The following is a 55,924-nucleotide window of genomic DNA, read 5'->3' on the forward strand; positions in this document are numbered from 1 at the left end:
GGCCTCGCGGGCATGGAGCTCATGGGCCACTGGAACCCGGCCGTCATGGCCGACCTGACCCCCAGCGGCGAGGGCCTCGGCGAGGACCTCGGCTGGTTCCCGTTCCCCGAGGTCGAGGGCGGCGCGGGCAACGCGTCGGCCATGGGTGGCGGTGACGGCTTCTCCTGCGCCGCCGACGCCCCCGACGTCTGCGCCGACTTCCTGGCGTTCATCGTCAACGAGGACAACCAGAGCGCCTTCGGCGCCACCGGCGCGGGCCTGCCCACGCTGCCCGCGGCCACGTCGGCCGTCGAGGACCCCAACATGCAGACGCTGCTGGAGGCCCGTGACAACGCCGAGTACGTGCAGCTGTACCTGGACGTCACGTACGGCCCGAACGTCGGTGGCGCCCTGAACGACGAGGTCTCGCTCCTGTTCGCCGGGCAGTCCGACAGCCAGGGGATCATCGACGCGATGACGACAGCGGCCGGCACCCGGTGAGCACCGCAGCAGGCCCCGGAGCGGGCGGTCAGCGGCAACGCTCCGACGACCCGGGGTCTGCTGCGGCTCCCGTCCTGACCCGGGACCCCGCCGGCCGCGCGACGTCGCGGCCGGCGGGCCCGGACCGGCAGGGGCGTCGACCGATGAGCAACGAGTGGCGCAAGCGCCTCGAGATCGCCGTCCTCGTCGTCCCCGCCGTGGCCCTGTTCGTGCTCTTCGCCCTGGTGCCGATGGGGCAGGCCATCTACTACAGCCTGTTCAACTGGAACGGCCTCGGCCCGGTGGACGACTTCGTCGGGATCGGCAACTACCAGCAGGCCCTCGGCGACAGCGTCTTCCGCGGGGCCATCCTCAACAACTTCGTCATCGTCGTGCTGTCGCTCGCGGTGCAGCTGCCGCTGGGCCTGGGCATCGCGCTGCTGCTCAACCGGCCGCTGCGCGGGCGCACGGCGCTGCGGACCATGATCTTCGTGCCGTACGTCCTGGCCGAGGTCATCGCCGGAGTGATCTGGCTGCTCATGCTGCAGCCGCGCGGGGTGGTCGACTCCCTGCTCGCCGGCGCGGGCCTGGACTGGGCCCGGCAGCTGTGGCTCGGGGACCAGGACATCGCGCTCTACACCCTCTTCGTGGTGCTGACCTGGAAGTACGTCGGCTTCGCGATCATCCTCTTCCTGGCCGGGCTGCAGGGCGTGCCGCTGGAGCTCAACGAGGCCGCCGCGCTCGACGGCGCCAGCTGGCGCCGCGCTCGACGGCGCCAGCTGGCGCCGCGCTCGACGGCGCCAGCTGGCGCCGCGCTCGACGGCGCCAGCTGGCGCCGCGCTCGACGGCGCCAGCTGGTGGCAGATCCAGCGCAACATCACCATCCCGCTGCTCGGCCCGACCATCCGCATCTGGGCGTTCCTGTCGATGATCGGTGCGCTCCAGCTCTTCGACATGGTCTGGATCCTCACCGGCGGCGGACCGGGCAACGCGACGCAGACGATGGCCACGTACCTCATCCAGCAGGGCTTCGACCGGGGGCGGCTGGGCTACGGCACCGCGGCCGCGGTCATCCTGTTCGTCATCTCCCTGTTCGTCGCGCTGCTCTACCAGCGCTTCGTGCTCAGCGTCGACAACACCGACGACTCCCCGAAGAAGCGGAAGGCCGTCCGATGACCACCACCCTGGACCGTCCGACCGGCGTCCCGGCCCCGCACTCGCCGCCCCGGCGCAGGCGCCGCGCCAGCGTCAGCACGCTCCTCACGTACCTGATCGCCGGCGTCGTCGCGCTGTTCTCGGTCGGGCCCGTGCTCTACGCGATCCTCAACGGGTTCCGCGACAACGGCCAGATCGCCTCGGCCCCCGTCGCCATGCCGGACCCGTGGATCTTCGAGAAGTACGAGCTCGTGCTGACCAGCAGCGGGTTCTGGCGTCAGGTCCTGAACTCGGCCCTGGTGGCCGGTCTCACCACCGCGATCGTCGTGGTCTTCGGCGTGATGGCCGCCTACGCGCTGGCGCGCTACTCGTTCCGCGGTCGCGAAGGGGTCTACACGTTCTTCACCATCGGGCTGCTGTTCCCGCTGACGGTCGCGATCCTGCCGCTGTTCATCCTGGTCCGCAGCCTCGACCTGATGAACAACCCGCTGGGTGTCGCCCTGCCGCAGGCCGCGTTCGCGCTCCCGGTGACCATCGTGATCCTGCGCCCGTTCCTGCGGGCCCTGCCCCAGGAGCTCGAGGACGCCGCGATGATCGACGGCTGCAGCCGGCTGGGCTTCTTCCGCCGCATCGTGCTGCCACTGTCCGGACCCGGGCTGGTCACCGTCGGCGTGCTGGCGTTCGTCAACTCCTGGAACGCCTACCTGCTCCCGCTGCTGATCCTGGGCAGCCCGGACCAGTACACGCTGCCGCTGGGCACGGCCAACTTCTCCACCCAGTACACCTCGGACACCGCGGCCATCCTCGCCTTCGCGTCGCTGGCCATGATCCCGGCGCTCGTGTTCTTCCTGCTGGCCCAGCGCTGGATCGTCGGCGGGCTCGCGGGCGCGGTCAAGGGCTGAGGCCACTCCACACGACGGCCCCTGACCGGGCCGTCCCCTGAACGAAGGAGCACCACCATGACGGACCTGCACGCGGGCCTCAGCGGCGCAGACGCCCTCGTCGCCCACGTCGGCGGACGCACGCCGACCCACGACCTCGGTCGCGACGGCGGGTCGGGCTTCTCCGACCGGGTGGTGGACCTGCTCGAGCAGATGACCCTGCCCGAGAAGCTCGCCCAGATCGTCGGGCTCTGGGTGGGCGCGGGAGACGAGGGCGAGGTGGTCGCCCCGCTGCAGGACGCCATGCTCGAGGACCAGTCCCCGGAGTTCGAGACGTTCGCGGCGAACGGCCTGGGCCACCTGACCCGGGTGTTCGGCACGAACCCGATCGAGCCCGCCGCCGGTCGCCGTCGGCTGCGCGAGCTGCAGCGCTGGCTGCGCACCGAGACCCGCCTCGGCATCCCCGCGATCGCCCACGAGGAGTGCCTGACCGGGCTCGCCGCGTGGCGCGCCACCACGTTCCCCACCCCGTTGGCGTGGGGCGCCAGCTTCGACCCGGAGCTCGTCGAGCAGATGGGTGCGGCGATCGGCGAGTCCCTCGACGCGCTGGGCGTGCACCAGGGCCTGGCGCCCGTCCTCGACGTGGTCCGCGACGCCCGCTGGGGCCGCGTCGAGGAGTGCATCGGCGAGGACCCCTACCTGGTCGGCACCGTCGGCACCGCCTACGTCCGCGGCGTGCAGAGCCAGGGCAAGGTGGCCACCCTCAAGCACTTCGTCGGCTACTCCGCCTCGCGCGCCGGGCGCAACCTGGCCCCGGTGCACGCCGGGCCGCGCGAGCTCGCCGACGTCCTGCTGCTGCCGTTCGAGATGGCCGTCCTGGACGGCGGGGCCCGTTCGGTGATGCACTCCTACACCGACGTCGACGGCGTCCCCGTGGCGTCCGACCGCCGCCTGCTGACCGAGCTGCTGCGCGACCGGTGGGGCTTCGAGGGCACGCTGGTGGCCGACTACTTCGGCGTCGCGTTCCTGCAGACGCTGCACGGCGTGGCCGGCGACCTCGGTCAGGCCGCCGGGCAGGCCTTGGCCGCGGGCGTCGACGTCGAGCTGCCGACCGGCAACGCCTACCTGGCGCCGCTGCAGCGCGCCGTGGAGGCGGGCGAGGTGCCCGTCGGGCTCGTCGACACCGCGGTGCTGCGGGTGCTGCGGCAGAAGGAGGAGCTCGGCCTGCTCGACGCCGACTTCGCCGAGCCCACCGCCCCCGGCGACCTGGACTCCGACGTCGACCTCGACCCGGCCGCGCACCGGGCCATCGCCGCCCGGCTGGCCGAGGAGTCCGTGGTGCTGCTGGCCAACGACGGCGTGCTGCCGCTGGCCGGCCCGTCGACGGTGGCCGTCATCGGCCCCAACTCGGCCCGGTCCGAGGCGCTCTTCGGCTGCTACTCCTTCGCCAACCACGTGCTGGAGCACCACCCCTCGGTCCCGCTCGGCCTGCCCGCGCCGACCGTCCTGGACGCCGTCCGGGCCGAGTGGCCCGGCGCCGAGGTCCGCGCGGCCGTCGGTTGCGCCGTGGACGACGGGGACCGCAGCGGTATCGCCGACGCGGTGAGCGCCGCGAGCGGCGCCGACGTCGCCGTCGTGGTGGTCGGTGACCAGGCCGGACTGTTCGGCCGGGGCACCGTGGGGGAGGGCTGCGACCGGGACGACCTGGAGCTGCCGGGTGTCCAGCGCGAGCTGGTCGAGGCCGTCCTGGCGACCGGCACCCCCGTGGTCATGGTGCTGCTCACCGGTCGGCCGTACGCGGTCGACTGGGCGCTGCAGCGCTGCGCCGCCGTGGTGCAGGCCTTCTTCCCCGGCGAGGAGGGGTCGGCCGCCGTCGCGGGCGTGCTGTCCGGCCGGGTCAACCCGTCGGGCCGGCTGCCCGTGAGCATCCCGCGCTCGGGCGGGTCGCAGCCGTACTCCTACCTGCACGCCCGCCTGGGCGGGGCGTCATCGGTGAGCAACCTGCCCACCGCGCCCGCCCTGCCGTTCGGCCACGGCCTCAGCTACTCCCGGTTCGTCTACGCCTCGCTGGAGCCGGCGGGCGGTCCCGTCCGCACCGACGGCGAGGTCGTCGTGGACGTCCGGCTGCGCAACGACGGCGACCGCGACGGCGTCGAGGTGGTCCAGCTCTACGGTCACGACGTGGTCGGCTCCGTCACGCGCCCCGTCGCCCAGCTGCTCGCGTTCGCGCGGGTCGAGGTGGCCGCGGGCGAGCAGGTCACCGTGCGGTTCTCCGTCCCCACCTCGCGGCTGGCCCTCAGCGACCGGACCATGACGCGGGTCGTCGAGCCGGGCGACGTCGAGATGTGGGTCGGCACCTGCCAGACCCGCGCGGCCGAGTCCCGGGTCACCCTGGTCGGTGGCGTGCACCAGCTCACGCTGGACTGCCCGCGCGTCTCCCGCACGGAGGTCACCCGCGCCTGACGGCGCCCCAGATCCAGCTGTGGGTCGGGTCCGGCCCGATCGCCTGCCCGGGCCAGGGGACCCGGCCCACAGCTGCACCAAGGGGTTCTCCCGGGACGGTCCGGGCGGCCTGGTCGCTGCTGCCGGGGGCGCCCCGTGGGCGCCGGTGGTGCCGTTGGCGCCCGGGGGTGAGAATCCACGCATGGATCTGGACGACCTCCGCGCCCTGGCCCGGTCGGCGCCGTGGCGCTGGCGCACGCTCCGGCTGGCCGTCACCTGGCACGGTGGACAGGGCCCGGACGGGCCGCTGCCCGCCGTCGAGGGTGACCCGGTCCGCGCCTGGGTGGACGGCCGGCACGGCCTGCGCGTCGAGGACCTGGCCACCGGGCGGCTGCTGAGCGCCGAGTGGGAGGAGAGCCCGGGCGGGTGGCGCCCCACCGGTCGGGCGGGCGCCGCGCTGGCCGAGCGCAGGGGGCTGCCCGTGCAGCACGAGCTCGGCGAGTGGGCGGTCGGACCGGCCGACTACGGGGTGGACGACCCGCGGGCACCCCGACCGACGCTGCGCGGGGACGGGCTCGTCGCCGCACGACCGGCGGTCGGGGACGGTCCGGACGACGGGCTCGACTACGGCAACCTGCCGTGGCGCACCTACCAGTGGGTCGCGATGCTGGACCCGTGGGAGCTGGCCGACGGGTCGGTGTCGACCGAGGACGGCGGACGGGGCGGGCGCGACCCTGCGGTGCCGCCGGTGCGCCTCGTCCCGCCGGTGTCCGGCGGGCCGCTGGACGGCGGGCCGCCGGACGGCGGGCCGCTGGACGGCGGGCCGCCGGACGGCGGGCCGCTGGACGGCGGGCCGCCGGACGGCGGGCCGCTGGACGGCGGGCCGCCGGACGGCGGGCCGCTGGACGGCGGGCCGCCGGACGGCGGGCCGCTGGACGGCGGGCCGCCGGACGGCGGGCCGCTGGACGGCGGGCCGCCGGACGGCGGGCCGGCGGATGCGGCGAGGGCCGTCGACCACCAGGGCCGCGCCGCGTGGGAGGCGGTGGTCGCACCGACGGCCGCCTACGACCCCCGGTGCTCCTGCTGCCCCCTGCTGCCCGGTGAAGTGGCCTCCCGCCGGCTCCTGGCTGACGGCGGCGCCTCCCCGGCCCGGCTCGACGGGGCGTCGAGCGGCTGGCCGACCGCGCACCGCGTCCGGCTCGACGCGGCGACGGGGGTGGTCGTCGAGCTCGAGCAGGTCGACGGGCACGGGGCCGGGCAGGGCTGGACGGCGGTGGTCGAGGCCGTGGACGAGCGGTACGACCGGTCCGTGTTCGGCCGTCCGCCCCGGGCGCGGTGACCACCGGCTCCGCGAGCCATCTGCACGCCGTCCCCGGGGTGTCCCCGGACGACCCCTTGCGGTCGGGGCCCCACGCACGACAGCGCCCCCCGGTGGTGCACCGGAGGGCGCTGTCGGTCGGGTGCGGGTGGTGCAGGTCGTGCGTCAGCCCCGGGCACCCCCGGGCACCCGGATCGGCACGGTCGGGCCGGTGACGACGACGCCGGTCGACGCCGTCACCTCACCGGCCGTCGCGACGACGGATTGCCGCCCGCGGTCGGCCGTGCGCGGCACGGTCACGGCGGCCGAGGCCGCCCCGTCCGCCCCGACGACGACGTCGGTGGTCGCGACCACCACGTCCCGGCGGCCCTGCAGCTGGACCGTCACCGTGCTTCCGGGCAGGTACCCCGTCAGCTGCACGGCCACCGGGTCGCCCGCACGGACCGTGCGGGCGGCCGTGACGACCGGGTCGGGCTCGGGCTGCGGCTCGGTCGCGGCCTCGACGAGCTGGGCGACCCCCCACCGGCTGGTGGTCTGGTAGCCCTGGCCGGTCGGGTCCGCCCACGAGCGGATCGACGTGCGCGCCCCGTTCGAGGCGTCGTTCACCTGCACGTCGAAGCCGTGGAACGTGTTGACGCCCGAGGAGTCGAGCAGGCTGATCGCCGCCTCCACGACGTAGCCGCCGTCGACGACCGACGTCTCGCTCCGCAGCCGGTTGACCTGGAAGGCCTCGTCCCCGGTGCCGAACGAGGTCTGGTTCAGGTAGCTGATCCGGATCTGCGTGTCGTCGTAGCGGTAGGGCCCGCTGCGGACGTTGCCGGCGTCCAGGAAGATCTCGACCGAGTCCTGGATCCACGGGTCGGAGCCCGACGCGTCGAGCACCGGGTCGGTGACCTCCGCGAGCACGTACAGCGTGGTGCCCTGCCACAGGGTGCGGACCTCGGCGGTGGCGCCACCGGTGCCCTCGATCTGCTTGTCGGTGGTGATGACGTCAGCACCCGCCCAGACGTCGTCGACCTCGCCGTCGATGACCGGGGCCACCGCGGTCTGCGGCACCTCGGTGTACGACAGCGGCTCGACGAGGGTGAGCGTGCCCAGGGCGCCGGCCAGGTTCCAGGCGACGGTCTCGGCGCCGTCGGTGACGCGCAGGTCGAACATCACCTGCTCGCCCTCGGCCAGCCCGGTCACGGGCAGCCGGACGACCGCCGACCAGCCGGTCTCCGTCTGCGTGACGACGGACTGCGCGTCGCCGGAGCCGTCACGGGAGACGGTCCAGCTCTGCTCGCCGACGACCAGCTCGACCGAGTCGGTCGCCTCGACGTCCGCGTCCTCGACCTCGACGTAGGCGGTGAGGTGGTCGCTCTCCCAGCGGAGCTGGAACGCTGCGACCCCGTCGACGTCGTTGAGGGGCAGCTGCGACCACGCGAGCGCGTCGGTCGCCCCCGGGGCGACGGGGACGTCGCCGCGGAACACGAACGCCGAGCGCTGCCGGGCGGGCAGGTCGCCGTCGACGGCCCCGTAGTAGGCGGGCTTGGCCTGCAGGGCGCTGTCGAACAGCAGCGGGTCGCCGTTGGCCGCCCGCCAGCTGCGGTTGTCGGTCAGACCCCACACGGTGACGGAGAAGAGCTGGTCGGCGTACTCGCGGAACGCCCGGAAGGCGTCGCGGTAGTAGTAGCCCTGCTCGACGAGCAGCGCCTCGGTCACCGGGGTGCCGGTGGTGACGTCGAGCTCGGTCACCACCTGCTGCAGCGGCAGGTCCGAGAAGCGTGCGAGGGCCGCTTCCAGGTTGGCCACCGGCATCGCGAGGCTGACGTGGAACTGGTGCCCCACGCCGTCGATGGGCACGTCCCGGGCGAGCAGCCGCTCGACCAGGGCGCGGTAGCGGTCCTGCTTGCCGGACTGCTCGGTGTTGTAGTCGTTGATGAACAGCGTGACGGGTCGGTCGCTGCCGTCGGCCGCGAACTCGTCGTTGAACGCCTCGTCCGCGTAGCGGAACGACAGGTCGATGAACTCCTCGCCCAGCACGCGGTACCACTCGCTGCGGCGCAGGCCGTCGGCCTCGGCGCGGCCGTCGGACACGACCTCGTTGATGACGTCGAACGACGTGACCGGGTTGGTGTCGCTGCCGAACTCGCCGTACCCGCCGCCGGTGCTCAGCGACTCGGCCACGTCGAAGATGTGCGTGCGCATCCGCTCGCGGAGCACCTGCTTGTCGGCCTCGGTCGTGCCCAGCGGGGTGCCGTCGGCGTTCTGGAAGAACCACGCGGGGGTCTGCGCGTGCCACACCAGGACGTGTCCGTACAGGTCGAGGTCGTTGTCGACCGCGTAGTCCATGAGCGCCGTGGACTCCGCGCTGATGCGGAACCTGCGGTCGGCGCCGTAGAAGCCTTCGGGCTTCATGGCGTTCTCGGCCGTGATCTGGTTGAAGTGACGCGTCAGCAGCTGCGAGGCCGAGCCGGTGGTCTCCCGGGTGTCGATGGCCACGCCCATCGGGAAGTCGACCGTGTCCTTGAGCGGGGTGATGTCCTGGATGACGGGGGGCGTCTGGGCGGTGATGACGATGTCGTCGACCAGCAGGTCGGCCGAGCTGCCCGAGGGGAACGCCGTCTCGAAGTACAGGAACGACGCGTCCGCGTCCGGCGCCTGGTAGGTCGCGGTGACCTGCGTCCAGGCGTCGGAGCGGATGCCCGGGAACTGCCCGACGGTGACGAACGACTGGGTGCCGCCGGTGGTGCGCTGCATCGACAGCCAGACGTCGGCCGGGGCAGCGCCCGCGCCGAGCCGGACCCAGGCGCTGACGGAGTAGGACGTGCCGGTCTGCAGCACGTTCGTGAGGTCACGGCCGATGCCGTCGCCCTGGGAGGTGCGGTTGCTCACCAGCGCGGAGAAGTCACCGGTGTTGGCGACGGTGTCGGTGACCGCCACGGTGGGCGGGCCCTGCGCGTCGGCGCGGGGGCCCCAGCCGTCGAGGCCGTCCTCGAAGTCGGTCTCCAGCACCACGCCCCCGGTGGGGGGCGGCGGGTCCGTGTCGGTCGACTCCCGCGTGATGACGAGGTCGTCCACCAGGTAGTCGTAGGGGCCCGCGAGCGCCCCGGTGCCCAGGTAGACCCGGGTCTGCGGGTCGCTGCCGGCGGGAGGGGTGTAGGTGCCCGTCACCGTCGTCCACGCGTCGGCCGTCATCGTGGTGTTGCCGACCCAGGTGAACGTCGGGTTGACGACGAACCGCACCCCGGCCGAGCCCGCGGTGCCGGGCGCGAGCCGCGCCCGCATCGAGAACGTGTGCTCGACACCTGGTGTCAGCACCCCGGGCGGGGTCTGGATGCCGTCGAAGTCGTTGGCGCGGTTGCCGACGCGCAGCGCGTTGTTGCCGTCGACGGGCTCGACCGTGAGCGTGGGCCCGCCGCTCTGGCTCCACGGCGCGATGGTGCCGTCGGAGAAGTCGGTGCTCACCACGACCACCGGGTCGGCGGTGGTGGTGTCGTCCTCGGCCGCGGCGGCGGGCAGCGTTGACGCTGCCCCGCCGGCCAGGAGGAGGGCCAGCAGGCCCGCCCCCCACGGCGCACGACGTAGGTGGTTCCGTGGCATCTGATCGCCCCTTCGCGATGGATGTGGGTGGGTGCCGACCACGTCGACGCGGTCGCCCGCCCCCTTTCTACCTGCGATTCGGCCGATTGTGTAGAACGTTATCGAAAACGATCTCGAAACCGGCGGTAGCAAGCGTTTCGACGGGCGTCCGGGTCCCGTCCGGGACCCGTCCGGGACCGGCCCGTCGGCGGCCTACTCGAACCGCGACGGGTCCCCGGCGCCGACCCGCACGACCTCGGGCGCACCGGAGGAGAGGTCGACCACGGTCGTGGGCTCGGTCCCGCAGTCGCCGGCGTCCACCACGGCGTCGACGACGTGGTCCAGACGTTCCTTGATCGCCCAGCCGTCCGTCATCACCTCGTCGCTGTCGGGCAGCAGCAGGGTGCTGGACAGCAGCGGCTCGCCCAGCTCGCGCAGCAGCGCGGACACGAACGGGTGGTCGGGGATCCGGACCCCGACGGTCTTCTTGCGCGGGTGCGCCAGGCGGCGGGGGACCTCCTTGGTCGCCGGCAGGATGAACGTGTACGGGCCGGGCGTCACCGCCTTGACCGCGCGGAAGGCGGAGTTGTCCAGCTGCACGAGCTGCCCGAGCTGGGCGAAGTCGGCGCAGACGAGGGTGAAGTGGTGCTTGTCGTCCAGCGCCCGGATCCGCCGGATCCGGTCCGGACCGGTGCGGCTGTCGAGGTGGCAGCCCAGCGCGTAGCTGGAGTCGGTGGGGTAGGCGATCAGCGCGTCGTCGCGGAGCATCGCGGCGACCTGCGCGACGCTGCGCGGCTGCGGGTCCTGCGGGTGGACGTCGACGTACCTGGCCATGCCCCAGCGTAGGCCGAGGGCGGACCTAGGTCCCGTTCCCGGGTGCACGTCCAGGCATAGGTTCGAGGTGTCCTCGAGAGGTCCCGCGGAGGTCCTCGACACAGCGGAGAGCGGAGAGCGTCATGCGTGCGATCGTCTTCCACGGCCCTGGCAAGAAGTCCTGGGACGAGGTCCCGGACCCCGTCCTGCAGGCCGACACCGACGCGGTCGTCCGCGTCGACGCCGTCACCATCTGCGGGACGGACCTGCACATCCTCAAGGGCGACGTGCCCGCCGTCACCGACGGCCGCATCCTCGGTCACGAGGCCGTCGGCACCGTCGAGCAGGTGGGTCCGGGGGTCAAGAACGTCACGGTGGGCGACCGCGTCCTGATCTCCTGCATCAGCGCGTGCGGCGCGTGCCGGTACTGCCGCGAGGCCGCCTACGGGCAGTGCCTGGGCGGCGGGGGCTGGATCCTCGGCCACAAGATCGACGGCACCCAGGCCGAGCTGGTCCGTGTGCCGTTCGCCGACACCTCCACCCACCCCGTGCCCGAGGGCGTCTCCGACGAGGAGGTGCTGATGCTGGCCGACATCCTCCCCACCGGGTACGAGGTCGGCGTGCTCAACGGCCGCGTGAGGCCCGGCGACGTGGTCGTCGTCGTGGGGGCGGGCCCGGTCGGGCTCGCCGCGATCATGGGTGCCCGCCTGTACAGCCCCGCCCACGTCGTGGCGGTCGACCCGGCCGCCAGCCGCCGCGAGGCGGCCACGGTGTTCGGCGCCGACGTCACGGTGGACCCCGGCAGCGAGGACTCCCTCGAGGTCGTCCGCGCCCTGACCGGGGGGCTCGGGGCAGACGTGACGATGGAGGCCGTCGGCCTGCCCGAGACCTTCGAGTCCGCGGTCGCCCTGGTGCGCCCGGGTGGTGTCGTCGCCAACCTCGGGGTCCACGGGGTGCCGGCGACGCTGCACCTGGAGGACATCTGGATCAAGAACCTGACGATCACCACCGGTCTGGTCGACACCTACGCCACGCCGACGCTCCTGCAGCTGGTGGCGACCCGGCAGCTGGACGCGCGCCGGTTCATCACGCACCGCTTCGCGATGAGCCAGTTCGAGGAGGCCTACGACGTCTTCAGCCGCGCGGCCGACACGGGCGCGCTCAAGGTGGTGCTCACCCGCTCCTGAGGACCCCGGCCGGGCCCGCGGTGGCCGGACGAGGCCGCCGCGGGACGCGTCACCCCTCGGGGTCGTCCAGGTCGTTGAACCGGTGGAGCAGGTCGGCCAGGGCGGTGACGTCGTCCTCGGGCCACTGCCGGAGCAGCTCGCGGAACCGCCCCCGCCGGGCCGTGCGCGCCCGGTCCAGGCGCTCTGCCCCCTCGGGGGTCAGCCGCAGCACCTGGGCGCGGGCGTCCAGCGGGTCGGGGGAGCGGTCCAGCAGGCGCAGCCGCTCGAGGACCGCGACCTGGCGGGAGACCGTCGGCTTGCCGACCCCGAACGCGGCGGCGACGTCGGTGAGCCGTTCACCACCGGTGCTCGCCAGCCGGACGAGGATGCCGTACGCGCCGGGCTCGACGTCCGGGTGCACGTCCCGGGCGATCTGCGCCGAGAAGCGGCGGGCGCGTCGGAGCAGGACGCCGACCTCGGCCTCGACCCGTTCGACCGGTCGGAGTCCGGGGTCGGGCGATGCGGGCGACGTCATCCCCGGAACGCTATCGCCGTGGGCGTGGGGGCTCACCCGGGGCGGGGTCGCGACGCGCGGCCCGCGGACTGCCGGTGCAGCAGCGAGCGTCGGGGCATCGGCTCCACGGCGGAGCGGCTCTCGGCGTCAGGGCGGACCCGCTGCACCCAGGCGCCGTACCGGGCGGCCAGCAGGTCGGCGCTCAGCCCGTGGGCGAGCACGCTCAGCAGTACCGTGACGGCCACGGTGGCCACCGCCTGGCGCAGGGCCGTGTCCGCCTCCAGCGCCTCCACGGCCAGCAGGGCGAAGACCACCGAGGCCAGGCCCCGTGGGCCGAACCACCCGACGAAGGCCACCGTCGGGGCCCGGAGACCCGTGCCCAGCAGGCACAGGGCCACGGGCCCCATCCGCAGGACCGTGAGCGCCAGCACCGCGAAGGTGACCTCGCGCGGGCCCACCTCGGCCAGGACCACCGGGGTGGCGACCAGGCCGAACGTCAGCCACACCGCGAAGCCCAGCGGGTCCGACAGCGACTGCACGAGCGACAGCGGCGTCGCGGCCGGGGTGGACCACGAGGTGACGCCGGCGAAGGCCGTGCCCGCGACGAACGCGGCGACGAACGTGTTGCCCCCCAGCAGGTCGGCCGTGAAGAACGCCAGCACCGGCAGCGCAAGCGCCCCCATCGGGCGGGCCGCAGCGGTCCCGGCCCCGGTGTCCGCGGACCACTGCAGCAGCCGGCCCCCCACCAGGCCGACCGCGACGCCGACGACGCAGCCCAGAACCAGGTCGACGACGGCGTCCGTCAGCGTCGCGGCCGGTCCGAGCCCCTCGGCCCCGGCCAGGACGGCGATCGCGAAGAGCACGACCGGGGTGGCGAGCCCGTCGTTGAGGCCGCTCTCCAGGTTCAGCAACCGCCTGACGTGCACCGGCACCACGGGGTTGAGCACGGTCGCCGCCCCGAGACCGGCATCCGTGCAGGCCAGGGCGGCCGCCAGGAGCAGCGCCATGGCGACCGGGAGGTCGGGCAGGAGCAGGCGCGCCGCCAGGTAGCCGAGCCCGACGGTGAGCGGGAGGCCGACCAGCAGCAGCCGGAGCGCAGGACCGCTCTCGGCCCCCACCTGCCGCGGGCGGATGTGGGCCGCGTCGTGGAACAGCAGCAGGGCCAGGGTCACCTCGGCCAGGACCGTGAGCGGGCCGACGAAGGCCTCGACGTCGATGGGCGTCACCAGCTGCGACAGCAGCGCCCCGGCGACGACGAACGCCATCGGCGCCGACACGTAGGCCCGGCCCAGCAGGCCCGCGGTGGCCGCGAACACCAGCAGCAGCACCGACAGGACGACGGCGGCCAGCTCCATGGCGTCAGAGTCTCTCGACGTCAGGAAGGGTGAATCACCCCTCGCGGGTGAGGCCAGGGATCGTCGGGACGGGAGACCGTCGTGCACCAGCGGTTGCGCCGGTCCCGCGGGCGACCGTGGGTGACGAACGGGACGGCACGTCCCCAGGGAGGTCACGTGCGCAGCACGCGAAGCACCGCGGACCGGGTCGCCGGCACCCAGGACCCTGACGGACCCACGCCCTGCCGCTTCGTCGTCCCGGTCCCGCACCCGAGGGCGGTCGCGCGCGGTCGGCTCGTCGACCTGGTGGAAGGCGGTGTCGCCGGGGCGTTGACGGTGGTGACGGCGCCGGCCGGCAGCGGCAAGACCGCCCTGCTCGCGTCGTGGGCCGCCGGGAGCGCCGCCAGGGAGCGGACCTGCTGGTACACCCTGCAACCGGGGGACGAGCAGCCCCGGCGGTTCTGGTCGACCCTGTCGGAGGGCCTGCGCCGGCACGGCCTGCCGTCGGGGCCGGGCCCCCGTGGTGACCGCGGGCCTCGCGACCTCGCCGCCGACGTCGAGGCGCAGCTGCTGTCCGCGCGGGAGCCGGTCGTCCTGGTGCTGGACCGGGTGGACGGGCTGGGTGCGTCGACGGTGGGCCGAGACCTGGCCGACCTCGCGCGACGGTGCGAGCACGCGCTCCGGCTGGTGGTCCTGAGCCGCGCGGACCCGGCCCTGCAGCTGCACCTGTTCCGGCTGGCGGGGGAGCTCACCGAGATCCGCGCGGACGCCCTCGCCTTCACCCGGTCGGAGACGGCGCGGCTGCTGCACGGTGCCGGCGTGCACCTGCCGCCGCCGCAGCTGGAAGAGCTCCACGAGCGGACCGCGGGGTGGCCCGTCGGGCTCAGGTTCGCCGCGATGGCCCTGGAGGGCCGGGCGACGGGCGGGCAGACCGGCCACGACCTCACCGGCGCGGTGGGTGACGTGGCCGAGTACCTGGCGAGCGAGGTGCTGGACACCCACGGGCCGCGGCTGCGGGAGGTGCTGCTGCGGTGCAGCGTGGTCGAGCGGCTGGACCCGGGACTGGTGGAGACGCTCACCGGTGCGCCGGACGGCCGGCGCCTGATCGAGGACCTGTCGCAGGGCAACGTCCTCGGCAGGACCGTGCCGGACCGGCCGGGCCGGTACCAGCTGCAACCGCTGTTCCGGGAGTTCCTGCGGGCCAGGCTGGCGCTGGAGCACCCGGGTCTGGCCGCCGAGCTGCACGCCCTGGCGGCGGCACGGCTGGCGGCCGACGGCCGCCTGCTCGACAGCGCCCGGCACGCCTGCCTGGCGGGGGTGCCCGAACGCGCCACCGGACGGTTGGGCGTGCAGGGGCTCGTGCAGCTGCTCGTCGGACCCGAGGGGGCGCGGCTCGCGACCGCGTACGCCGGCCGGGCGCAGGAGGCGGGCGACGTCGCCGGTGTCGTGGTGGGCGCGGCGACGGCCCTGCTCCTCGGCGACGACGACCGGTGCGCCCGGCAGCTGGACGAGGCCGACGTCGCGGCCGGCACGGGTGCGTCCTCGCCCCGGGACGCGGTCGCCGTCGCCGCGGTCCGGGCGTTCCTCGACGAGCGTCGCCGTGAGCCCGACGTCGCCCTCGCCTCGGTCGACGCCGCCCTGGCCGCGATCCCGACCCCGGCCACGCCGGAGCACGACCCGTTGCGGTCCGCCCTGCTGACCTGCCGCGCACGCGTGCTGCTGCGACGAGGGTCCCTGCGCTGCGCGCGTCAGGCGTCGCAGGAGGGGCTGGGGCTGGCCCAGGCGGCGCAGTCCCACGGCCTGCTCGCGTGGGCGACGGCCACGGCCGCCCTCGTGGAGGCCCTGACCGGTCGGCTCCGCAACGCCGAGGACCTCGCCGGGCGTTCGGCGCGCGCGGGCGAGGCGGCCGGGTGGTCGGCCACGTACGTGCACCGTCACGCCGCCGCCGCGCTCGCCTGGGTGCGGTCGCAGCGGGCGGAGGTCCCGGCGGCCGAGGACGCGCTGGAGCTGGCCGGGGTGGCGCTGGACGACCGCGGCGACCCGGTGGTGGTCGGGGTGCTGGGTCTGGTGCGGACCCGTCTGCTCCGGGCCCGCGGTGACCTGGCGGTGGCCGACGACGAGCTCCGGGCGTTGCGGGGGGCTCCCGGCCGGGTCGCGTGGCTGGTGGACCCGCTGCCGGCCGACCTGGCCGAGGCGCCCGTGGAGCTGCCCGACCGGCTCGACGTCCGGGTCTCCGGCCTGCTGCAGGACGCCGCCCGGCTGCGCGCGGACCACCCGGTCCAGGCCCGCCAGCGGGCGGAGCACGCCCTGCGCCTGGCGGCCCCGGAGAGGCTCCGCCTGCCCTTTGTCGAGGTGGGCCCGATGCTGCCGGAGCTGTTGGAGCCCGAGGTCCTGCGAGGCCACGCCTGGCTGAACCTGGACCCTGCCCCGTCGGTCCGGGTGCCTCGGATGCGGCAGGGCGGCAGCGGTCTGGCCGACGGCGTCCTGGTCGTCGACCCGCTGACGGCCAAGGAGCGGGAGGTCCTCGGTCACCTCGCCGAGCTGCTGACCACCGAGGAGATCGCGGCCGAGATGTTCGTGTCGGTCAACACGGTGCGGACCCACGTCCGCGGCATCCTGCGCAAGCTGGCGGCCCAGCGTCGCAACGAGGCCGTCCGTCGGGCCTGGGAGCTGCACCTGCTGCCCCGCACCTCCGAGCCCCCGGCCGGGGGGCGCGCCTCGTGACCGGGCAGCGGACGGTCGAGGTCGTCACCCCGGAGGGTGACGCCGCGCCTCCGCCCGGGCGGGCCCGCGGCGTGGCCGCGGCGGTCCTCACCGTGGCGGCCGCCCTCGCCACCGTGCTGGCCCTGCTGGCGGTGTGGACGTTCCGCACCCTGACCGACAGCGACCTGTTCGTGGCGCGCGTCGGCTCCGTGATCGAGGAGCCGGCCGTGTCCCAGGCCGTGGCCGACACGGCGGCCGACCGGTTCGTCTCGGCGGTGGACCTGGAGCGGCGCGTGGCCGACCGGCTGCCGCCCGAGCTGTCCGCCTTCGCGCCCACCCTGGCTGGGGCGGTCGAGTCCACGATGGCCCGCGAGGGCGCACGAGCCCTGCAGACCGACGAGCTCCGGGCGGTGTGGGACGAGACGCTCCGGCGCGGGCACCAGGCCACGGTGGCGGTCCTGTCCGGGCAGGACAGAGAGCTCCTGTCCAGCGAGGCCGGCGTGATCGCCCTCGACCTGGCGCCCGTGATGGGGGCGATCGCCGACCGTGACGGTGTCCTGGCGGGTCTGCTGGGACGCCCGGCGGTGCAGGCCGGGACGGTGTCCACGGTCGCGGAGCTGGAGGAGAGGTTAGGGGTGGAGCTGCCGGAGCAGTCCGGGCTGGTGGTGCTCTTCGAGTCCGAGGACCTGGCCGCCGCTCAGGCCGGCTACCAGGCGCTGCGGCTGTCGGTGCGGCTGGCCCCCGTCGTCGCGCTGCTGCTGGTCCTGCTGGCCGTGGGCCTGTCGCGGCACCGGCTGCGCACGCTGCTGAGCGTCGTCGTGGGGGTCGCGGTGGGGCTGCTGCTGGTCCGGCTCGCCGTCGAGCCGGTCCGCTCGGCCGTCGTCGGCTCGGTCGCCGACGACGGCCTCGCCACCGGCGTCGCCGCCGCGTTCGACGCGGTGCTGTCGAGCGTGTTCACCGGCGTCGTCGTGGCTGCCGTCCTCGGCCTGCTGGCCCTGGCCGCGCTGGTCCTGCTCGGCCGCTCACGACGACGTCGGGCGCTGCTCGCCCCTGCCTGACCGGTCAGCGCACCTCGTGCTCGGCGCACTCCACGCAGCTGGTGGTCCAGCACCGGAGCTCGAGCCGTTCGGCGGAGATGGGGCGGTCGCAGCCGGTGCAGATGCCGTACCGGCCTTCCGTCAGCCGCACGAGCGCGGTCCGTACGTCCCGCAGGATGCGCTCGGTGCTGGCCCGGCGGGCGGACAGGACCGGGTCGAGGTCGGTGTCGGGGAGGGCTGCGAGCTGCTGGCTGCGCGCCTCCTCCAGGTCGGTGAGGTGCCGCAGCAGGTCGGCGTCGGGGGTCGCGTGGGTCAGCGGGGTCGTGGTCATGGTCGGTCCTTCGATGACGGCCCGCCTCGGCTACCGGGCGAGCAGGGATGACCAGCAGCCCGAGTGGGCGGCTGGCCGTGGTCGTCAGATCAGGACCGGACGGGTGGGGCGCGGTCGATGCTGCGACGCAGCACGTCCAGACCGCGGGTGCCGCGGGCTTCCTCGCTCAGCACGATCGCGAGCAGCGCGGCCCCGGAGGGCACGTGCGAGGGCAGGTGGACGCGACCGGCGACTGCCGGTTCCACGACCGCTCCTCGATGCCACATGCCTTCGACCATAACAGCGTGGTGCGTGGGGACCGCGGGTCGTCGCAGGCTCGATACCGTTCCTCGACGGCTAGCGTCGACGTCATGACCAGCACCGACGAGGAGTTCGTCGACTCCCTCGCCAAGCACGAGCTGCACGTCCACCTCGAGGGGTCGCTACCGCCGGAGACCCTGCTCGAGCTGCTGCGCCGGCGCCCCGTCGAGTCGATGCCGACCACCCCGGCCGGGGTCCAGGAGCTGTACGCGTTCACCGACTTCGACCACTTCGTCGCGACCTACCTGCGCGTGGTGCAGACGCTGCGCGAGCCGGAGGACTTCGAGCTGCTCACCGGTGCGGTCCTCGACCGGCTGGCGCGGCAGGAGGTGCGCTACGCGGAGATCACCTGGACCCCGGTCATCCACACCGGACGGGGCCTGGCCGTCGAGGACGTCTTCGCGGGGCTGGAGGTGGCCCGGCTGGCCGCGGAGGCGTCCGGCGGGCCCGTCGTGCGCTGGGTCACCGACCTGCCCGGGCACCTGGGTCCCGACGCCGCCGAGGAGACCCTCGACCTCGTGCTCCGGCTGGGGGGCGGCGCGCCGCCGCCGTCGGTGGTGGGGTTCGGGCTGGGAGGCCCGGAGGTCCCCCGCAGCCCCTTCGCCCGCGCGTTCGCCCGGGCCCGCGAGCACGGCCTCCGCTCGCTGCCGCACGCCGGAGAGGTCACCGGTCCGGGGTCGGTCCGCGCGGCGCTGGACGACCTGGGGGCCGAGCGGATCGGTCACGGCATCGCCATCGCCCAGGACGAGGCCCTGATGGCCGAGGTCGCCGAGCGCGGCGTCGTCGTCGAGGTCTGCCCCACCTCGAACCTGCGGACCCGGGTGGTCGCCTCCTACGCCGAGCACCCGCTGCCGCAGATGCTGCGTGCGGGTGTGGCGGTCACGGTCAACAGCGACGACCCCCCGATGTTCGGCACCACCCTGCGGCAGGAGTACCTGGTGGCGCTGCGGGAGCTGGGCCTGACCCGGGCCGAGCTGCTGGCCTGCGCGCGGACCGCGGCCACGGGCGGGTCGGCACCGGGACCCGTCGTGGCCCGCACCCTGGCCGACCTGGACCGGGTGGCCGCCACGGGCTGAGCCGTCCGGCGTGGACGTCGACCCGATCTCGTCCCTGGTCACCGCGCCCCGCGGCCCTACCATCCTCTGGTGGACAGCGGGCCCCGCGGGGCAGCACGAGCACCTCACGACTCGCCCGCACCGACCGGGCGGCCCTGATGCCGGGCGGTCTCGCGGCGCTGCTGGACGACATCGCCGTGCTCGCCAAGCTCGCAGCGGCCTCCGTCGACGACGTCGGCGCCGCGGCCGGCCGGGCGAGCGCGAAGGCCGCAGGGGTGGTCATCGACGACGCCGCCGTCACCCCGCGCTACGTCCACGGCTTCACCCCGAACCGCGAGCTGCCGATCGTCCGGAAGATCGCGGTCGGCTCGTTGCGCAACAAGCTGCTCTTCATCCTGCCGGCCGCCCTGGTGCTCAGTCAGCTCCTGCCGTGGCTGCTGACGCCCATCCTCATGGTCGGCGGCACGTACCTCGCCTTCGAAGGGGCGGAGAAGGTCTACGAGGTCCTGACCGGGCACTCCGAGCCGAAGAAGGAGCAGGCGCTGCCCGCCGGTGCGCAGGGGGAGGAGCAGGAGCGGACCATGGTCCGCGGGGCCATCCGCACCGACTTCATCCTGTCGGCCGAGATCATGGTCATCGCCCTCAACGAGGTGGCCGACGAGCCGCTGCTGTCCCGGGCGGTGATCCTGCTGGTGGTGGCCGTCGGGATCACGGTGCTCGTGTACGGGGTGGTCGCCCTGATCGTGAAGATGGACGACATCGGCCTGCGGCTGGCGACGACCCGCCACGGCGCGGTCGCCACGTCCGGCCGGCTGCTGGTCACGGCCATGCCGAAGGTCCTGTCCGTCCTGTCGACCGTCGGCATCGTCGCCATGCTCTGGGTCGGCGGGCACATCCTGCTGGTCGGGTCGGACGAGCTCGGCTGGAGCACGCCCTACGACCTGGTGCACCAGGTCGAGGTGTGGGTCGAGGCCGTCCCCGCGGTCGGCGGGGCGCTGTCCTGGCTGGCCGGGACCCTCGCCTCGGCGCTGGTCGGCCTCGCGGTCGGGGCGGTCGTCGTCGCGGTGATGCACCTGCGGCCCCGGCGGAGCACGACCGAGCACCCCTGACGAGGACGAGGCCCGGACCCCGACCCGGGACGTGCTCCCGGTCGGCGGTCAGGGCCTCGTTCGTGCGGGGTGAGTGACGGGACTTGAACCCGCGACATCCGCGACCACAACGCGGCGCTCTACCAGCTGAGCTACACCCACCACGGCCGGGCGCACCCGGCTGCGTGGTGAAGTGTAGCCGCCCGTCAGAGGTGCGCGGTCAGTCCGGGCGCCCAGGCGGGCACGCTGCCTGCGGGAAGCTCGTGACCTGCGGCGATGGCCTTGGTCGACTCGCTGTCGGGACCCGGCTTGGGGACGAAGACCGCCTCCCGGTAGAACCGCAGCTCGGCGATGCTCTCGAGGATGTCCGCCATGGCCCGGTGGCCGCCGTGCTTGGTGGGGGAGTTGAAGTGCACCCGCGGGTACCAGCGCTTGACGAGCTCCTTGATGCTGCTGACGTCCACGATGCGGTAGTGCAGGTGCTCGTCCAGCTCCGGCATGTCGCGGGCGATGAACGCGCGGTCGGTGCCCACCGTGCTGCCGGCCAGCGGGGCCTTGCGCACGTCGGGGACCCACTCCTTGACGTAGGCCATCACCTGCTGCAGCGCGTCGGCCATGGTCGTACCGCCGTCGAGCTGCTCGAGCAGGCCGGAGCTGGTGTGCATCTCGCGCACGACGTCCTTCATCTGCTCGACCGCGCCGGGCGGGGGCTTGATGACGACGTCCACCCCGGAGCCCAGGACGTTCAGCTCGCTGTCGGTGACGAGGACCGCGATCTCGACCAGGGCGTCGTCGCTCAGGCTGAGCCCGGTCATCTCGCAGTCGACCCAGACGATCCGGTCCTTGCTGTCGGCGCTGCTCACGACGGGCAGCCTACGGGGCCGACGAGCCCGAACCGGTCGCCGAGGGGGGCTCGGGGGGCCCGGGCGCCCCGGGGAGCGGTGCCGGCGGGGACAGCGCCACGGCGCCCAGCAGCACCGCACCCACCACCGCACCCCCCAGCAGGAGCCACGTCACCGTGGTCCACGACACCCCGACCCACAGGAGCACGCCGCCGGTCATCAGCAGCGTGAACAGCACCCAGGCGACCCAGGGCGCGAGGGGGCTCGCGGCCCGGACGCGTCGGCGGGCCCGTCGTCCCCGTCCGCCCGCCTCGCCGTGCACCGTGACCTCCCGCCGGGACCTCCTACCCTGCCGACATGGTGCACCCGCAACCGCTGCCCTCCGGTGACCGACACCCGGGCCGCAGCCGGACCGGCCAGGTCGTCCTCACCGTCCTCGGTGTCCTGCTGATCCTCGGCTGCGGGCTGGTGACCACCGTCGTCCTGCTGCTCACCGTCGGTCCCCGGCCCTACGTGGTCGGTCTGCTCGCGGCCCTGCTCCCGGTGGTGCCGCTGCTGACGGTCTTCGTCTGGCTGGACCGATACGAGCCCGAGCCGCGCGGCCTGCTCGTCTTCGGGTTCGGCTGGGGAGCGGCGGTCGCGACGGCGGGGGCGCTGCTGCTCAGCCTGCCGCCGACCCTGGTCGTCCAGGCCGCCGGCGGTGACCCCGAGCTCGTCGGCGCGGTCGTCGTCGCGCCGGTCGTCGAGGAGGTCCTCAAGGGGCTGGGGCTGCTCGCGATCCTGGTCGTCGGCCGTCGTGGCCTGGACGGGATCGTCGACGGCTTCGTCTACGCCGGGGTGATCGGCGTCGGGTTCGCGTTCACCGAGAACATCCTCTACCTGGGGACGGCCCTGCTGGACGGCGGCGCCGGGGGGCTGGTGGCCACGTTCCTGCTGCGGGGGGTGGTGTCGCCGTTCGCCCACCCGTTGTTCACGGCGGCGACGGGCGTCGGTCTGGTGCTCGCCTCGCGGCGACGGGGGGCGTCGCGCCTGCTGCTGGCCGGCGGGGGGCTGGCCGTCGCGATCGGTCTGCACGCGCTCTGGAACGGGATGGCCGTCGGGTCGTTCATGGGGTTCGTCGGGACGTTCGTCGTGCTGTGGGTGCCGCTGTTCGCCGCCTTCGTCGCGGTCGCCGTCGTGGCCCGCTCCCGCGAGGCCAGGATGATCCGCGGGAACGTCGCGCTCTACGCCCGCTACGGGTGGTTCTCGCCGGCGGAGGCGCAGATGCTCGTGTCGCTCCCCGCCCGACGGGCGGCCATGTCCCGGGCTCGCGCCGCCGGCGCCGCGGGGCCCATGCACCGGTTCCAGGTGACCGCCGTCCGTCTGGCCCACCTGCGTCAGCGCATCCTGGCCGGCACCCAGCCCTGGGACGCCGCGGCCCGGGAGGCGGACCTGCTGGGCGCCCTGGCCCGGGAGCGCCCCGCGATCGGGTCGACGGTCTCGGGTGGACCGGGACCCTCCGGGCTGCGAGCGTGAGCCCATGAGTGACGGACCTGGTGCAGACGACGAGATCCCCGACCTCGAGGAGTCCCTCGGGGAGGACGGCGAGGACGAGGTCGCCGGCCGCAGCTGGTCCCCGCCCGACTCGCCCGGGGCGGTGTTCGCGCACGGCACCACCGCCGAGGAGGAGGCCGAGGGCGCGCAGCTGGACGACCGGCTCGCCGCCGAGGTCCCCGACTGGGGCCACGACCGCGACGGCCAGGTGACCGAGGAGGGCGAGGACGTGGGCGGTGAGGTCGGCGACGACCGGGCCGGCCGGCTGGTCGCACCCGACGAGGGCGCCCACGCGGACGTGGACAGGGAGCTCGTCGCCCAGGACGTCGGCATCGACGAGGGGGCGGCCGGTGCCGAGGAGGCCGCCATGCACGTCGTCCCCGACGAGGAGACCTGACCCGGGGCCTGCCACGCCCGCACCCGGCACCCGCGACCGGCACGCCCAGGACCTGAGGGGGCTCGGCCCGGTCGAGACCGGACCGCCGCCCGACCGCGACCGGATCGTGTCCTGGGCTCGGGAGCCGCCGGCAGGGCACGTCCGTCCAACCCCTGACCGCGCCACCGGGGTGCGGAGGGACGAGGTCGGACGATGGCGGCACCACGGTCGGCACCCGGACGGCGAACCGGTTCGTGGCTCGTGCTCCTGCTCGCCCTGGTCCTCGGGCTCTCGGCGTGCGCGTCCGGCTCCGACTCGGCCACCTCGGAGGGGGCCGCGCCGGCCGTCGACGAGGCGGCCGACGCGGCCGGTGACGCCCCGGCGGACGACGGCGTCGCGGGCGGCGGGGCCGAGGGGGGTGCCGACGGCGGTCCGCGAGCCGGTGAGGGACAGGGCGACGCGGACGCGCCCGAGGCCGCGGCCGACGGCCCGGAGCCGGGCGCCGGCGTCCTGCCCGCCGGTGGCGGGCAGGGGCGGCAGGTCGTCACCTCGGGCATCGACGTCGCGGTCGAGGACGTCGAGGTGGCCGCGCGGCAGGTGCGCGACGCCGCCCTCGTGGCGGGCGGCTTCGTCTCGGGCGAGAGCACCGTGGGTGGCGAGCGGCCCCGGGCCGAGATCGTCCTGCGGGTGCCGGTCGGCACCACGGCCGACGTGATGGCGCAGGTCGCCGGTCTCGGTGAGGAGGTCTCGCGCACCGCGGAGTCGCAGGACGTCGAGGCCACCCTGGTGGACCTCGAGAGCCGCATCGCGACCCAGCGTGCCGGGGTGGAGCGGATCCGGGCCCTGCTGGGCGAGGCGACGACGCTCGAGGACGTCCTGGCCCTGGAGGCCGAGCTGACCCGTCGGCAGTCCGACCTGGAGTCGGTCCAGTCCCAGCAGGCCGCGCTCGCCGACCGGGCCGCCCTGGCGACGGTCACCGTCGTCCTCACCCGACCCGACGACGTCGACCCGCAGGAGGCCGCACCGCCGTTCCTCGACGGGCTCGGCTCGGGCTGGGACGCCCTGGTCGCCTCCACCGCGGTGGTGCTGGTGGTCCTGGGCGCCCTCCTGCCCTTCGCGGTGGTCGGTCTGCTGATCACCGGGGCCGTCGTGGCGGTCCTCGCCGCCCGACGGTCCGCCCGGGCCCGTCGGGGCACCGCAGCGGCGAAGGGAGCAGACTTGCCGGTGTGAGCAACCTCGACGACCGCCCCACCGAGACCGAGGTCGGCCGCGACGCCGGCACGGCGGCCCCGACGACCGGGTCGGTGCAGCTGCTGCCGGCCCGTGAGGTGCCCCTCGGGGGGCCGCGCGGCATGCTCGTGCGACGCAGCCTGCCCTCGCGGGCGCGGACCACGGTCGGGGCCTGGTGCTTCGTCGACTCCTACGGCCCGGCCGTCGGCGAGGACGTGATGGTCGTCCCCCCGCACCCCCACACCGGTCTGCAGACCGTCACCTGGCTGGTGGGCGGCGAGGCGCTGCACCACGACTCGGTGGGGTCCGAGGTCGGCATCCGCCCCGGCCAGCTCAACCTGATGACCAGCGGCCACGGGATCTCCCACGGCGAGCGGTCCGTCACCGGTGACGGCACCCCGCTGCACGGCGTCCAGCTGTGGGTGGCGCTGCCCGAGGCCGAACGCCACCGCGAGCCGCACTTCGAGCACCACGACGACCTGCCGACCCGGGAGGTCGACGGGGTCCGGACCACCGTGCTGATGGGCACCCTGGACGGTCTCAGCTCCCCGGCGACCACCTGCACGCCGTTGGTGGGGGCCGAGCTGCGCGCGGGACCCGGCCGCCTGCGAGTGCCCGTCCGCGAGGACTTCGAGCACGCGGTGCTGCTCGTCGGGGGTGCGGTCGAGGTGGCAGGCGAGCGGCCCGCGCCCGGTGACCTGGTTCACCTCGGCGCGGGGCGCCGCCACGTCGAGGTGACGGTCGTCGAGCCGGCCGTGCTCATGCTGCTGGGCGGTGAGCCGTTCGCGGAGCAGCTCGTGATGTGGTGGAACTTCGTGGGTCGCACCCACGAGGACGTCGTGACGGCGCGGGAGCAGTGGCAGGCCCGCGACGACCGGTTCGGGGTGGTGCCCGGGTGGGACCCCGCCGCCTGGCTGCGTGCGCCCGAGCTGCCCAACGCGAGGCTCCGTCCCCGCGGCTGACGGTGACGCTGGGAGACCGTCTGGTGACGCCAGGTGGGTGGCTCACCCGTGCGCGACACGCGTAGATTGTCACCAAGAGTGCCTTGACAGTCACAACCCGGTACCGCAGCCTTCCCGGAGGGAGCAACTCTCCCGGGTGGGCCACGACCGTGGGGGGCGGTCGACCTAGTGTCCGGACCGTCATCCCGGCAGGCCCGTCCGGTGCCGCCAGTCCACGAAGGGGCTACCTCTGTGCAGCATGTTCCCGCCGCTCTCACGACGGACACGACCGACGGTCTGAGCCTGGTCCCGCACCAGGACCTGCAGATCGACGGCCCCCACCGCCAGCACGCACCCATGCCCGACCTGGCCCCCATGATCCACCGCCAGCGGCTGGTCATCGAGGGGTACTGCGACGCGCCGATCTCCGCCGAGGCGATCAGGTCCTTCCTGTCCGAGCTCAGCGACACCATCGGCATGGTCTCGCTCATGGAGCCGATGACCCACCAGTCCCCGCTGTACGGCTGGGCCGGCTGGATCCACTGGGAGACCTCGGGGGCGCACTTCTACGCCTGGGACTCCCCGTTGCTGTTCTTCAGCGTCGACGTCTACGCCTGCAAGCCGTTCCAGGCCCGCGACGCGGTCGACCTGGCGGCGCGCCACTTCGGCTCGACGCCGGTGTGGAAGGAGTTCTGATGAGCATCCTGGGCCTGCAGCAGGCCTGGCTCGCGGAGCAGCCCGAGGGCACCCACCGGCTCGTCTTCGACCCCACCGGCGACCTGCTGGCGGCGGCCCGCGAGTGCGAGGCCGACGTCTTCCTGGCCCGCTACGGCAACACCCGTGAGCAGCTGGCGCAGGAGTACGGCCCGTACGAGCAGCAGTCGGTCTTCCTCGCCCTGGCCACCCCGGGTGGCGACGTCGAGGCGGCCGTCCGGTTCGTCGTGCCGGGCCCCGCGGGGCTGAAGAGCCTCGTGGACGTGGGGCGGGAGCCGTGGCAGGCGGACGCGGCCGCCAGCGCCGGTGTCGCCGGGCTCGACCTGACCCGCACCTGGGACATCGCCACCCTGAGCGCCCGTGACCAGCGGGCCGAGGGCGTCAGCCACGTCGCGGCGCTCTACCACGGCATCGCCCTGGCGACCCGGGCCAACGGCATCACCGGCACCGTGGCCATCCTCGACATCCGGGTGCGCCGGCTGCTGGGCTCCGTCGGCCTGCACTACCGGACCCTGCCCGGCACCCGGGTGCGACCGTACCTGGGCTCGTCGGCGAGCGTCCCGGTCTACGCCGAGCTCGCCGAGCTGCTGGACAACCAGCGCCGGGTCGACCCGGACTCCTACCGGCTGTTCGTCCACGGCAGCGGTCTGGACGGGGTCAGCGTGCCCGGCCCCGAGGCGTTCGTGCTGTCGCAGCGGCGGGTCGTCGACCTGCGCGAGCCGGCGCCGGCCCTGGCCCTCAGGAGCCCCGACGGAAGCTGATGTCCGAGCGGCGGTCGTGCAGCGTCGCCTCCCAGCGGCGCACCCAGCCGGAGACGTCCTTCGCCGGGATCGGCGGGCAGATGTGGTAGCCCTGCAGCACGTCGATGCCCAGGGCGACCAGGTCGGCCGCGGTGCCGGAGTCCTCGACCCCCTCGGCCACCAGCCGCAGCCCCATCGCGTGCGCCATCTGGCGGGTGGAGTCCACGATCGTCCGGCTGCGGGAGTCGGTGAGGATCGTCGACACGAACGACCGGTCCATCTTGAGCTCCTGCACCGGTAGGTCCCGCAGGTAGGCCAGCGAGGAGAACCCGGTCCCGTAGTCGTCGATGGCGGCCTGGATGCCGTGGCTGCGCAGCTGCTGCAGGGCGACGCGGGCGTGCTCCGGGTCGTTGGCGAACGAGTCCTCGGTGACCTCCACGAGGAGCCGGTCCTGGGGCAGCCCCGCCCGGTCCACCGCCGCGAACAGCCGCGGCAGGAACGTCCCGCCGAGCAGCTCGGGCGGCGCGCAGTTGAACGCCACGGTGAACGAGTGGCCCTCCTCCTGCCACCGCCGGGCGTCGTGGACCACCTGGTGCATGACGGCCTCCGTCAGGGCGGGCATCAGGCCGCAGCGGCGGGCGTCGGGCAGGAACGCCAGCGGGGACAGCAGGCCCAGCTCGGGGTGACGCCAGCGGACGAGGGCCTCGACGGCGCTCACGGCCTGCGTCGCGGCGTCGATCTGCGGCTGGTACCAGATCTCCAGCTGGTCCTGCGTGATGCCGCGGCGCAGGTCCTCGGCCTGCCGCAGCCGGGAGCGGGAGAACTCGTCGCGCGAGGGGTCGTACACCAGGGCGCCGGCCCGGGTGGTCTTGGACTCGTACATCGCGACGTCGGCCTGGCGCAGCAGGTCCGTGGAGTCGTGGGCGCCCTCCCGCAGCGCGATCCCGATCGAGCACCGCACCGACAGCACCAGCCCGTCGACCGCGAGCGGGGCCAGCAGCGACTCCCGCACGCCCTGCGCCGTACGGAGCAGCGCGACCTCGTCGTCCTGGGCGAGCACGATCGCGAACTCGTCCCCGCCGAGCCGGGACACCATCGACGCGCCGCCGACCTGCCCGAGCAGGCGGGCCGCGACCTGCTCGAGGACCCGGTCCCCGGCCGCGTGGCCGAGGCTGTCGTTGATGTCCTTGAACCCGTCCAGGTCCAGCAGCATGAGGGCGAGCGGCCGGTCCGCGGCGAGGTCGCCCTCGATCCGGGCCATCACCGCCCGGCGGTTGGGCAGGTCGGTGAGGTCGTCGGTGACCGACAGCCGTCGGGCCTCGACCGCCCCCCGGGCCTCCCGCAGCGCCATCGCCATCCGGGCCCCGGCGGCCAGCAGGGTGAGCACGGCCGGGACGGTGACGTACCAGGCGCCGATGCCGGCGGGGCGGAACACGATGACGACCAGGGCCACGGCGGCCGCGAGGATGAGGACGATGTGCCGGGACGGCGTGGTCACCGGGCTGCTCACGGCGTCCAGCCGGGTCGCGGACGCGGCCCCGACGACCAGGGCGAAGGCGGAGCCCCACATCAGCTCCAGGCCCGCGTTGGACACGTACGTCGTCGTCGCGGCGTTGAGCACGAACGTGGAGTCCGCGACGGCGAGCAGGACGAACCCGCCGGCCAGCGCGAGCGTGCGTCGTGACACCGACCGCTGCCGCAGCTGCACCTGCGCGAGCACCACCAGACCGAGCACGACGCCGAGCACGGGGTAGAGCAGGGCCAGGAACAGCGCCGGCCCCCGCTCCCCGATGGCGCTCCCCACCGGGCTGAGCAGGACGAACCCGGCCAGCGACATCGCGCCGCAGCAGACCAGCACCGTCTCCAGCCACACCGTGGCGCTGGCGCGGGTCCGGCGCGGCGTGTCCAGCAGCAGGAACGTCGCGAAGCCGACGTAGGAGGCCAGGAAGAAGCCCTCCCCGGGGGCGGGGAAGGTCTTGCCCGTCAGCTCGCCGCCGGCGTTGAGGACCGCGGAGCCGACCGCCCACAGCGTCACCCCGAGGCCCAGCACGAGCAGGGCGGGGCGACGGGCGCGGTCGTGGGCGGCGACCACGCCGAGCCGGCCGAGCAGCAGCAGGAAGAAGACCGCGAGCACCACGATGAGCAGCAGCGGAGGGGTCTGGGTCAGCGTCAGCCCGGAGATGATCATGGCCACCGTCAAGCCGGTGACCAGCACCAGCCACGCCCCCAGCCCGAGGCGGCGCTCGAGCGCGCGCCAGGCGGGCGTGCTCGCCGCGCTCGTCCTCTGCACGTGTCCGGCCTCCGGTCGATGTCTCGGGCCACCGCGGTGCGGTGGCCCCACGCGGGGTCCCGGCCCGACCTGATGGTGATCGGTCGGTGCCCGGGGCATCTTTAGGTGCCACCTCGCCGGGCACGGGACGAGCCGAGGCGCAAGGACGACGGTGATGCGGCGTGCCGGACAAGGGTGCCATCCCCGGGACCCGGCGCGGGCCGTCGCGCCAGGATCCGTCACGCCGGCCGGGGTGACGGGCTCAGCCCTGCTCCTGCATCGTCATGCCCGCCGCGTCGTCGCCCAGCGTGAGGACCCCGCCGGACAGCGACACGGTCGGGCTGGACGTGAGCAGCGTCAGCAGCCACTCGTCCTGCGCCTGCAGGCCGTCCGGGCAGGCCATCATGGTCGACGCGAGCCCGTCACCCGGTACGCGGAGGACCCCGTCGTCCCAGGTGGCGGCGCCCATCAGCGTGTTGCAGCCGGCTCGGGCGGAGATACGACCGTCGGTGAACGACAGCGTGATCTCGGTCTCGGCGACCTGCTCGTGGCCCCTGGTCTGCGTGGCCACGAAGTCACGGCCGGCCAGGTCCGGTGCGCCGTCGGCCCCCGCGTCGGGGTCACCGCACCCGGCCGAGACCACTGCCAGGCCGAGCAGCAGCAGGGCGGGCAGCAGGCTCGGGACGGTCATGGGGCCTCCACGTCAGCAGGTGACCGACGGTAGGGCCCCGACCGGCGGACGGGAACGGCCCCACCCCGACTCACCCGTCGCGGGTGGGGCTCGTGGACGTGGGGGCTCCCCGCAGGTGGGTGCGGGCGGCCGCCACGACCGCGGCGGCCAGCTCGTCCAGCGCCTGCGACCGCAGCCGCCACTGCTGCCAGTGCAGCACCCGGTCGACGACCTGCCCGGGGCTCAGGTCCACCAGCCCGTCCAGCAGCCCCGGGCCCTCGCCGCGCAGGTCCGGGACCATGCCCCAGCCCATCCCCAGCCGCACCGCCCGGTGGTGGTCCGCGGTCGCCGGCACGTGGTGGGCCGGGGGCGAGGCGTCGGTCCCCCGGTCCCGCAGCCACCGGTGCTGCAGGTCGTCGGTCCGGTCGAACAGGACGACCGGCGCCTGCCGCAGGGCGTCGTCGAGGACGCCGTCCGGGAACCAGCGGTCCACGAACGACGGAGCCGCCATCGCCCGGTAGCGCATCACCCCCAGGCGGGTCACCCGGCACCCGGCGACCGCCGTCGGCTCGGTCGTGATGGCGGCCATCACGACGCCCTGCCGCAGCAGGTCGGAGGTCCGCTCCTCGTCGTCGCGCCGCAGGTCGAGGCGGACCCGGCCCGCCAGCGCCGCCACCGCGGGCAGCACCCAGGTCCCCAGCGAGTCGGCGTTCACCGCCACGGGCAGCGACGGACCGGGACCGCCGTCGGCCGCGAGCCCGGTGCCGGCCAGCTCCAGGTCCGCGTCGGCGGTCAGCAGGGACACCTGGCGCGCCAGGCGCAGGACGACCTGGCCGGGTCCCGTGGGGCGGACGGGACGGCTGCGCACCAGGAGCACCTGACCGACGCGGCTCTCCAGCGCCTTGAGCCGCTGGCTGATGGCCGACGGGGTGACGTGCAGGGCACGAGCCGCCCCGTCGAGGCTGCCCTCGGTGACGGCGGCGTCGAGGGCTCGCAGCTGGTCCAGCTCGAGGTCCATGACAGCAACGCTAATGCAAGTGTAGGAACATCAGCTGGACTGCATCAGCGGGGGTCCGTAGCGTCCGACGACGTGGACCCCTCGCTGCTCGCCGCCCTCGCGGGCCTCGGCCTCGGCCTGTCCCTGATCATCGCGATCGGGGCCCAGAACGCGTTCGTCCTGCGCCAGGGCCTGCGCGGGGAGCACCTGCTGCCCGTGGTCGCCGTCTGCGCGCTGTCCGACGCGGTCCTGATCGGGGCCGGGGTGCTCGGGGCGGGGGCGCTGCTGGACCGGCTGCCGTGGCTGCTGCCCGTGTTCCGCGTCGGGGGAGCGGCGTTCCTGCTGGCCTACGCGGTGGTGGCCGCCCGTCGAGCCGTGCGCCCGGGCGTGCTGAAGGCCGAGGCCCAGGGGGCCGGTGCGTCGCTGGTGGCGACGGTGACGACCGCCCTGGCGCTCACCTGGCTCAACCCGCACGTGTACCTGGACACGGTCGTGCTGCTCGGTTCCATCGCGCAGACCCACGGCGAGGACAGGGGGTGGTTCGCCGCCGGCGCCGTCGTGGGCAGCCTCGTGTGGTTCACGGCGCTCGGCTTCGGGGCACGGCTGCTGAGACCGCTGTTCGCGCGCCCCGGCGCGTGGCGCGTGCTGGACGGCGTGATCGCGGTCGTCATGGTGGCCATCGCCCTGTCGCTGCTGCTGGGGTGAGGCGGGTCCCCGCAGCGCCTAGCCTGCCCTGGCACACATCCGAGCGACGCAGGAGGACTGCCGTGGACAAGCCCGAGATCGACTTCGTCGACCCCACACCCCCCACCGACCTGGTGATCACCGACCTGACGGTGGGCGACGGCCCCGAGGCCGTCAGCGGGAAGACCGTGTCCGTGCACTACGTCGGGGTGGCCCACTCCACCGGCGAGGAGTTCGACGCCTCGTACAACCGCGGTGACGCGCTCCAGTTCCGGCTCGGCGCCGGTCAGGTCATCAGCGGCTGGGACACCGGGATCATGGGCATGAAGGTGGGCGGGCGGCGCCAGCTCGTCATCCCGCCGCACCTGGCCTACGGCGACCGCGGCGCCGGCGGGGCCATCAAGCCGAACGAGACGTTGATCTTCGTCTGCGACCTGGTCGGGGTGTCCTGACCGCAGCAGCCTGACCGCACCCGGCGCCGCACCGTCCTCGGACCAGGAACGCCTGGTCCGGGGGCGGTCCTCCTGTCGGCGGTCACGGTGAGGGGCGCCTTCCCGGGATGTTCGGCCCCCGCTCACCTGACGGCGACCGGCAGTTCACCGACGTCGGCGAGGCTGCGGGCACCCCGCCCGTCGACCCAGGAGCATCCCCGTGCCCGCACGTACCGCCATCGTCGGTCTGTCGACCGTCGCCGCCTTGACCCTCACGGTCCCGCTGGCCGTCGCGTCCCCGACCGCGACCACCGTCCCGGCCACCGGCTACTCGGTCGCCGTCACCGGTGACCTGCCGCTGCTGACCGACCCGTTCCTGCAGAGCCCGACCGCCAGCGCCGTCACCGTGGCCTGGATGACCGAGTTCCCGGGCTCGCGTCACCTCGTCCTGACCGGTGAGGGCGTCGACGAGCTGACCGAGGCCCAGCTGGCGACCGCGGCCTTCCGCGGCCGCCCGCCCGCCGGCGTCCGCGTGCACCGGGCGGACAGCGCCCCGATGAGCCGCACGGTCGAGGACTCCGCCTCGCAGCTCCCCGCGACCTCGCGGCCGGCCGCCGCCGACGGCATCGTCCGTCGGGACGTCCACCGCCACGAGGCCGTCGTCCGCGGGCTGCGGGGCGACACGCCGTACCGGGTGGTGTCCGCCCAGGGCTCGGACTTCGCGGCGTCCGCCACCTACACCCTGGGGCCGGCCGCCGCGCCCGGCGAGGGCCAGCGCGTGCTGCTGACCAGCGACCACCAGGCCATGGTCAACACCCCCGCGAACCTGCAGGTCGCGGCGGAGACCGTCGGCGACCTCGACGCCGTGTTCTTCGCGGGTGACCTCGTCAACCACCCCGACCGCGCCTCGGAGTGGTTCGACGACACCCGCGGCAGCGCCTTCTTCCCCGTCCTGCAGGGCCACGCCGGCCGCGTCGCGACCGACGGGCGCACCTACACCGGGGCCCCCATCATCCAGAACGCACCGCTCTACCCCGCCGTCGGCAACCACGAGGTGCAGGGCCGGGTCGACGGCCTGACGTCGATCGGGGCCAGCTACAACGCACCGGTGCCGCGCGAGGTGGCCGAGGACGTCTACGCCGAGGTCGCCGACGAGGTCAACCCGACCGGCGACCCGGCCGTGCGGGCGCAGTGGCTGGAGGACAACTCGTACTCCACCCGGACCTACGAGGAGATCTTCACGCTGCCGGAGACCAGCCCCGGCGGTGAGACCTACTACGCGACCACCGTCGGCAACATCCGCCTGATCTCGCTGTACTCCACCCGCATCTGGCGGGGCACGGCCAACCAGGCCGACCCGGCCGCCCGGACCGCCGGCTCGCGGTACCAGGAGGCGGCGTCGTCGCTGGACGACCCGCTCGCCCAGGGCTACGGAAAGTTCCACTTCGAGGCGATCGACCGCGGCAGCGAGCAGTACGAGTGGCTGCAGGCCGAGCTCGCCAGCCCCGAGTTCCGCCGCGCCGAGCACACCGTCGTCATGATCCACGAGAGCCCCCAGGGCCTGGGTGACAACGTGGGCCCGGCCTTCGCCGACCCGGTGCGGATCGAGGAGACGGACGCCGACGGCGAGGTCGTCGGGGTCCGCTACGAGTACCCGCTGGAGGACAACGTCCTGCTGACCGACCTGCAGCCGCTGCTGACCGAGGCCGGGGTGGACCTGGTCCACAACGGCCACAGCCACCTGTGGAACCGGTTCCGGACCGAGGGCGGCACCAACTTCCTGGAGTCGTCCAACACCGGCAACTCCTACGGCGCCTACCACCCGCTCAGCGGGCGCAGCCGGCACGTGCCCGGGGCGCCGTGGGACGCCGACAACTACCTGGCGCAGGGCAACCCCGGCGGCCTCGAACCGGTCGTGCCCACGGTCGAGCCGCTGCTCGCCGCGGACGGGACCCCGCTGCCGTTCCTGTGGGGCAACCAGTACGCGGCGTTCACGCTGCTCGACAGCCACGCGGGTGAGGTCACGACCTGGGTCTACGACCTGAGCGACCCCGACGCCGGGGCCTGGGTGCTGGACCGGTTCGAGCTGGGCTGAGCCCCGGCCGTACCGACCAGCGACACGACACGCCCTGCGGGGACGCCTCGAGCGTCCAGGGCCCGCCCGACGTCGCTGGTCGGTACGGGGGGAGGTCGCCGCCGCGTGCCACCGGCGGCGACCTCGGGCACAGTCGGGGCGTCGCACCTGGCGACGACGACGGATGGAGCACCCGGCATGACGGCCCAGACGGTCCTCTTCATCGGCGGCAGCGGTGTCATCAGCTCGGCCAGCACGGCGCTCGCCGCCGAGCGAGGGCTCGAGGTCACCCTGCTCAACCGCGGCACCACCTCCGCCCGGCCCGTCCCCGACGGCGTCGAGCAGGTCGTCGCCGATGTCCGCGACCCCGCCTCGGTGCGCGCGGCGCTCGGCGACCGCGAGTTCGACGTCGTCGTCGACTGGGTCGCCTTCACCCCCGACCACGTCCGCACGAGCCTCGAGCTGTTCACCGCTCGCACGGGGCAGTACGTGTTCATCAGCTCCGCCTCGGCCTACCAGACGCCCCCGGCGCGGCTGCCGGTGCGGGAGTCGACCCCGCTGCGCAACCCGTTCTGGTCCTACAGCCGGGACAAGATCGCCTGCGAGGACGTGCTGGTGCAGGCCTACCGGGACCGCGGCCTGCCCATGACGATCGTGCGCCCCTCCCACACCTACGACCGGACGCTGGTGCCGTTCGACGCCGGCTGGACGTTCGTCGAGCGGATGCGTCGGGGCGCCGAGGTCGTCGTGCACGGCGACGGGACGTCGCTGTGGACGCTGACCCACCACGCCGACTTCGCCCGCGGGTTCGTGCCCCTGCTGGGCCACCCGCGCGCGGTGGGCGAGGCGTTCCACATCACCTCCGACGACTTCCTGACCTGGGACCAGGTGGCCCACGCGCTGGCCGACGCGGCCGGGGTCGAGCCGCGCATCGTGCACGTGCCCTCCGACGCGATCGCCGCTGCCGACCCGGGGTGGGGCGCCGGGCTGCTGGGCGACAAGGCGCACTCCATGGTCTTCGACAACACCAAGGTCAAGCAGCTCGCCCCGGACTTCGTCTGCCGGGTGCCGTTCGAGCAGGGCGCCCGCGAGATCGTCGCGTGGTACGACGAGGACCCGGCGCGGCGGCAGGTCGACGCGCACCACGACCGGTTGATGGATGAGCTCGTGCGCCGGTGGCGGGCCTGAGGGCCGGGCCCGCCCGGACCGACGTGGTGGACCGGGGGGCTTTTGTTTGCCCGCCTGGTCGATCGACCGTGATACTGCGTCGGTGCCGATCGATGACGATTGCCCCCGCCGCCGGCGTCGCCCGGTCGCACTCCTGCTCGCCCTGGCCGCCGCGCTGGTGGGCAGCCTGCTGACCGCAGCCCCCGCCGCCGCGCACGGGATGCTGGTCGCGGCGGAGTCCACCCCGGTGGAGGGGGCCCGGATCGGCGAGCCGATGCCGGACCTGTCCCTGGTGTTCACCGAGGCCCCGGCACCGTTCGCGTACTTCTCGGTGACCGCCCCGGACGGCACCCGCGTCGACGACGGCTGGGACCACGGTCAGCCGTTCCCGCTCGGCACCCCCGTGCAGGAGTTCAACCTGGTCGACGACGTCTGGGAGCCCGTCTACTACAGCACGGGCTTCCCCGTCGACCTCGGGGTCGCGCACTGGCCCGCCCAGGGCGACTACACCGTGGAGTACCGCAGCGTGGCCTCCGACGGTGACGTCGTGCAGGGCTCGTACGCGTTCTCCTACGACGGCGAGGTGACCGCGGCGCCGGCGGGCTGGACCCCGCCCACGGACGGACCGGACCCGCAGCTCGCCGCGGCCGAGGGGGGTGCGGACGCGGCCCCCGGAGCGGTAGACGACCCCGCCGCCGCACCGACGCAGACCGCGGCCCAGCCCGCCGCGGCGGGCGAGGACCCGGCCGCCGACGGCCCGGGCGTGCAGCCTGCCGTCTACGTCCTGGTCGGCCTGCTGGTGCTGGCCGCGGTCGCCACGATCGTCGTCGTCGGACGCCGAGGACGCGGCGCTGAGGGCGGCCGGGCCGCTCGCAGCGGCGACCCGGCCCTGCGCGCCGGTGCCGTGCCCGCCGGGTCCGGGCGCGCCGCGGCCGCCCCCCGCGGCCGGGCCGCCCGCAGCGGGAACCCGGCCGTGCGCGCGGGCGGGGCGACCGGCGGGCGCGGTGGCACGACCCGCCGGGCTCCCCGGCGCTGATGCCGGCGCTGATGCTGGAGCTGCTCGGCCTGGTCCCCACGCACGGCGTCGGGTCCCGGCAGGACCTGCCGCTGCCGTTCGGCTTCGTCGTGGCGGGGGCCGCAGCCGCCCTCGTGGTCTCGTTCCTGGCCCTGGGCCTGTCCTGGCGCACCTCGCAGCTGGTGAGCCACGGCGCCGGCCGACCGGTGCCGGACACGCTGCAGGCCGTGCTCGACCACCCGGGTACCCGCTGGGTCCTGCGCCTGGTCGGGCTGGCGGTCGCCGCGCTGTTCGTGCTGGCCCTGGTCGCCGGCCAGGACGACGTCGACAACCCGGCGCCGGGCATGCTCTACGTCTGGTTGTGGGCGGGGCTGGTCCCGGCGTCGCTGCTGCTGGGTCCGGTGTGGCGCCTGCTCAACCCGCTGCGGACGGTGCACCTGCTGCTGGCGGCCCTGCTGCGGCGGGACCCTCGCGACGGGTTCGCCGCCCTCCCGGCCCGGTTCGGCTACTGGCCGGCGGTGGTGAGCCTCGGGGCCTTCGTCTGGCTGGAGCTCGCGGCGCCCGACCGCGCCACCCTGCCGGTGCTGCAGCTGTGGGTGGGGACCTACGCGCTCGTCCACCTGGCGGCCGCGGTGGCCTTCGGCTCGCGCTGGTTCGACCGCGGGGAGGGATTCGAGGTGTTCAGCGACGTCATCGGGCGGCTGTCGGTGCTGGGGCGGCGCGAGGACGGCGTCCTGGTGACCCGGCTCCCGCTGGACGGGGTGGCCTCGTTACGACCGGCGCCCGGTCTGGTCACCCTGCTCTGCCTGCTGCTGGGGTCCACGATGTTCGACTCGATCACCGGGGTGACCGCCTACGTGCGAGCCGCGCAGAGCTCGTCGCTGCCCCGGGTCGTGGTGGACACGGCGGTGCTCACAGCCGTCGTGGTGCTCGTGCTGCTGGCCTTCCTGGCCGCGACCGCCGCCACCGGACGGGTGGCGGACCTGCCGCGGCGACAGCTGCCCGGGGAGCTCGCCCACAGCCTTGTGCCGATCGTGGTGGGCTACCTGGTCGCCCACTACTACTCGTTGCTCGTGCTGGAGGGGCAGCGCACGGTGGCGCTGGCCTCGGACCCGCTCGGCACCGGCGCGGACTGGTTCGGCACCGCGGACCTCGTGCCCAGCGCCGTCCTGGTCGACACCACAGGCGTCGCGCTGCTCATGGTCGTGGCCATCGTCGTCGGCCACCTGCTGGGCACCGTGCTGGCGCACGACCGGGCCGTGGCCCTGCTGCCGCACCGCGCAGCCGTCCGCGGGCAGGTCCCGCTGCTGCTGCTGATGGTGGGCTACACCGTCGCCGGGCTGCTGCTGCTCTTCGCCGACTGACTGACGACCGGGGGCAGGACGACTTCCGCAGCACGCCTGCAGATCGCCTAGGGTCGGCCCCGTGACCAGGACGAGCTGGCGGACGAGCGGCGAGCCCGTCGTCGCGCGACGCTGGTGGCAGGACCCCGTCGTGGTCGGGCTCGCCGCCGCCATGTCCGGCCTCCTCGCCCTGCTGGTGTTCCGTGAGCTCTCCGGCACCCGCGCGCCCAGCGGCCTGGACTACGCCGGCCCGCTCACCCGCGAGCTGCTGCCGGTGGCGCGGCTGGGCGGCGAGCTCGCCGCCGTCGCGGTGGTCGCGGGCCTGATGGCGTCCCTGCTGCCGGTCCGACGCGTTCCAGACGGGCCCCGCGCGGCCCGGCTCAGTCCTGCGGTCCCCGTCTGGGCGCTGGTCTGGTCGGTGGTGTCGGTGGCCTCGGCCCTGCTGGCCGCGTCGGAGATCTCCAACCAGACGGTCGTCGAGGTCCTGCGGACCGGGCTGCTCCTGGACTACCTGACGATCATCCCGCAGGCCCGCTACCAGCTCCTGGCTGCCGTCCTCGCGCTCGCGGTGGCCCTCGTCTCGTACGCGGCGAGCCGCTCCGGGGACGGGCCCGCGCTGCCCGTCCTCCTGCTGCTGCTGGCGGGCACCGGTTCGGCCGCGGCCCTGCCGCTGGTCACGGGGCACGCGGCGAGCGCGGCCAACCACTACCTGGCCCTCACCACGCTGATCGTCCACGTCCTGGCCGCGCTGGCCTGGGTCGGCGGCCTGACCGGTCTCGTCGTCCACCTGCGCGGCCACGACGAGGGCCTGCGCGTCGCCGTGGGTCGCTTCGACGCCGTCGCCCTCACCTGCTTCGTCGTCGTGGCCCTGTCCGGGACGGTCAACGCGTGGATCCGCGTCCCCGACCCCGGGCTGCTCACCAGCACCACCTACGGCTGGCTCCTGCTGGCCAAGCTGGCCGCCCTGGTGGTGCTCGGGGCGTTCGGGGCGTGGCACCGGCGCCGGACCATCCGCGAGCTGCGGGCCGGCCGGCCGACGGCGTTCCGCCGCCTGGCCGCCGCCGAGGTCGTCGTGATGACCGCTGCCTTCGGCCTGGCCGTGGCCCTGTCGCGCACCCCGACGCCGTGACCCCGACGCCGCTGCCGCCGCCCCGCCCGACCCTCCGGAGGAACCGCGCCATGGCCCACCGACCGACGGTCATGGCTGCCGCTGCCCTCGCGGTGGCCGCGACCCTCGGGGCGTGCGGGTCCACGCCCTCGGCGCCCCCGGGCGAGCCGGTGACCCTGACCGCGGAGCTGTCCGACGGTGGCGTGACCGTGCCCGAGGAGGCGCCGGAGGTGTCGCGGGGGACCGAGGTCACCCTGCAGGTCACCTCCGACGGGCCGGCCGAGGTCCACGTGCACGGCTTCGACGAGTACATCCGCCTGGACGCCGCGGGCACCGGCGAGGTGACGTTCACCGCCGACATCCCCGGGGTCTTCGAGATCGAGACGCACGACACCGGGCTGCTCATCTACCGGCTCGCGGTGCGCTGAGCCCGGTCCCGCGGCCCGCCCGTCGCTCCTCAGGCCAGCAGCTCCTGCCCCAGGAACCCGTCCGGGCCGCAGCCCGGGGGCACCGCCACCACGACGCTGCCGACGGGGGTGGTCCAGTCGTTGAGCAGGTCCAGCTCGTCGAGCCGTCGCTGCGCGGGCACGAACTGCGCGTCGACGTCGGCGCAGAACACCACGAACAACGACCCGGCGTCCGGGGCCCCCGTCTCGCCGGGGCCGTCGTCGTAGTTGTAGCTGCGACGCAGGAACTGCGGCCCGGCCGGTCCGTCGCCGCGGGCACGACGGACGTGCGACCACGGCGGGACCGTCCGCAGCCCGCTGGCGTCCAGCGCGTCCAGGTCGACCTCGTCCGGGTCGTCGGGCGAGGCCACCAGCGGGGTCCCGTCCGCCAGGCCCCGCCCGACGACCTGCTCCTGCTCGACGCGGCCCAGCCGGTCCCAGTCGTCGAGGTCCATCCAGATCCGCCGCAGCACCATCCCGGTGCCGCCGCGCAACCAGTCCGGCCCGTCGTCGACCCAGACCAGCCGGTCCAGCTCGTCCGTGCCCGGCCGGGGGTTGACGGTGCCGTCCACCTGGCCGAACAGGTTGCGGTGCCCGACGGACTCACCCGCTTGCGGCGACGTGGCCCGGGCGAACCCGCGCTGCACCCACCGCACCTCGGCGAAGGACCGGATGCCGCGGCTGAGGGACCTGGTCGCGTTGGCCACGGTGGTGTCGTCGTCGGCGCACACCTGCAGCAGCAGGTCGGCCCCGCTCCACCGTTCCTGCAGCCGGTCCACCCCGAAGGCGGGCAGGGCCCGCAACCACGGCGGGGCCTGCTGCTGCAGACCGGCGGCGTGCAGCAGCCCCTGGCCGAAGCCGGCGGTCACCGTCAGCGAGGCCGGCACCGCCGCCAGCCCGCCGTCCGCGGCGCCCAGCACGGGCAGCCCCTGGCACAGCCGGCGCGCGTCCTCGGTGAGCACCGTCATCATGCTCACCAGCTCCGCCCGCCCGACGTCGGCGCGCAGGTCCAGTCCGACGAAGGCCGCCGAGCGCTGCTGGGCCGTGGCGACCCCGGCCTGGTGGGCGCCGTCGAAGGGCACGACCGCGTCCAGGCCGGGGCGGCCGTGGCTGCCCGGTGAGGTGCCGTCGGGCGTGGCCGCCCGGGTCTGGGCCCGTCCGGTGACGACACCGACCGTGCCGGCGACACCCAGCCCGGCGAGGCCGGCGAGGCCACCGCCCACCAGCTGTCGGCGGCTGACCGGGGTCCCGCTCACCCGTCGGTCTCCGGGGCGCCGGACTCCATGTCCATGTCGCCCGTGTACTCCTCGTCGCCCGCGGCGAGGTCGCGGACCGGGGCGCTGAGGTCCACGACCGACCCGTCCTGCAGCTCCAGCGTCCACGTCACGGTGTCACCGGGCTCCAGCCCGTCGGTGAGGCCCAGGAACATGACGTGGTCCCCTCCGGCCTCCAGCACGTGGCTGCCGCCGGCCGGGACGACGAAGCCGCCCTCCTTCTCCTGCATGACCATGGCGCCGTCGGCGTCCACGACCTCGTGCAGCTCCATCGCCTCGGCGGCGTCGGACGTGGCCGACACGACCACCACGTCCTCGTCGCCGTCGTTGACCAGCGTCCCGAACGCGGCGGTCATCCCGGAGTCGGCGGCGCGCACGACCCCGTCGTCCAGACGGAGGTCGGCCGCGGCCGAGGCGTCGGAGGAGGCGTCGCCGTCCCCGCAGGCGGTCAGCGCGGTGGCGGTCAGCAGGGCGGCGGCGAGCAGGGGCGTCGTCGTCTTCATGGCACGGGTGTCCTTGTCGTCAGGGGAGGGCCGAGCGGCCCGTCGGGGGGTGGGTGGGTGACGCGGGTGGGTCAGCGCCGGCGTCGCCAGGGGCGGGACCACCGACGGTGGTCGTCGCCGCGGTCAGCGGTACGGCGAGCCGACGCCGGGCAGGGGGCAGGGCGACGTCACCGGGCAGCGCCCGGGAGCGTCGGCGTGGTCCTGCGCGGCGGCCTCAGGCAGCGAGCGCGAACGACTGCGGCGGGCCCCGGACGGGGTCGGCGGCAGCGGCGGGGGCACCGAGCGGCATCGGCTCGGCGCCGGCGAGCAGGGGGCGGGCCGACCCCACCGGCGCAGGGCTCACCACGACCAGGAGGAGAGGTCCGGCCCAGGAGCACAGCGCCACCAGGGCGGTCTCGCCGCGACGCAGCAGGACCACGGTGACGGCGGTGGCCAGGACGTGGGCGGTCAGCATGGTCGGGTCGGACCACAACCCCTGGTGCGCGGCCTCGGAGGCCGGGTCCAGCGCGGCGGCGCCGTGGCCGCCGGGCACCCACGCGAACGCGTGGTGCAGCACGACCTGCCCACCGGCGACGACGGCCGTCAGCCGCCAGGCCGAGACCTGCCGCGACGCGACGGCCGTGGACAGCAGGGTGACGACGAGCAGGGCCAGCACCAGGGCCCGGAAGGAGGGGGTGCCGCCGCCGGCCAGCAGGTGCCCGGCTCCGGCCAGCCCGACGACGGCCGAGGCCGCCACGGCAGCACGCAGCGGTCCCGCTGCGGCACGCCGGTCCGGATGCACGGGGTCACCGTAGCCGAGCGGGGTGCGGTGCGGCAGAGGGGAGCGGAAACCGGGGCGCGGGGCCCCGCGGCGGGCCCGGCACGGGCTCACGGCACGGTTCACCCGGAACGGCCCGCCCGCAGGGGAGCGCCCACGCGCAGGAAGGCGGTGACCTGCTCGGGGCCGCCGGGCCGCGCGAAGTAGTAGCCCTGCGCGGTGTCGCAGCCGACCTCGTGCAGCAGGTCCGCCTGCTCACCGGTCTCCACCCCCTCCACGACCACCCGCAGGCCGAAGGCACGGCCGAGGTCCAGCACGGCCCGCACCAGCTGACGTCCCGCCGGTTCGGTCACCCCGGGGACGAAGGACCGGTCGATCTTGAGGACGTCGACCGGCAGCCGGCTCAGGTAGCCCAGGGAGGAGAAGCCGGTCCCGAAGTCGTCGAGCGCGATGCTGACGCCCAGCCGACGGATCTCGGCCAGCACCAGCAGCAGCGCGCGCACGTCCGCCATCACGACGGTCTCGGTGATCTCCAGCACGAGGGCCTCGCCCGGCAGGCCGGCGTCGGCCAGGGCGGAGCGGACGTCGGGGACGAAGGACGCGTCGCGGAGCTGGTGGACGGACACGTTGACGTGCAGCACCAGGTGCGGTTGCTCCGAACGCCAGACCGCGGCCTGCCGGCAGGCGCGCCGCAGGACCCAGCGCCCGATGTCGACGACGATGCCCATGCTCTCGGCCACGGGGACGAACACGGTGGGCGGCACGGCGCCCCGCCCGGGGTGCCACCAGCGCACCAGGGCCTCCACGCCCAGGGGCCGCCCGGTGCCCAGGTGCACGATGGGTTGGTAGTGCACGTCCAGCTCCCCGCGCGCCAGGGCGTGCTGCAGCTGGGCCCGCAGCGCGAGCTGGTCACGTCGCACCGTGCGCAGCTCCGGCCGGTAGCAGGCGGACTGCCCGCCGCCGTCGGCCTTGGCCGTGTACATGGCGAGGTCCGCGTCGGCGACCAGCTGGTCCGCCAGCCCGGCCGGGTCGGACGGGTCACGGTCGGGCGCGGCGTGCGCGATCCCGACGGTGGCCCCGATCCACGCCAGCTCGCCGCACAGCAGGAACGGCTCCCGCAGGGACGCCACCAGGCGGTCCGCGAGGGCCCGCACGTGCTCGTGGTCGTGCCCCTCGACCACCAGCAGGGCGAACTCGTCCCCGCCGAACCTGGCGACCGTGTCGCCGGAACGGGTGCACTCCTGCAGCCGGCGCGCGACCGCCCGGAGCAGCTCGTCGCCGCCGGCGTGCCCCATGGTGTCGTTCACGGCCTTGAACCGGTCGAGGTCGACGAACAGCACCGCCGGGGTGGCTCGGCCGCCACGGCCGCGCAGGGCCTCGCCGAGCCGGTCGAGGAACAGGGAGCGGTTGGGCAGACCGGTCAACGGGTCTCGGAAGGCCGCGGCGAGGGCGTCCATGGCCCGGGCGTCGGTCAGCGCCATGCTGGCGTGCCCGGCGAAGGTGTCGAGGAGGCTCTGCTCGGCCGCGTCGAACCCCTCCGTGCCCGCGGCCACCACGATCTCGCCCACGACCTGGCCGTCCACCTCGACCGGGGTCCGGTGGCACGGTCCCGCCCCGACGTCGGCCGCACCGGTGACGATCGGACGTCCCGGGTCGTCGGCGTCGTGCAGCAGCAGAGCCACGGGTCGACCGCCCAGGACGGCGCTGGCCCCGTCGGTGATGCTGGTCAGGATGGCCGCCACCGGTGCCCGCGCCGAGATGGCACGCTGCACGCCGAGGAGCACCTCGAGCAGACGCTGCCGCCCGCGCTCCCGCTCCAGCGCGGCGACCGTCTCCAGGGTCAGCCCGAGTGCGCCCGCCATCCCCAGCAGCAGCGTGCGGTCGGTGAGGTCGAAGGACCGCTCGACCCGGGCCACCACCAGCCGGCCGCCGTTCCCGGTGTGCCAGGACGCGGTCAGGGTGTGGACGGGTCCGACGTCCGGCAGGTCGTGCCGGTCCGTGCCGGCGCGGATGTCGACGAGCATCGCCTCCGGCGCCGCCGTGCTCCCGAACCCCACGTGTCCCACGAGGCGGCCGTCGACCACGACGGCCGCGACCTCGGCGTCGAACTCCTCCGCGACGAGCTCGGCCGCCACCAGGTGAGCCGTGGGCACGCTCGCGCAGCGGCCCAGCGCCGTCATGAACTCGACCAGCCGGTGCGGTGACGCCTCGAAGACGGCCACGTCAGCCCAGCGCGAGCAGGACGAGCGTCGCGTTGTGCACGCCCCGTGAACCGCTGGTCCGGGCGAACTCGCCGTAGGTGTAGAAGCCGCCGAGCGGGGCGCCGCCGAGCAGCTCGTCGAGCAGCTCGACCTCCGCCTGGGTGCCGTCGGGTCCGAGGACGGCGCGACGGGCGACGCAGTCGAAGGCGACGACGCCGCGAGGAGCGGCTCCTCCGAGGCCCCGCAGCACGTTCGCGGCGGCCACCCGCGTGCCGTCCTGCACGGTGTCGGCGTCGCCGTCCATGAGCCACACGGTCGTCCCCTGCGGGACGTCGCTGCAGACCAGGGTCCGGGCCTCGTAGTCCGCGCCCAGCACGGCCCGCACCTCCTCGCCGCCGGGTCGGGGCAGGCCGAAGCTGTTGGTCATGGCGACGCTGTGCCACAGGCCCTCGTCCCAGGAGGCCTCGGGCGGGGCCCCGGTCAGGCGCAGGTACTCGTCCAGGGCCGGGCGGTCGTCGAGGGTGAGGATGCTCCGCCCGTCGCTGCCCGTCACGACGACCGGGTCCCCGGCCCGACGCCAGCCGTGGCCGATCCCGACGCCGATGGGCCCCGCGGAGCCGATGGCCACGCCCGCCAGGCGATCGCGGACCACCTCCCCGTCGACCAGCAGGAACGTGGCCCTCATCTGCAGCTCGTCCCCGGCGCAACCGCCCACCAGCGCCACCGAGGCCCCGGCGACGCCGTAGGCCCCCCGCACCATCTCCGCACGGTCACCCGCGAAACCGTCCCCGAGCAGCACCAGGGCCCGGTGGGCGCCGGTGACCCCGTCGAGGGCTCCCGCCGCCTGCGCCCCGGCCGTGCGCGCCCCGTGGGACAGGTCTCCGACCGACACCCCGACGCTCACCCCGCCCATGGCGACCGCCACGACCCGTCCCGACCCGGCGGTGCCCTCGCCGATCTCACCCGACGTGGTGCAGCCGACCACACGAGCACCCGGTGCCGACCGGGCGGCGCCGCCGGCCACGGCCGCCAGGTCCAGGAAGGGGGAGACGAAGAGCAGGACGAGGGCGGCGTCGCGACCCGTGGTCGCTCGGTCGACCGCGTCCTGGGCGGCGGCGGCGTGGTCGGGCAGGGCCGAGCAGGCCACCCCGACCCACCGGGTGGTCGACATGGGGGTCGTGGGCGTGGCCGTCGTCCTCGTCGTCCGCGTCGTCATACCCCCGGCATCGACCGTCGGGTGGCCGGACCTGAGGTCCGGGGTCCATCGCCACCCGGGTGCGGACGCGGAGGGTCTTCTGGCTCGCCGGTTCGTCCCCGTGGCCCGGGAGGACCTGCGGTCCGGGGTCGGTCGGGGCGAGCCCTCGAGATCGTGGACCGTGGGCCCGGCGACGGTCACCGGGGCCGGGGCCGTGCTGGCCGACGAGGTCGGCGACGCCATCGGCGACGCCATCCAGGGCCGATCCGGGAGCGAGGCCCTGACTGCCGCCGCGCAGGCCATGCGGACCTACGTCACGGACCACCCCGGTCGGTACGCCGCCGGCAACGGGGCGCACCCGGCCGGACCGGACGACCCGCTCGTCGCTGCGAGCGAGCGTCTCCTCGCCGGCCTGAGCGCCGCGCTGCGCGGGTACCGGCTGCCGGCCGAGGAGGAGATCCATGCCCTCCGGATGCTCCGCAGCACGATCCAGGGGTTCGCGACTCTCGAGGCGGACGGCGGGTTCCGGATCGCGGTCGACGTCGACGAGAGCTTCGCCTGGGTCATCGGCCGCCTGGACGCCGGTCCGGCGGACCGGTCCGCGGGCAGGTAGGTCGTCCGTCGCACGCGGACTTCCTCGCCCCCGACCTGGTCGTCCGGGACGGCGCCACGACCGGGCTCGTGTGCGGGGTCACCGACGGGCCGGCCGCCGCGGGTCACGGCAGTCGCAGCTCTGCCTGGTCCGTCGTCGGTTGCCAGGTCGCCCCGAACCGGCAACCCGGGCCGTCGACGGCCAGCACCGGCTGCTGCCACGTCCCACCGACGGCGAGGTACTCCGACGACCCGGGGTCCGTGCACCCGGTCGTGCTCCGCAGGTCCTGGGCGCCGGCGGCGCTGAGGCTCACGGCGACCTCCGCCGGCTCCCCGATCGGGGTGCTCGGGCCGAGGGCGAACGGGATGTAGACCAGGGCTGCCACCAGGACCGCCGACGACACGACGAACACCCGCCGGAAGTCCGAGAACGGCTTCTGGATGCCGTTGAAGAGGGACCAGTCCCGCAGGGCCTCGGTCGCGGTGCGCAGGCGCTCGAGACGCTCGACGTCGGCCGCCACGCGGGTCGGCTGGTCCCAGGCGTGCGCCTGCTGGGTCATCGCCTCGACGTAGGACTCCTTGGTGAAGAACTCCGGAGTCGTCACCCCGGCGCCGACCGCGGTCGCGAGGTCGCTCGCCCCCCGTCGGCTGGCGGCCTGGGTGGCGATGTCCGTCGGTTCGACGCTCAGGACCCGCGCCCCGGAGGCCAGGACCGCCGCCACGGCGCCCAGCAGTGCGACCCCGGCCAGGAGCACCCCCCAGTTGTCCGCCCCCCACGCTGCCGCCGACGGGGCGGCCTGCGCGCTGCGGACCAGGCGAGGTCCGACGAGCGTCGCGGCGGTCAACGCGGCGGTGATCGGCGCGAAGGTGACCAACCACTTGGTCGTGTCCCGGTACGCGTCGACGGCGGTGCTGTACACGGACATGGGCCCTCCCGCTCAGGCTCGCGGACGACTCCTTGCAGGTTACCTAGGCCGGCAGGTAACTTCTACCTATGAGTCTAGGTAGAAGGAGGTGCTCCTGGTGAGCAGCTCGCCGGACTACGGCCCCGTCCCGGTGTCTCGCCTCAAGGACGACGTGCAGGACTGGTTCCAGGCCCTGGAGGACGGCCGCAGGGTCCTGGTCTCGCGCCACGGACAGGTGGTGGCCGCCATAGACCCCCCCTCGATGCCTCGTCACACCCACCAGCTGGCGTCGTTCGCGCTGCGAGAGCCCTCCGTCAAGGAGCTGTCTGCGACGGACATCGGTCAGCGCTCACCGTCGGAGGCGGTCCACCGCGCCGAACGAGGTGAGTCGATCCTCGTGACCCGGGGCAACAAGGTGTTCGGGGTGCTGGGCGCCCCGGTGGTCGAGGAGACCCTCGAGTCCGTGGACGCGCAGGAGGAGGGGCTGGCTGCGTTCGAGGCCGAGAACCCGGACGCCACACCGGAGCAGTTCGCCGCGGCCTCGACGCAGGTCGCGACCGTCGAGCCGTGGTCGACGACCGCGTTGTCCTACCGGGTCGACCTGCCCCAGCGGGACCGGGTGGCGGTGGCAGAGGTGATGGTCGACGCGTTCCGGGTGAAGGGCCTCGCCTACGAGGCCCGTCGGGACATGCCCGCGGCAGAGGAGGCCTTCCTGTCCGCGATCGAGTACCGGTCCTACCCGGACGTGCGGGTCCGCAGCAAGGTCGCCCGGACCATGGTGGACCTGGCCAAGATCTACACGTTCGAGGGTCGGACGCCGGAAGCCCTGGACCTGTCCAACGACGCGGTCGAGATCCTCGAGCCGTACCTGGGGGCCCAGCACGTCGTGGCCGACCTGCCGGTCAGCAGCTACCTGACCGAGGTGCCCACCGCCGAGGTGCCCGCCCCCGAGAGGGACGCCGCCGAGGTGATTGCCGCCGAGCGGGACGCCGGGCTCTGATGGGGCGAGGGATCCGGACGAAGGACGGCGACGACCCGTTGGTCGCGTGGCAGGGGCGGTTGCTGTGGTTCGGCGACGACGACCTCACCGCGGCCCTGAGGTCGTTGCTGGGTGGTCGACCGGTCGTGTCCCAGGACCGTGTGCTCGAGATCAGCGTGATGCCGCTGGCGACACCGGGCGCGTCCCGGGTGTCGGTCCTGCGGCCGGGCGCCCCGTACGTGGCCGACCTGGTGGTGAGCGCCTGGGACGGCGGCGCCAGCCCGGACCCCAGGACGGCTCTGCCTGCTCCGGACCAGTGGCGTCACCCGGACGGCGCGGGGCAGGTCCGGTGGGAGCTGTTCAACTGCGTCCTGCACACCCTCAGGTCCCGTGAGGACGGCTCCGGGCGTGCTCGAGGACTACGGCGGCCGGCAGGGCGCGGTTGACGAGGGCCCCGGCCAGCTCGGTGAGCTTGATGCTGTGGTCACGGGCGTAGTGCCGGAGCGCGGCGAACGCGTCGGGCATCTCCAGGTTGCCGCTGTAGGACAGGACGCCCTTGGCCTGCTCGAGGACGACTCGGCTGTCGAGCGCCTTCTGGAGCTGCTCGTTGACGAGGTTCTTGTCGGAGGCGGCGCGGTCCTGGATGAGGGCGACCGTCGCGACGTCGGCGAGGGCCTGGGCGAGCCTTAGGTCGGCCTCGTTGAGGGCGCCCGGGGTGGCGCCGAACAGGTTGAGGGCGCCGATGATGGCGTCGCGCAGGCGCATGGGGACGGCGTGGACGCTGGCGACGCCGGCCTTCGCGGCGACCGCGGCGAACTCGGGCCACCGGGAGGCCGCGGCGGCCAGGTCGGGGACGTTGACCGGGCGGCCGTCGAGGTAGCAGGTGTGGCAGGGGCCTTGGGCGCGTTGGGCCTGGAAGGCCTCGAGGTCGGCGACGCGCTCGGAGGAGGCGGCCACCACGTGCAGGGAGCCGCGGGTGTCGGCGAGCAGGAGCCCGACGGCGCTGACGTCGAGCAGTCGGGCGCAGTCGGCGGCCAGCTGGGTGAGCAGCTCGCTGACGTCGTTGCCCCGGGCCAGGCTGCCGGATATCTCGACGAACGCGGCGACGATGTCGTCCTCACGCTGGCTCATGTCGTGCCCTCGTCGCCGCCGGTCACGTGCCAGTCGTCGCGGTCCAGCACGAGGCGCCGGTTGAGGATCTGGTAGGCCACGACGCTGGCGGTGAGGCCGCGGGAGATCGCATGGGCGCGGAGCCTCACGAGGGCGTCGGCCGGGCTGACGTCCAGGGCCGCGATGATCATGCCGGTGGCCTGGTACACCTCGACCCGTTCCAGCGACTCGAGCTGCTCCCAGCTGCCCCGGCCCTCCGCGGCCGACTGCCAGTCGGTGTCGGCCGTCATCAGGTCCAGCAACGGCAGCGCGGCAAGCTTGGCCGCGTACACCCCTCCGGTCATCGCGGCGTCGTCGAGCGGGCCGCTGCTGCGCCGGTACAGGTCGAGGGCGCCGATGGGGGTGCTGGCTATGGCCACCGGCAGGGCGAAGATGGCCTGGATGCCGTGGCCGAGGATGGCCTGCGTGAGCGCCGGCCAGCGGTCCTCGACGGGGCCGTTCAGGTGGGGGGCGAGGACCGGTCGGCACTGCGTGACCGCATCGAGGCAGGGACCCTGGCCGTAGGTGAACTGCAGCTCGTCCAGCGTCCTGCTCAGCGGTCCGCTGGAACCGAAGGTCCCCTGCATGGTGCCGTCTCCCATGTAGGAGATCGAGGCCCCGTCGACGTCCAGGAGCTGCACGCAGGCCGCGCACAGGCGGTCGGCCGCCTCCAGCGGCGTGTGCGCGCCGGTCATGGCGTCGCCGAGGGCATCCCGGAGCTCCTGGTCGTCCATGCCACCTCCGCGTGCCCGTCGACGGTTCCCCCAGGTTAGCCCCGGTGGCGCTCCGTCATGGCATGCCCACGTGACCGGTCCCTCGCGTCGACCAGGCACGCCCCGCGCTACTGCGCGGCCTCGACGGCGGCCCGCAGCCCGGCGGCCGACCGGTCGTCCACCGCCGTGCCCTGGACCAGCACCGTCGGGGTGCCGACGACGCCGTCCTGCGACGCGGTGTCGGTGGTGCTGGCGACCCAGTCGACGAAGCGTCCGGCCTCGATCAGGTCCCGGACGTCCTCCGCCGCCCCCGCCTGGACCGCGAGGTCCGCCAGCTCGGTGTCCGTCGGGCCGGGTGCGCCCTCCGCGGGCTGGACCGCGTAGAGCAGGTCGTGGAAGGCGACGTAGGACTCCGGTGACACGTCGACCACGGCGGCCGCAGCGGCGGCGGCCCGGGTCGGGTAACCGTCGGGGGAGAGCCGGTCGAGGATCGAGACGGGCCGGTAGTCGACCTGCGCCGTGCCGTCGGCCACCCAGCGGGCGATCTGCTCGCCGTTCTCCGCCTCGAAGTCCCGGCAGGCCGGGCAGAGGAAGTCCCCGTACACCGTCACGGTGACCGGGGCGTCGCCCACGACCACGCCGCCGTCCGTCAGGTGGGCCGGCGGGGCGGACTGCGCCTGCTCTGCGGCGCGGCCCATGTTGACGACGACCACGACCCCGGTGACGAGCAGCAGCAGCACGGCCACCAGGGCACCCCGGAACAGCTGCCGTCGTCGTCGTTCCGTGCGCTGCTGGGCCGCCGCGCTGCGGGCGAACCGCTCACGGGCGGTGCCGGGCAGGGGGAGGGTGCTGCGGTTCATCGCTCATCCAGACGGTTGTCGAGGGACAGGGGGGTGCGCGGACGCAGGGACAGCAGCACGGCCGCGAGCAGCAGGCCGACGTCCCGGGCGAGCGGGACGGCGTAGGAGGCTGTGCCCGGGGCCACGTCCCCGCCGCCGCCGAAGCAGCCGCAGTCGATGGACAGCCCCCGGGCCCAGGCCGAGGCGATCCCGGCCACGAACGCCAGCACGAGCAGCCCGGCGCCCACGGCCGCCAACCGGGTGGACAGCCCGAGCAGGAGAAGGATCCCGAGCCCCACCTCCAGGGCCGGCAGGCCGTAGCCGACGACGACGGAGAGGTCGTCCGGCAGCAGCCGGTAGGCGCGGACGGCACGGACGCTGCCGTCGGGGTCGAGGAGCTTGATGGTGCCCGAGACGAGCAGCACGCCGGCGAGCGACAACCGGGCGAGCAGCGCCAGGACGGTCACGGCCCGTCCTCGCCAGGTGGTGCCGACGCTCGTGCCGGTCGGCGGGTGCTGGGGAACCGCAGGTGCGCGTGTCTGCATCTGGACCTGTCTGTGCGGCTCGGTCGCGGTCGCGCGGCTGCGCCACCTCCGTCATCCTCGGCGGGCTCCGGCAGGGCCGTGGAGGACCTAGGTCCTGCAGGGTCGGGGCGCAACCGTGACCTCGCCGCGCCGGGGGCGGGTCGTGCGCAACCGGGACCTTCGTCCCTGCAGGCGCCCCCACCCAGCACCTAGCGTGCCGATCTGCGACGTCGCAGCCGCGCCCGCGCATCGCCCCCGGACGAAGTCGGAGTGACAACCCATGGTGTCGGATGACAGACAGATGAAGATCGTGGTCGGCGTGGACGGCTCGCCCGCGGCCGAGGCCGCGGTGCGGTGGGCCGCGGCCGAGGCGACGGAGCAGCGGCGACCGCTCCACCTGGTGCACGCCTTCAGCTGGCCCCTGACCAGACCGAGGGTGTCGCTCGACTCCCCGGACGAGGGGCTCGTCGGGAGCGGGTTGCGGACGGACGCCGAACAGGTCCTGGCCGAGGCCGAGGCCCAGGCGCACTCGGCGTCACCGGGGCTCGAGGTCACGACCGAGCTGGTGGTCGCCGGTCCGGCGGCCGCGGTGCTCGCCGGGGCCGAGGGCGCGCACGTGCTCGTGCTGGGCAGTCGTGGGCTGGGCGGGTTCCGTGGCCTGCTCGTGGGGTCCGTGAGCGCCGAGGTCGCCACCCACGCGCCCTGCCCGGTCGTGGTCGTCCGCGCCCCGGCCGACGGGCCCGATCAGCCCTCGGGCCCGACCGGCCGGGTCGTGGTCGGTGTGGACGGCTCGGACGTCTCGGCGCTCGCGGTCGGCTTCGCGTTCGAGAGAGCAGCACGGCGAGGGCTCGGTCTCACCGCGGTGCGGGCGTGGGAGCTGCCGGCGGCGACCAACCCGTGGGGGGTCACGGTCGCGGACAGGATGCAGGAGGACGAACGGCAGGCGCTCGCCGCCTCGCTGGAGCCGTGGCAGAGCCGCTTCCCCGACGTGGACGTCGACCCGCGGCTGGTGAACGGCCACGCCGGGCAGGCGCTGGTGGCTGCCTCGGACGGTGCAGAGCTGGTCGTGGTGGGCTCCCGCGGTCGCGGTGGTTTCGCCGGCGTCCTGCTGGGCTCGGTCAGCCAGGCCGTGCTGCACCACGCCTGCGGCCCGGTCGCGGTGGTTCGTCCGCACGGCTGACGGGCGGGCGGGGCCGGGGCCCCGCGGTGGCCTCCGTCAGCGGGTCATCCGCAGCAGCTCGGCCCGGACCTCGGCCTCGGTCGGGGTCCGGGACCAGACGGCCAGGGCATGCAGGGCGAGGCCGACGCCCCAGAAGGCCAGGGGGACGAACGGCCACGACACGCCACCGCCGCCGAGGCCCCAGAGCGCCACGACGACGAGGACCACGAGCAGGAACGACAGCACCTGCACCCGCAGACCGGCCCGGTGCTGCGACCGTTCCGCGGCCGCCCGGCGGAGCACCTCCTCGGTGCGGCCGGTCGGCCCTCCGTGGTCGATCGGGGGGGCTGCTGTCGGGCGGACCATGAGGGTGGTGCGGTGCGCGGGCATGGGGCTCCTGGGTCGGTGGCGGCTCGGCGGCCAACGGTGCTGGCAGACGCCGTGCTGACAGCATCCCGTGCCGGCGGGGGCCGGGACCGGGGCTTAGGTCCTGCCTCGGGGACGTGCCGGCGTGGCTGCGGTGCGCGGCGGCCACGGCATCGACGCGCGACCGGGTCCTGGATCTCGGCCTCGGTGACGCCGGAGAACAGGGTGCCTGGCCCGGTATCGTGCGGGGTCGACGCCATCGGCCGCACCGGCGCGCAGCGTCGTCCCCCGATCAGCCAGCACCGGAGGGGCCTGCATGGTGACGGATGAGAGCCGCGACGACCACCACGTCGCCGGGCTCCTGGGTGGCCGCGGCGAGGCCTCGGCCCACGACACCGGCTCGCACCGGGGTGAGGACCGGTTGGCGCAGCAGCTGACCCGGGTCGCCCGCGAGCTGGGTCAGTCCGGGAGCCCCGCGGCCACCCTGGAGGGCATCGTGCAGGCCGCCGTCCAGCTCATCCCCGGGGTGGACGAGGGCTCGATCAGCCTCGTGCTCGGGCGACGCAAGGTCTGGTCCGAGGCCGCGACCGGTCGTCTGCCCCGGGCGGTCGACGCCCTGCAGGAGGAGACGGGCCAGGGCCCCTGCGTCGACGCCGCCTACCGGCACGAGACGGTCCGGGTGCCGGACATGGCGGCGGAGCGCCGCTGGCCCGCGTTCGCCGCGAGGGCGGCTGAGGCCGGGGCCAGGGGGATGCTGTCGTTCCAGCTGTTCGTGGCCGGCGACGACCTCGGCGCGCTCAACCTGTACTCCTACGAGACGGGTGCGTTCACCGACGAGTCCGAGCACGTCGGTCTCATGTTCGTCTCCCACGCCGCCATCGCGTACGCCGCGATCCGGCGGCAGGCCCAGCTCACGGAGGCCGTGGCGACACGTCTGGTCATCGGGCAGGCCCAGGGCATGCTCATGGAGCGCCACCGGCTCGACGAAGGGCGCGCGTTCGCCGTGCTGATCCGCGCCAGCAGGAACTCCAACCTCAAGCTCCGCGACGTCGCCCGTCACATGGTGGAGACCCGAGAGCTGCCCGAAGCAGCGAGACCGGCCGTGCCGGGATGAGGCGCGCGCGGGGCCCGGACGGACCCTGACCTGCAGGCCAGTCGGCCCGGTGCCCCCGGCTGGACTCGAACCAGCAACCTACGGATTAGAAGGCCGTTGCTCTATCCATTGAGCTACGGGGGCGGGAGATCCGGACTTCCATCCGGACTACCTCCGGAGAACCGGTTGCTCGTGCGGCTACTCCGGGCACCACGGTAGCCGTTCGGGCCCTGCGAGGGTGGTGGGTCGCGGGGGGCTGCACGGGGCCCGTCGCGGACGAGCCCCAGGTGGAGATGTCTCCTGGTGTGGCCGCCGCGCAGTGGTCTGCCCCTCCGCCGCAGCGCTGCCACACATGCCGCTGGGCGGGCCGAGGTGGCCCGCCCAGCGGTGATGGTGCCGGTGGCTCAGCCCAGGTGTCGGGCGTCGAGCTGAGCGGTGCCGCGGATGGTGCCGCAGGGGTCGCAGGTGACGTGGGCTGCGATGACGTCGCCCTGAGTGGGGAGCGTCCGGGCCGCGACGACGGCGTCGCGGGCGAGCAGGCCGCACCCGCAGGGCGGGTCATGGTTCGGAAGGGCGATCGACGGATCCGTGCTGCGTCACCCTCACCGCCTCCCCGGCGGCGTCGTGGGGTCCGACCTCGCAAAGGTCTCCGGTCGACCTCGCAGTCGCCGGCCCAGGCGAACGGGTGAACGCTGTTTCGGATGGGGGAGAGTCCTCAGGTCGCAGCAGAACTCGACGATGAGGACCTGTTGGCAATGATGCCGACGGAGCAAGCCGACAAGGGCAAACCCGACCGCAAGGCGGGGACGCAAAGCCACGGGACCCACAGGGTCAGCCGGGCTACCAACGAAAGGTCTAGCTCATGAGCAGATCCCGTACGCGCACTTGCGTGGCCGTCCTGGCCGCGGCCGCACTGGTCACCACCGGCGCCGCACCCGCGCTCGCCGACACGGTCCAAGACCCGTCCGACGTGACGGTCACCGCAGGGACCCTGGAGTTCAGCACCGACCCGACGGTCGGGGACTTCGCCCCCGTCACGCTGAACAGCGAGAGCCAGGACGTGGACGCAGCCGTGGGCACGTTCTCGGTCAGCGACAACACCGGGTCCGGAGCGGGGTGGACCGTGACCGTTCAGGCCTCTCAGATGGCGGAGCACAACGGCACGGACTACGTGGGCAGTGGTCGGACCCTCCCGACCAGCTCCATCGAGCTGTCGGCCCCCACGGTGGGCGCGGCAGCAGGAACGACCTCCGCGGTGCCGGCGATCGCACCCGGCCCGTACACCGTCGACGCCGGGGCAGCGGTGACGATCGCCACTGCCGCACCGGGCGCAGGCATGGGCACCTACGACTTCGGCGCCACGACCGCCACCTTGACGGTTCCGTCGGACGCCTACGCCGCGACCTACCGGAGTGACGTGACGGTGACGCTGGCCACCACGCCCTGACCCCACTGTCGACGACCTTCTGACCACGGGAGGTCGAGCCCCTGAGGGCGGGGACACCAGCCGACGTTCTTCAACGGTGTGGGTCCCCGCCCTCCCTCGGCACCACAGAAAGGTCAACATGGAGGTCTCGGCATCCGTCCGCGGCGGCCGCGTCGTGGCCGCGATGACCGGCCTGCTCGCCGCGGCGCTGCTCGTCGTCCCCGCGGCGTCGGCGTCCACAGCGGCCGGTGAGGACACGGCCTTCGTGCTGCTGCCGTCGAAGGGTTCGAGCCTCGCCGAGTCCGGCGGGTACTTCGTCCTGGCCGCGGACGAGGGCCAGACCGTCACCCAGTCGGTCGATCTGCGCAACGACCAGGACGTCCCGCTGAAGCTCGAGCTCACGGCCCTGGACGCCGGGACCGCCGAGGTGGGCGGTGTGTCGTTCCCGGCGCCGGGTGAGGCAGTGAGTGCTACGGGCACGTGGATCACGATCGAGCAGCCATCGGTCACCCTCGCCCCGGGTGAGGCCACCACGGTGGACTTCCGCGTCGTGGTCCCCGACCAGGTCGAGGCAGGAACGCACCTGGCGGGACTGTCGGTCAGCCCGCCGCCGGCACCCCAGCTCGCAGTGACCGCGGGAGAGGACCAGGCCGGCGCCGAGCTGGCCGTGCGAACCCGGCGCGTCATCGCGGTGCAGGTGGACGTGGGCTCGGCCCCCGCCGAGCTCCTCATCACCGGTACCGACCCGCTGGCGCGACCGGACGGTCTGCACGTGGGGATCGGGGTGGAGAACACCGGCGGCACCCTGCTGACAGAGACCAATGGGACCCTCTCGATCCCCGGCCTGGACGTGGAGCACGACTTCGCTGTCGGCACGTTCGTACCCGGCACCGCCATCGCCTACCCCATCCCCGTGGAGGGGACCGTGGCGATCGGCGAGTACCCCGTGAACGTGCACATCGACTACGCCGACGGTCAGGTCGTGACGTTCGACGGGCTCTTCACGGTGGCGCCTGAGGTGGCCGCGGCGCTCGCCGAGGCAGCGGGTGAGACTCCCGGAGGGATGGACCTCGCCGCCAGCGGACTGGTGGGGATCGTCATCGCCGTCGTGATGGGTGCTGCCCTGGCCGTCCTCCTCCTCCTGCTCGTGGCTGTGCTCATCCGCCGTCGGACCCCCAGGGGTCGCCGCAGCGCAGTGTCCCCGAGCGCTTCCGGCCGCCGAAGCGGGCGCTCGCCGGCTCCGTTGGCGCGCTGAAGCCCGATCCGGCACCGGGCCCGCTGCGCAGCAGCAGCAGCACGGCCTCCCGGTGATCCCGGACGTGCACCCTCGCGACCCCGCCAAGGTGCTCCTGCGCAGGCGTTCGCTGATCAGGTACAGGCCTGCCGACAAGCTGGCCGGCCCATGGGTCCGCTCAGGCCGTCGCTCCAGCCTCACCTGAGGCTCTCCTGTGCATCAGGGTGACTCAGGACTCGACGGCCACTGTGGACGCCCTGGGGCTCCAGAAGGGCT

At 74.5% G+C, this 55,924-nt stretch carries 52 protein-coding genes, 2 tRNA genes, 2 pseudogenes and 1 riboswitch (1 of these 57 running past the window's edge); of the genes and pseudogenes, 32 read left to right on the top strand and 24 right to left on the bottom strand.

Annotated features, from left to right (window positions below; all coding sequences use genetic code 11):
• The 6 genes and pseudogenes from ACR80Q_RS07735 to ACR80Q_RS07760 form a co-directional block, all read left to right on the top strand.
• Positions 1-480: the end of an ABC transporter substrate-binding protein gene (locus ACR80Q_RS07735; RefSeq protein ID WP_435377016.1), read on the top strand. It extends 822 nt beyond the left edge of the window; only the last 480 of its 1,302 coding nucleotides appear in the window; its start codon lies off the left edge, out of view; the stop codon is at positions 478-480.
• A gap of 230 nt (positions 481-710) precedes the next feature.
• A pseudogene (locus ACR80Q_RS07740) lies at positions 711-1,133 on the top strand (carbohydrate ABC transporter permease); the annotation flags it as partial.
• A gap of 130 nt (positions 1,134-1,263) precedes the next feature.
• Positions 1,264-1,521 (top strand): annotated as a pseudogene (locus ACR80Q_RS07745) (carbohydrate ABC transporter permease); the annotation flags it as partial.
• Positions 1,419-2,516 (top strand): carbohydrate ABC transporter permease, encoded by a 1,098-nt coding sequence (locus ACR80Q_RS07750; protein WP_435377120.1) that lies wholly within the window; start codon positions 1,419-1,421, stop codon positions 2,514-2,516. The pseudogene ACR80Q_RS07745 and the gene ACR80Q_RS07750, both read left to right, overlap by 103 nt.
• Positions 2,517-2,573: 57 nt before the next feature.
• Positions 2,574-4,958 carry a beta-xylosidase/alpha-l-arabinosidase gene (locus tag ACR80Q_RS07755; RefSeq protein ID WP_435377017.1) on the top strand — a complete coding sequence of 795 codons (2,385 nt, stop codon included), beginning with the start codon at positions 2,574-2,576 and terminating at the stop codon, positions 4,956-4,958.
• A 181-nt stretch (positions 4,959-5,139) separates the two neighbouring features.
• Positions 5,140-6,276, top strand: coding sequence for a hypothetical protein (locus ACR80Q_RS07760; protein ID WP_435377018.1), 1,137 nt, complete (start codon positions 5,140-5,142; stop codon positions 6,274-6,276).
• Positions 6,277-6,420: 144 nt separating this feature from the next.
• Here the strand turns inward: ACR80Q_RS07760 and ACR80Q_RS07765 are convergent, their stop codons facing one another.
• Positions 6,421-9,840: an endo-1,4-beta-xylanase gene (locus ACR80Q_RS07765; protein ID WP_435377019.1), complete on the bottom strand. Its 3,420-nt coding sequence runs from the start codon at positions 9,838-9,840 to the stop codon at positions 6,421-6,423.
• A gap of 192 nt (positions 9,841-10,032) precedes the next feature.
• Positions 10,033-10,653: an L-threonylcarbamoyladenylate synthase gene (locus ACR80Q_RS07770; RefSeq protein ID WP_435377020.1), complete on the bottom strand. Its 621-nt coding sequence runs from the start codon at positions 10,651-10,653 to the stop codon at positions 10,033-10,035.
• A 122-nt stretch (positions 10,654-10,775) separates the two neighbouring features.
• On the opposite strand from ACR80Q_RS07770, the gene ACR80Q_RS07775 reads away from it, so the two are divergent.
• Positions 10,776-11,819 (top strand): alcohol dehydrogenase catalytic domain-containing protein, encoded by a 1,044-nt coding sequence (locus ACR80Q_RS07775; protein WP_435377021.1) that lies wholly within the window; start codon positions 10,776-10,778, stop codon positions 11,817-11,819.
• A 49-nt stretch (positions 11,820-11,868) separates the two neighbouring features.
• On the opposite strand, the gene ACR80Q_RS07780 is transcribed toward ACR80Q_RS07775, so the two are convergent.
• Together ACR80Q_RS07780 and ACR80Q_RS07785 are read right to left on the bottom strand one after the other, a co-directional pair.
• Complete coding sequence (locus ACR80Q_RS07780) at positions 11,869-12,333, bottom strand: MarR family winged helix-turn-helix transcriptional regulator (protein WP_435377022.1); 465 nt, start codon at positions 12,331-12,333, stop codon at positions 11,869-11,871.
• Positions 12,334-12,365: 32 nt separating this feature from the next.
• Positions 12,366-13,667, bottom strand: a complete 1,302-nt coding sequence (locus ACR80Q_RS07785; protein ID WP_435377023.1) for a cation:proton antiporter domain-containing protein — start codon at positions 13,665-13,667, stop codon at positions 12,366-12,368.
• 156 nt (positions 13,668-13,823) lie between these two features.
• On the opposite strand from ACR80Q_RS07785, the gene ACR80Q_RS07790 reads away from it, so the two are divergent.
• Together ACR80Q_RS07790 and ACR80Q_RS07795 are read left to right on the top strand one after the other, a co-directional pair.
• On the top strand, positions 13,824-16,370 hold the full coding sequence (locus ACR80Q_RS07790; RefSeq protein WP_435377024.1) for a winged helix-turn-helix domain-containing protein: 2,547 nt from the start codon (positions 13,824-13,826) through the stop codon (positions 16,368-16,370).
• Positions 16,367-17,407: a hypothetical protein gene (locus tag ACR80Q_RS07795; protein ID WP_435377025.1), complete on the top strand. Its 1,041-nt coding sequence runs from the start codon at positions 16,367-16,369 to the stop codon at positions 17,405-17,407. Before ACR80Q_RS07790 ends, ACR80Q_RS07795 begins: the two co-directional genes overlap by 4 nt.
• A gap of 4 nt (positions 17,408-17,411) precedes the next feature.
• Here the strand turns inward: ACR80Q_RS07795 and ACR80Q_RS07800 are convergent, their stop codons facing one another.
• Complete coding sequence (locus ACR80Q_RS07800; RefSeq protein ID WP_435377026.1) at positions 17,412-17,717, bottom strand: TraR/DksA family transcriptional regulator; 306 nt, start codon at positions 17,715-17,717, stop codon at positions 17,412-17,414.
• Between the two features lie 89 nt (positions 17,718-17,806).
• The gene (locus ACR80Q_RS07805; protein ID WP_435377027.1) at positions 17,807-17,962 is read right to left on the bottom strand and encodes a hypothetical protein; all 156 of its coding nucleotides are present in this window, start codon (positions 17,960-17,962) and stop codon (positions 17,807-17,809) included.
• Between the two features lie 105 nt (positions 17,963-18,067).
• On the opposite strand from ACR80Q_RS07805, the gene add reads away from it, so the two are divergent.
• The gene (gene add / locus ACR80Q_RS07810; protein ID WP_435377028.1) at positions 18,068-19,093 is read left to right on the top strand and encodes an adenosine deaminase; all 1,026 of its coding nucleotides are present in this window, start codon (positions 18,068-18,070) and stop codon (positions 19,091-19,093) included.
• A 137-nt stretch (positions 19,094-19,230) separates the two neighbouring features.
• Positions 19,231-20,181: a DUF808 domain-containing protein gene (locus ACR80Q_RS07815; RefSeq protein WP_435377029.1), complete on the top strand. Its 951-nt coding sequence runs from the start codon at positions 19,231-19,233 to the stop codon at positions 20,179-20,181.
• A 68-nt stretch (positions 20,182-20,249) separates the two neighbouring features.
• On the opposite strand, the gene ACR80Q_RS07820 is transcribed toward ACR80Q_RS07815, so the two are convergent.
• From ACR80Q_RS07820 to ACR80Q_RS07830, 3 genes are all read right to left on the bottom strand, one after another.
• A tRNA-His gene (locus ACR80Q_RS07820) sits at positions 20,250-20,322 on the bottom strand.
• Between the two features lie 44 nt (positions 20,323-20,366).
• On the bottom strand, positions 20,367-21,023 hold the full coding sequence (orn, locus tag ACR80Q_RS07825) for an oligoribonuclease (RefSeq protein WP_435377030.1): 657 nt from the start codon (positions 21,021-21,023) through the stop codon (positions 20,367-20,369).
• A gap of 10 nt (positions 21,024-21,033) precedes the next feature.
• Positions 21,034-21,324, bottom strand: a complete 291-nt coding sequence (locus tag ACR80Q_RS07830) for a hypothetical protein (protein WP_435377031.1) — start codon at positions 21,322-21,324, stop codon at positions 21,034-21,036.
• A 35-nt stretch (positions 21,325-21,359) separates the two neighbouring features.
• Between ACR80Q_RS07830 and ACR80Q_RS07835 the strand changes: the two genes are divergently transcribed.
• From ACR80Q_RS07835 to ACR80Q_RS07860, 6 genes are all read left to right on the top strand, one after another.
• Complete coding sequence (locus ACR80Q_RS07835) at positions 21,360-22,517, top strand: PrsW family intramembrane metalloprotease (protein WP_435377032.1); 1,158 nt, start codon at positions 21,360-21,362, stop codon at positions 22,515-22,517.
• Between the two features lie 4 nt (positions 22,518-22,521).
• Positions 22,522-22,932: a DUF5709 domain-containing protein gene (locus ACR80Q_RS07840; RefSeq protein ID WP_435377033.1), complete on the top strand. Its 411-nt coding sequence runs from the start codon at positions 22,522-22,524 to the stop codon at positions 22,930-22,932.
• A gap of 192 nt (positions 22,933-23,124) precedes the next feature.
• Positions 23,125-24,141: a DUF4349 domain-containing protein gene (locus ACR80Q_RS07845; RefSeq protein ID WP_435377034.1), complete on the top strand. Its 1,017-nt coding sequence runs from the start codon at positions 23,125-23,127 to the stop codon at positions 24,139-24,141.
• A complete protein-coding gene (locus ACR80Q_RS07850) occupies positions 24,138-25,103 on the top strand; it encodes a pirin family protein (RefSeq protein WP_435377035.1) in 966 nt (321 codons plus the stop codon). The genes ACR80Q_RS07845 and ACR80Q_RS07850 overlap by 4 nt, the downstream gene beginning before the upstream one ends.
• 231 nt (positions 25,104-25,334) lie before the next feature.
• Positions 25,335-25,778, top strand: a complete 444-nt coding sequence (locus tag ACR80Q_RS07855) for an S-adenosylmethionine decarboxylase (RefSeq protein ID WP_435377036.1) — start codon at positions 25,335-25,337, stop codon at positions 25,776-25,778.
• Positions 25,778-26,557 (top strand): hypothetical protein, encoded by a 780-nt coding sequence (locus ACR80Q_RS07860; RefSeq protein WP_435377037.1) that lies wholly within the window; start codon positions 25,778-25,780, stop codon positions 26,555-26,557. The genes ACR80Q_RS07855 and ACR80Q_RS07860 overlap by 1 nt, the downstream gene beginning before the upstream one ends.
• Here the strand turns inward: ACR80Q_RS07860 and ACR80Q_RS07865 are convergent.
• The 3 genes from ACR80Q_RS07865 to ACR80Q_RS07875 form a co-directional block, all read right to left on the bottom strand.
• Entirely contained in the window at positions 26,535-28,826 is a 2,292-nt protein-coding gene (locus ACR80Q_RS07865) for a putative bifunctional diguanylate cyclase/phosphodiesterase (RefSeq protein ID WP_435377038.1), read from the bottom strand. The two genes, ACR80Q_RS07860 and ACR80Q_RS07865, sit on opposite strands and share 23 nt — an antisense overlap.
• 241 nt (positions 28,827-29,067) lie before the next feature.
• The gene (locus tag ACR80Q_RS07870; protein WP_435377039.1) at positions 29,068-29,496 is read right to left on the bottom strand and encodes an META domain-containing protein; all 429 of its coding nucleotides are present in this window, start codon (positions 29,494-29,496) and stop codon (positions 29,068-29,070) included.
• Positions 29,497-29,566: 70 nt separating this feature from the next.
• Positions 29,567-30,493: a LysR family transcriptional regulator ArgP gene (locus ACR80Q_RS07875; RefSeq protein ID WP_435377040.1), complete on the bottom strand. Its 927-nt coding sequence runs from the start codon at positions 30,491-30,493 to the stop codon at positions 29,567-29,569.
• Between the two features lie 72 nt (positions 30,494-30,565).
• Here ACR80Q_RS07875 and ACR80Q_RS07880 point away from each other — a divergent pair, with 72 nt between their 5' ends.
• From ACR80Q_RS07880 to ACR80Q_RS07915, 8 genes are all read left to right on the top strand, one after another.
• Entirely contained in the window at positions 30,566-31,177 is a 612-nt protein-coding gene (locus tag ACR80Q_RS07880; RefSeq protein WP_435377041.1) for a LysE/ArgO family amino acid transporter, read from the top strand.
• 62 nt (positions 31,178-31,239) lie between these two features.
• On the top strand, positions 31,240-31,608 hold the full coding sequence (locus ACR80Q_RS07885) for an FKBP-type peptidyl-prolyl cis-trans isomerase (protein WP_435377042.1): 369 nt from the start codon (positions 31,240-31,242) through the stop codon (positions 31,606-31,608).
• A 199-nt stretch (positions 31,609-31,807) separates the two neighbouring features.
• Positions 31,808-33,682: a metallophosphoesterase family protein gene (locus ACR80Q_RS07890; RefSeq protein WP_435377043.1), complete on the top strand. Its 1,875-nt coding sequence runs from the start codon at positions 31,808-31,810 to the stop codon at positions 33,680-33,682.
• Between the two features lie 177 nt (positions 33,683-33,859).
• Complete coding sequence (locus ACR80Q_RS07895; protein WP_435377044.1) at positions 33,860-34,849, top strand: SDR family oxidoreductase; 990 nt, start codon at positions 33,860-33,862, stop codon at positions 34,847-34,849.
• A gap of 82 nt (positions 34,850-34,931) precedes the next feature.
• Complete coding sequence (locus ACR80Q_RS07900) at positions 34,932-35,864, top strand: copper resistance CopC family protein (RefSeq protein ID WP_435377045.1); 933 nt, start codon at positions 34,932-34,934, stop codon at positions 35,862-35,864.
• Positions 35,864-37,207, top strand: a complete 1,344-nt coding sequence (locus ACR80Q_RS07905; protein ID WP_435377046.1) for a hypothetical protein — start codon at positions 35,864-35,866, stop codon at positions 37,205-37,207. Before ACR80Q_RS07900 ends, ACR80Q_RS07905 begins: the two co-directional genes overlap by 1 nt.
• A 61-nt stretch (positions 37,208-37,268) precedes the next feature.
• The gene (locus ACR80Q_RS07910) at positions 37,269-38,315 is read left to right on the top strand and encodes a CopD family protein (RefSeq protein WP_435377047.1); all 1,047 of its coding nucleotides are present in this window, start codon (positions 37,269-37,271) and stop codon (positions 38,313-38,315) included.
• Between the two features lie 50 nt (positions 38,316-38,365).
• Positions 38,366-38,722, top strand: coding sequence for a hypothetical protein (locus tag ACR80Q_RS07915; RefSeq protein WP_435377048.1), 357 nt, complete (start codon positions 38,366-38,368; stop codon positions 38,720-38,722).
• A 29-nt stretch (positions 38,723-38,751) separates the two neighbouring features.
• Here ACR80Q_RS07915 and ACR80Q_RS07920 read toward each other — a convergent pair whose 3' ends face one another.
• From ACR80Q_RS07920 to ACR80Q_RS07940, 5 genes are all read right to left on the bottom strand, one after another.
• A complete protein-coding gene (locus ACR80Q_RS07920; RefSeq protein ID WP_435377049.1) occupies positions 38,752-39,996 on the bottom strand; it encodes a Dyp-type peroxidase in 1,245 nt (414 codons plus the stop codon).
• On the bottom strand, positions 39,993-40,517 hold the full coding sequence (locus tag ACR80Q_RS07925) for a copper chaperone PCu(A)C (protein ID WP_435377050.1): 525 nt from the start codon (positions 40,515-40,517) through the stop codon (positions 39,993-39,995). Before ACR80Q_RS07925 ends, ACR80Q_RS07920 begins: the two co-directional genes overlap by 4 nt.
• 214 nt (positions 40,518-40,731) lie before the next feature.
• On the bottom strand, positions 40,732-41,298 hold the full coding sequence (locus ACR80Q_RS07930) for a hypothetical protein (RefSeq protein WP_435377051.1): 567 nt from the start codon (positions 41,296-41,298) through the stop codon (positions 40,732-40,734).
• A gap of 98 nt (positions 41,299-41,396) precedes the next feature.
• A complete protein-coding gene (locus ACR80Q_RS07935; RefSeq protein WP_435377052.1) occupies positions 41,397-43,496 on the bottom strand; it encodes a putative bifunctional diguanylate cyclase/phosphodiesterase in 2,100 nt (699 codons plus the stop codon).
• 1 nt (position 43,497) lies between these two features.
• Positions 43,498-44,646 carry an FIST signal transduction protein gene (locus ACR80Q_RS07940; RefSeq protein WP_435377053.1) on the bottom strand — a complete coding sequence of 383 codons (1,149 nt, stop codon included), beginning with the start codon at positions 44,644-44,646 and terminating at the stop codon, positions 43,498-43,500.
• A gap of 205 nt (positions 44,647-44,851) precedes the next feature.
• Between ACR80Q_RS07940 and ACR80Q_RS07945 the strand changes: the two genes are divergently transcribed.
• A complete protein-coding gene (locus ACR80Q_RS07945) occupies positions 44,852-45,283 on the top strand; it encodes a TetR-like C-terminal domain-containing protein (protein ID WP_435377054.1) in 432 nt (143 codons plus the stop codon).
• A gap of 103 nt (positions 45,284-45,386) precedes the next feature.
• Here the strand turns inward: ACR80Q_RS07945 and ACR80Q_RS07950 are convergent, their stop codons facing one another.
• Positions 45,387-46,187 carry a hypothetical protein gene (locus ACR80Q_RS07950; protein ID WP_435377055.1) on the bottom strand — a complete coding sequence of 267 codons (801 nt, stop codon included), beginning with the start codon at positions 46,185-46,187 and terminating at the stop codon, positions 45,387-45,389.
• A gap of 97 nt (positions 46,188-46,284) precedes the next feature.
• Between ACR80Q_RS07950 and ACR80Q_RS07955 the strand changes: the two genes are divergently transcribed.
• Together ACR80Q_RS07955 and ACR80Q_RS07960 are read left to right on the top strand one after the other, a co-directional pair.
• Positions 46,285-47,166: a tetratricopeptide repeat protein gene (locus ACR80Q_RS07955; RefSeq protein ID WP_435377056.1), complete on the top strand. Its 882-nt coding sequence runs from the start codon at positions 46,285-46,287 to the stop codon at positions 47,164-47,166.
• Positions 47,166-47,591 (top strand): hypothetical protein, encoded by a 426-nt coding sequence (locus ACR80Q_RS07960; RefSeq protein ID WP_435377057.1) that lies wholly within the window; start codon positions 47,166-47,168, stop codon positions 47,589-47,591. Before ACR80Q_RS07955 ends, ACR80Q_RS07960 begins: the two co-directional genes overlap by 1 nt.
• Here ACR80Q_RS07960 and ACR80Q_RS07965 read toward each other — a convergent pair.
• From ACR80Q_RS07965 to ACR80Q_RS07980, 4 genes are all read right to left on the bottom strand, one after another.
• Complete coding sequence (locus ACR80Q_RS07965) at positions 47,527-48,276, bottom strand: GAF and ANTAR domain-containing protein (RefSeq protein WP_435377058.1); 750 nt, start codon at positions 48,274-48,276, stop codon at positions 47,527-47,529. The two genes, ACR80Q_RS07960 and ACR80Q_RS07965, sit on opposite strands and share 65 nt — an antisense overlap.
• Positions 48,273-49,028, bottom strand: a complete 756-nt coding sequence (locus ACR80Q_RS07970) for a GAF and ANTAR domain-containing protein (protein ID WP_435377059.1) — start codon at positions 49,026-49,028, stop codon at positions 48,273-48,275. The genes ACR80Q_RS07965 and ACR80Q_RS07970 overlap by 4 nt, the downstream gene beginning before the upstream one ends.
• Before the next feature lie 107 nt (positions 49,029-49,135).
• Positions 49,136-49,867 (bottom strand): DsbA family protein, encoded by a 732-nt coding sequence (locus ACR80Q_RS07975; RefSeq protein WP_435377060.1) that lies wholly within the window; start codon positions 49,865-49,867, stop codon positions 49,136-49,138.
• Positions 49,864-50,313: a MauE/DoxX family redox-associated membrane protein gene (locus ACR80Q_RS07980; RefSeq protein ID WP_435377061.1), complete on the bottom strand. Its 450-nt coding sequence runs from the start codon at positions 50,311-50,313 to the stop codon at positions 49,864-49,866. Before ACR80Q_RS07980 ends, ACR80Q_RS07975 begins: the two co-directional genes overlap by 4 nt.
• Before the next feature lie 358 nt (positions 50,314-50,671).
• On the opposite strand from ACR80Q_RS07980, the gene ACR80Q_RS07985 reads away from it, so the two are divergent.
• A complete protein-coding gene (locus tag ACR80Q_RS07985; RefSeq protein WP_435377062.1) occupies positions 50,672-51,550 on the top strand; it encodes a universal stress protein in 879 nt (292 codons plus the stop codon).
• Between the two features lie 36 nt (positions 51,551-51,586).
• Here the strand turns inward: ACR80Q_RS07985 and ACR80Q_RS07990 are convergent, their stop codons facing one another.
• Positions 51,587-51,919 (bottom strand): 2TM domain-containing protein, encoded by a 333-nt coding sequence (locus tag ACR80Q_RS07990; protein WP_435377063.1) that lies wholly within the window; start codon positions 51,917-51,919, stop codon positions 51,587-51,589.
• 292 nt (positions 51,920-52,211) lie between these two features.
• On the opposite strand from ACR80Q_RS07990, the gene ACR80Q_RS07995 reads away from it, so the two are divergent.
• The gene (locus ACR80Q_RS07995; RefSeq protein ID WP_435377064.1) at positions 52,212-53,009 is read left to right on the top strand and encodes a GAF and ANTAR domain-containing protein; all 798 of its coding nucleotides are present in this window, start codon (positions 52,212-52,214) and stop codon (positions 53,007-53,009) included.
• A 50-nt stretch (positions 53,010-53,059) separates the two neighbouring features.
• On the opposite strand, the gene ACR80Q_RS08000 is transcribed toward ACR80Q_RS07995, so the two are convergent.
• A tRNA-Arg gene (locus ACR80Q_RS08000) sits at positions 53,060-53,132 on the bottom strand.
• Between the two features lie 628 nt (positions 53,133-53,760).
• Positions 53,761-53,836: riboswitch (cyclic di-GMP riboswitch) on the top strand.
• A gap of 14 nt (positions 53,837-53,850) precedes the next feature.
• Here ACR80Q_RS08000 and ACR80Q_RS08005 point away from each other — a divergent pair.
• Entirely contained in the window at positions 53,851-54,435 is a 585-nt protein-coding gene (locus ACR80Q_RS08005; protein WP_435377065.1) for a WxL domain-containing protein, read from the top strand.
• Between the two features lie 118 nt (positions 54,436-54,553).
• Complete coding sequence (locus ACR80Q_RS08010) at positions 54,554-55,669, top strand: WxL protein peptidoglycan domain-containing protein (RefSeq protein WP_435377066.1); 1,116 nt, start codon at positions 54,554-54,556, stop codon at positions 55,667-55,669.
• The last annotated feature ends 255 nt before the right edge of the window (positions 55,670-55,924 follow it).

The sequence above is a fragment of the Aquipuribacter aurantiacus genome, from assembly GCF_051216895.1.
Classification (GTDB): Bacteria; Actinomycetota; Actinomycetes; order Actinomycetales; family JBBAYJ01; genus Aquipuribacter.

Excerpts from the sequence above, each read along its gene's own strand:
- ACR80Q_RS07755 (WP_435377017.1), top strand. The coding sequence starts at position 2,574 with ATGACGGACCTGCACGCGGGCCTCAGCGGCGCAGACGCCCTCGTCGCC.
- ACR80Q_RS07760 (WP_435377018.1), top strand. The coding sequence starts at position 5,140 with ATGGATCTGGACGACCTCCGCGCCCTGGCCCGGTCGGCGCCGTGGCGC.
- ACR80Q_RS07765 (WP_435377019.1), bottom strand. The coding sequence starts at position 9,840 with ATGCCACGGAACCACCTACGTCGTGCGCCGTGGGGGGCGGGCCTGCTG.
- ACR80Q_RS07770 (WP_435377020.1), bottom strand. The coding sequence starts at position 10,653 with ATGGCCAGGTACGTCGACGTCCACCCGCAGGACCCGCAGCCGCGCAGC.
- ACR80Q_RS07775 (WP_435377021.1), top strand. The coding sequence starts at position 10,776 with ATGCGTGCGATCGTCTTCCACGGCCCTGGCAAGAAGTCCTGGGACGAG.
- ACR80Q_RS07780 (WP_435377022.1), bottom strand. The coding sequence starts at position 12,333 with ATGACGTCGCCCGCATCGCCCGACCCCGGACTCCGACCGGTCGAACGG.
- ACR80Q_RS07785 (WP_435377023.1), bottom strand. The coding sequence starts at position 13,667 with ATGGAGCTGGCCGCCGTCGTCCTGTCGGTGCTGCTGCTGGTGTTCGCG.
- ACR80Q_RS07800 (WP_435377026.1), bottom strand. The coding sequence starts at position 17,717 with ATGACCACGACCCCGCTGACCCACGCGACCCCCGACGCCGACCTGCTG.
- add (WP_435377028.1), top strand. The coding sequence starts at position 18,068 with ATGACCAGCACCGACGAGGAGTTCGTCGACTCCCTCGCCAAGCACGAG.
- ACR80Q_RS07815 (WP_435377029.1), top strand. The coding sequence starts at position 19,231 with ATGCCGGGCGGTCTCGCGGCGCTGCTGGACGACATCGCCGTGCTCGCC.
- ACR80Q_RS07835 (WP_435377032.1), top strand. The coding sequence starts at position 21,360 with ATGGTGCACCCGCAACCGCTGCCCTCCGGTGACCGACACCCGGGCCGC.
- ACR80Q_RS07840 (WP_435377033.1), top strand. The coding sequence starts at position 22,522 with ATGAGTGACGGACCTGGTGCAGACGACGAGATCCCCGACCTCGAGGAG.
- ACR80Q_RS07845 (WP_435377034.1), top strand. The coding sequence starts at position 23,125 with ATGGCGGCACCACGGTCGGCACCCGGACGGCGAACCGGTTCGTGGCTC.
- ACR80Q_RS07860 (WP_435377037.1), top strand. The coding sequence starts at position 25,778 with ATGAGCATCCTGGGCCTGCAGCAGGCCTGGCTCGCGGAGCAGCCCGAG.
- ACR80Q_RS07870 (WP_435377039.1), bottom strand. The coding sequence starts at position 29,496 with ATGACCGTCCCGAGCCTGCTGCCCGCCCTGCTGCTGCTCGGCCTGGCA.
- ACR80Q_RS07875 (WP_435377040.1), bottom strand. The coding sequence starts at position 30,493 with ATGGACCTCGAGCTGGACCAGCTGCGAGCCCTCGACGCCGCCGTCACC.
- ACR80Q_RS07895 (WP_435377044.1), top strand. The coding sequence starts at position 33,860 with ATGACGGCCCAGACGGTCCTCTTCATCGGCGGCAGCGGTGTCATCAGC.
- ACR80Q_RS07905 (WP_435377046.1), top strand. The coding sequence starts at position 35,864 with ATGCCGGCGCTGATGCTGGAGCTGCTCGGCCTGGTCCCCACGCACGGC.
- ACR80Q_RS07915 (WP_435377048.1), top strand. The coding sequence starts at position 38,366 with ATGGCCCACCGACCGACGGTCATGGCTGCCGCTGCCCTCGCGGTGGCC.
- ACR80Q_RS07925 (WP_435377050.1), bottom strand. The coding sequence starts at position 40,517 with ATGAAGACGACGACGCCCCTGCTCGCCGCCGCCCTGCTGACCGCCACC.
- ACR80Q_RS07940 (WP_435377053.1), bottom strand. The coding sequence starts at position 44,646 with ATGTCGACCACCCGGTGGGTCGGGGTGGCCTGCTCGGCCCTGCCCGAC.
- ACR80Q_RS07950 (WP_435377055.1), bottom strand. The coding sequence starts at position 46,187 with ATGTCCGTGTACAGCACCGCCGTCGACGCGTACCGGGACACGACCAAG.
- ACR80Q_RS07960 (WP_435377057.1), top strand. The coding sequence starts at position 47,166 with ATGGGGCGAGGGATCCGGACGAAGGACGGCGACGACCCGTTGGTCGCG.
- ACR80Q_RS07965 (WP_435377058.1), bottom strand. The coding sequence starts at position 48,276 with ATGAGCCAGCGTGAGGACGACATCGTCGCCGCGTTCGTCGAGATATCC.
- ACR80Q_RS07970 (WP_435377059.1), bottom strand. The coding sequence starts at position 49,028 with ATGGACGACCAGGAGCTCCGGGATGCCCTCGGCGACGCCATGACCGGC.
- ACR80Q_RS07975 (WP_435377060.1), bottom strand. The coding sequence starts at position 49,867 with ATGAACCGCAGCACCCTCCCCCTGCCCGGCACCGCCCGTGAGCGGTTC.
- ACR80Q_RS07985 (WP_435377062.1), top strand. The coding sequence starts at position 50,672 with ATGAAGATCGTGGTCGGCGTGGACGGCTCGCCCGCGGCCGAGGCCGCG.
- ACR80Q_RS07990 (WP_435377063.1), bottom strand. The coding sequence starts at position 51,919 with ATGCCCGCGCACCGCACCACCCTCATGGTCCGCCCGACAGCAGCCCCC.
- ACR80Q_RS07995 (WP_435377064.1), top strand. The coding sequence starts at position 52,212 with ATGGTGACGGATGAGAGCCGCGACGACCACCACGTCGCCGGGCTCCTG.
- ACR80Q_RS08005 (WP_435377065.1), top strand. The coding sequence starts at position 53,851 with ATGAGCAGATCCCGTACGCGCACTTGCGTGGCCGTCCTGGCCGCGGCC.
- ACR80Q_RS08010 (WP_435377066.1), top strand. The coding sequence starts at position 54,554 with ATGGAGGTCTCGGCATCCGTCCGCGGCGGCCGCGTCGTGGCCGCGATG.